General features: G+C 58.0%; 58 protein-coding genes and 2 pseudogenes (1 of these 60 cut by a window edge). 30 read left to right on the top strand and 30 right to left on the bottom strand.

Translation table 11 applies throughout. The annotated features are described in order from the left end of the window. From AC13DE_RS03375 to pcaC, 14 genes are all read right to left on the bottom strand, one after another. Positions 1–617, bottom strand: partial view of a hypothetical protein gene (locus tag AC13DE_RS03375; protein WP_008335676.1) — the 5' portion only. The gene continues 28 nt to the left of window position 1, outside the view; the window shows 617 of its 645 coding nt (coding positions 1–617); it begins with the start codon at positions 615–617; its stop codon lies off the left edge, out of view. 106 nt (positions 618–723) lie between these two features. Then, complete coding sequence (locus AC13DE_RS03370) at positions 724–1200, bottom strand: DUF6915 family protein (protein ID WP_008335678.1); 477 nt, start codon at positions 1198–1200, stop codon at positions 724–726. Between the two features lies 1 nt (position 1201). Next, positions 1202–1585 (bottom strand): DUF6878 family protein, encoded by a 384-nt coding sequence (locus AC13DE_RS03365; protein WP_008335679.1) that lies wholly within the window; start codon positions 1583–1585, stop codon positions 1202–1204. Between the two features lie 77 nt (positions 1586–1662). After that, positions 1663–1959, bottom strand: coding sequence for a hypothetical protein (locus AC13DE_RS03360; protein WP_483047071.1), 297 nt, complete (start codon positions 1957–1959; stop codon positions 1663–1665). 116 nt (positions 1960–2075) lie between these two features. Further along, on the bottom strand, positions 2076–2456 hold the full coding sequence (locus AC13DE_RS03355; protein ID WP_483047070.1) for a DUF3768 domain-containing protein: 381 nt from the start codon (positions 2454–2456) through the stop codon (positions 2076–2078). A gap of 126 nt (positions 2457–2582) precedes the next feature. Next, a complete protein-coding gene (locus AC13DE_RS03350; protein WP_483047069.1) occupies positions 2583–4754 on the bottom strand; it encodes a ParB/RepB/Spo0J family partition protein in 2172 nt (723 codons plus the stop codon). Between the two features lie 153 nt (positions 4755–4907). Continuing rightward, the gene (locus AC13DE_RS03345; RefSeq protein WP_483047068.1) at positions 4908–5960 is read right to left on the bottom strand and encodes a 3-carboxy-cis,cis-muconate cycloisomerase; all 1053 of its coding nucleotides are present in this window, start codon (positions 5958–5960) and stop codon (positions 4908–4910) included. Then, entirely contained in the window at positions 5957–6742 is a 786-nt protein-coding gene (gene pcaD, locus AC13DE_RS03340) for a 3-oxoadipate enol-lactonase (RefSeq protein ID WP_483047067.1), read from the bottom strand. The genes AC13DE_RS03345 and pcaD overlap by 4 nt, the downstream gene beginning before the upstream one ends. Next, complete coding sequence (locus AC13DE_RS03335; RefSeq protein ID WP_483047066.1) at positions 6742–7365, bottom strand: 3-oxoacid CoA-transferase subunit B; 624 nt, start codon at positions 7363–7365, stop codon at positions 6742–6744. The genes pcaD and AC13DE_RS03335 overlap by 1 nt, the downstream gene beginning before the upstream one ends. Continuing rightward, positions 7365–8069, bottom strand: coding sequence for a CoA transferase subunit A (locus tag AC13DE_RS03330; RefSeq protein WP_483047065.1), 705 nt, complete (start codon positions 8067–8069; stop codon positions 7365–7367). Before AC13DE_RS03330 ends, AC13DE_RS03335 begins: the two co-directional genes overlap by 1 nt. Beyond that, complete coding sequence (locus AC13DE_RS03325) at positions 8066–8905, bottom strand: 3-oxoadipate:acetyl-CoA acetyltransferase (RefSeq protein ID WP_483047064.1); 840 nt, start codon at positions 8903–8905, stop codon at positions 8066–8068. Before AC13DE_RS03325 ends, AC13DE_RS03330 begins: the two co-directional genes overlap by 4 nt. Beyond that, positions 8898–9518, bottom strand: coding sequence for a protocatechuate 3,4-dioxygenase subunit alpha (pcaG, locus tag AC13DE_RS03320; protein ID WP_483047063.1), 621 nt, complete (start codon positions 9516–9518; stop codon positions 8898–8900). The genes AC13DE_RS03325 and pcaG overlap by 8 nt, the downstream gene beginning before the upstream one ends. Beyond that, complete coding sequence (gene pcaH / locus AC13DE_RS03315) at positions 9518–10246, bottom strand: protocatechuate 3,4-dioxygenase subunit beta (RefSeq protein WP_483047062.1); 729 nt, start codon at positions 10244–10246, stop codon at positions 9518–9520. Before pcaH ends, pcaG begins: the two co-directional genes overlap by 1 nt. Then, the gene (pcaC, locus tag AC13DE_RS03310) at positions 10243–10626 is read right to left on the bottom strand and encodes a 4-carboxymuconolactone decarboxylase (RefSeq protein ID WP_483047061.1); all 384 of its coding nucleotides are present in this window, start codon (positions 10624–10626) and stop codon (positions 10243–10245) included. The genes pcaH and pcaC overlap by 4 nt, the downstream gene beginning before the upstream one ends. Positions 10627–10754: 128 nt before the next feature. On the opposite strand from pcaC, the gene AC13DE_RS03305 reads away from it, so the two are divergent. Beyond that, entirely contained in the window at positions 10755–11672 is a 918-nt protein-coding gene (locus tag AC13DE_RS03305) for a LysR substrate-binding domain-containing protein (RefSeq protein ID WP_483047060.1), read from the top strand. A gap of 181 nt (positions 11673–11853) precedes the next feature. On the opposite strand, the gene AC13DE_RS03300 is transcribed toward AC13DE_RS03305, so the two are convergent. The 4 genes and pseudogenes from AC13DE_RS03300 to AC13DE_RS03285 form a co-directional block, all read right to left on the bottom strand. After that, positions 11854–13176 carry a TRAP transporter large permease gene (locus AC13DE_RS03300; RefSeq protein ID WP_483047059.1) on the bottom strand — a complete coding sequence of 441 codons (1323 nt, stop codon included), beginning with the start codon at positions 13174–13176 and terminating at the stop codon, positions 11854–11856. Beyond that, positions 13173–13739 (bottom strand): TRAP transporter small permease, encoded by a 567-nt coding sequence (locus tag AC13DE_RS03295; protein ID WP_483047058.1) that lies wholly within the window; start codon positions 13737–13739, stop codon positions 13173–13175. The genes AC13DE_RS03300 and AC13DE_RS03295 overlap by 4 nt, the downstream gene beginning before the upstream one ends. 98 nt (positions 13740–13837) lie before the next feature. Next, a complete protein-coding gene (locus AC13DE_RS03290) occupies positions 13838–14887 on the bottom strand; it encodes a TRAP transporter substrate-binding protein (RefSeq protein ID WP_483047057.1) in 1050 nt (349 codons plus the stop codon). A gap of 317 nt (positions 14888–15204) precedes the next feature. Continuing rightward, positions 15205–15630: pseudogene (locus AC13DE_RS03285) on the bottom strand (IS66 family transposase); the annotation flags it as partial. A gap of 560 nt (positions 15631–16190) precedes the next feature. Here AC13DE_RS03285 and AC13DE_RS03280 point away from each other — a divergent pair. Continuing rightward, positions 16191–16985, top strand: a complete 795-nt coding sequence (locus tag AC13DE_RS03280; protein WP_483047056.1) for an IclR family transcriptional regulator domain-containing protein — start codon at positions 16191–16193, stop codon at positions 16983–16985. Positions 16986–17113: 128 nt separating this feature from the next. On the opposite strand, the gene AC13DE_RS03275 is transcribed toward AC13DE_RS03280, so the two are convergent. Then, the gene (locus AC13DE_RS03275; RefSeq protein WP_483047055.1) at positions 17114–17677 is read right to left on the bottom strand and encodes an NADPH-dependent FMN reductase; all 564 of its coding nucleotides are present in this window, start codon (positions 17675–17677) and stop codon (positions 17114–17116) included. Positions 17678–17908: 231 nt separating this feature from the next. Between AC13DE_RS03275 and AC13DE_RS03270 the strand changes: the two genes are divergently transcribed. The 14 genes from AC13DE_RS03270 to AC13DE_RS03205 all read left to right on the top strand — a co-directional run bounded on the left by AC13DE_RS03270 (position 17909) and on the right by AC13DE_RS03205 (position 31090). Then, on the top strand, positions 17909–19174 hold the full coding sequence (locus tag AC13DE_RS03270; protein WP_483047054.1) for an aromatic ring-hydroxylating oxygenase subunit alpha: 1266 nt from the start codon (positions 17909–17911) through the stop codon (positions 19172–19174). Further along, positions 19171–19656: an aromatic-ring-hydroxylating dioxygenase subunit beta gene (locus AC13DE_RS03265; RefSeq protein WP_483047053.1), complete on the top strand. Its 486-nt coding sequence runs from the start codon at positions 19171–19173 to the stop codon at positions 19654–19656. The genes AC13DE_RS03270 and AC13DE_RS03265 overlap by 4 nt, the downstream gene beginning before the upstream one ends. Then, positions 19653–20630 (top strand): PdxA family dehydrogenase, encoded by a 978-nt coding sequence (locus AC13DE_RS03260; RefSeq protein ID WP_483047052.1) that lies wholly within the window; start codon positions 19653–19655, stop codon positions 20628–20630. The genes AC13DE_RS03265 and AC13DE_RS03260 overlap by 4 nt, the downstream gene beginning before the upstream one ends. Further along, complete coding sequence (locus AC13DE_RS03255; RefSeq protein ID WP_483047051.1) at positions 20627–21643, top strand: 2Fe-2S iron-sulfur cluster-binding protein; 1017 nt, start codon at positions 20627–20629, stop codon at positions 21641–21643. The genes AC13DE_RS03260 and AC13DE_RS03255 overlap by 4 nt, the downstream gene beginning before the upstream one ends. Before the next feature lie 71 nt (positions 21644–21714). After that, positions 21715–22959 carry a cytochrome P450 gene (locus AC13DE_RS03250; RefSeq protein ID WP_483047050.1) on the top strand — a complete coding sequence of 415 codons (1245 nt, stop codon included), beginning with the start codon at positions 21715–21717 and terminating at the stop codon, positions 22957–22959. Between the two features lie 11 nt (positions 22960–22970). Then, positions 22971–23294, top strand: coding sequence for a 2Fe-2S iron-sulfur cluster-binding protein (locus AC13DE_RS03245; protein WP_483047049.1), 324 nt, complete (start codon positions 22971–22973; stop codon positions 23292–23294). A gap of 39 nt (positions 23295–23333) precedes the next feature. Further along, positions 23334–24089 (top strand): SDR family NAD(P)-dependent oxidoreductase, encoded by a 756-nt coding sequence (locus tag AC13DE_RS03240; protein ID WP_483047048.1) that lies wholly within the window; start codon positions 23334–23336, stop codon positions 24087–24089. Next, a complete protein-coding gene (locus AC13DE_RS03235; RefSeq protein WP_483047047.1) occupies positions 24086–25528 on the top strand; it encodes an NAD-dependent succinate-semialdehyde dehydrogenase in 1443 nt (480 codons plus the stop codon). The genes AC13DE_RS03240 and AC13DE_RS03235 overlap by 4 nt, the downstream gene beginning before the upstream one ends. A gap of 9 nt (positions 25529–25537) precedes the next feature. After that, complete coding sequence (locus AC13DE_RS03230; protein WP_483047046.1) at positions 25538–26758, top strand: NAD(P)/FAD-dependent oxidoreductase; 1221 nt, start codon at positions 25538–25540, stop codon at positions 26756–26758. A gap of 48 nt (positions 26759–26806) precedes the next feature. After that, entirely contained in the window at positions 26807–27487 is a 681-nt protein-coding gene (locus AC13DE_RS03225; RefSeq protein ID WP_483047045.1) for an MOSC domain-containing protein, read from the top strand. 83 nt (positions 27488–27570) lie between these two features. Continuing rightward, entirely contained in the window at positions 27571–28890 is a 1320-nt protein-coding gene (locus AC13DE_RS03220; protein WP_483047044.1) for a Rieske 2Fe-2S domain-containing protein, read from the top strand. 2 nt (positions 28891–28892) lie between these two features. Then, complete coding sequence (locus tag AC13DE_RS03215; RefSeq protein ID WP_483047043.1) at positions 28893–30272, top strand: glutamine synthetase family protein; 1380 nt, start codon at positions 28893–28895, stop codon at positions 30270–30272. A gap of 331 nt (positions 30273–30603) precedes the next feature. After that, a complete protein-coding gene (locus AC13DE_RS03210) occupies positions 30604–30813 on the top strand; it encodes a helix-turn-helix domain-containing protein (RefSeq protein ID WP_483047042.1) in 210 nt (69 codons plus the stop codon). A 118-nt stretch (positions 30814–30931) separates the two neighbouring features. Then, a complete protein-coding gene (locus tag AC13DE_RS03205; RefSeq protein WP_483047041.1) occupies positions 30932–31090 on the top strand; it encodes a hypothetical protein in 159 nt (52 codons plus the stop codon). Here AC13DE_RS03205 and AC13DE_RS03200 read toward each other — a convergent pair. Further along, positions 31084–31662, bottom strand: a complete 579-nt coding sequence (locus tag AC13DE_RS03200; RefSeq protein ID WP_483047040.1) for a hypothetical protein — start codon at positions 31660–31662, stop codon at positions 31084–31086. The two genes, AC13DE_RS03205 and AC13DE_RS03200, sit on opposite strands and share 7 nt — an antisense overlap. Before the next feature lie 132 nt (positions 31663–31794). Here AC13DE_RS03200 and AC13DE_RS03195 point away from each other — a divergent pair, with 132 nt between their 5' ends. The 14 genes from AC13DE_RS03195 (at position 31795) to virB11 (ending at position 43212) form a co-directional block, all read left to right on the top strand. Continuing rightward, entirely contained in the window at positions 31795–32109 is a 315-nt protein-coding gene (locus AC13DE_RS03195) for a hypothetical protein (RefSeq protein ID WP_050524067.1), read from the top strand. Further along, positions 32081–32746: a lytic transglycosylase domain-containing protein gene (locus AC13DE_RS03190; protein WP_483047039.1), complete on the top strand. Its 666-nt coding sequence runs from the start codon at positions 32081–32083 to the stop codon at positions 32744–32746. The genes AC13DE_RS03195 and AC13DE_RS03190 overlap by 29 nt, the downstream gene beginning before the upstream one ends. 16 nt (positions 32747–32762) lie before the next feature. Continuing rightward, the gene (locus AC13DE_RS03185; RefSeq protein WP_483047038.1) at positions 32763–33044 is read left to right on the top strand and encodes a TrbC/VirB2 family protein; all 282 of its coding nucleotides are present in this window, start codon (positions 32763–32765) and stop codon (positions 33042–33044) included. A gap of 131 nt (positions 33045–33175) precedes the next feature. Continuing rightward, positions 33176–33454: a VirB3 family type IV secretion system protein gene (locus tag AC13DE_RS03180; protein WP_483047037.1), complete on the top strand. Its 279-nt coding sequence runs from the start codon at positions 33176–33178 to the stop codon at positions 33452–33454. Then, positions 33444–35822, top strand: a complete 2379-nt coding sequence (locus tag AC13DE_RS03175) for a VirB4 family type IV secretion/conjugal transfer ATPase (RefSeq protein WP_483047036.1) — start codon at positions 33444–33446, stop codon at positions 35820–35822. The genes AC13DE_RS03180 and AC13DE_RS03175 overlap by 11 nt, the downstream gene beginning before the upstream one ends. Next, positions 35819–36028 carry a hypothetical protein gene (locus AC13DE_RS03170; RefSeq protein WP_483047035.1) on the top strand — a complete coding sequence of 70 codons (210 nt, stop codon included), beginning with the start codon at positions 35819–35821 and terminating at the stop codon, positions 36026–36028. The genes AC13DE_RS03175 and AC13DE_RS03170 overlap by 4 nt, the downstream gene beginning before the upstream one ends. Then, complete coding sequence (locus AC13DE_RS03165) at positions 36025–37137, top strand: lytic transglycosylase domain-containing protein (protein ID WP_483047034.1); 1113 nt, start codon at positions 36025–36027, stop codon at positions 37135–37137. The genes AC13DE_RS03170 and AC13DE_RS03165 overlap by 4 nt, the downstream gene beginning before the upstream one ends. Beyond that, positions 37134–37901 carry a type IV secretion system protein gene (locus AC13DE_RS03160; RefSeq protein WP_483047033.1) on the top strand — a complete coding sequence of 256 codons (768 nt, stop codon included), beginning with the start codon at positions 37134–37136 and terminating at the stop codon, positions 37899–37901. The genes AC13DE_RS03165 and AC13DE_RS03160 overlap by 4 nt, the downstream gene beginning before the upstream one ends. Next, the gene (locus tag AC13DE_RS03155) at positions 37898–38335 is read left to right on the top strand and encodes a hypothetical protein (RefSeq protein WP_483047032.1); all 438 of its coding nucleotides are present in this window, start codon (positions 37898–37900) and stop codon (positions 38333–38335) included. Before AC13DE_RS03160 ends, AC13DE_RS03155 begins: the two co-directional genes overlap by 4 nt. After that, a complete protein-coding gene (locus AC13DE_RS03150; RefSeq protein WP_483047031.1) occupies positions 38336–39349 on the top strand; it encodes a TrbL/VirB6 family protein in 1014 nt (337 codons plus the stop codon). It abuts the gene before it with no gap. Between the two features lie 17 nt (positions 39350–39366). Beyond that, entirely contained in the window at positions 39367–40047 is a 681-nt protein-coding gene (locus tag AC13DE_RS03145) for a VirB8 family type IV secretion system protein (RefSeq protein ID WP_483047030.1), read from the top strand. A 5-nt stretch (positions 40048–40052) separates the two neighbouring features. Continuing rightward, positions 40053–40787 carry a TrbG/VirB9 family P-type conjugative transfer protein gene (locus AC13DE_RS03140; RefSeq protein ID WP_483047029.1) on the top strand — a complete coding sequence of 245 codons (735 nt, stop codon included), beginning with the start codon at positions 40053–40055 and terminating at the stop codon, positions 40785–40787. A 2-nt stretch (positions 40788–40789) separates the two neighbouring features. Continuing rightward, positions 40790–42214, top strand: coding sequence for a TrbI/VirB10 family protein (locus AC13DE_RS03135; protein ID WP_483047028.1), 1425 nt, complete (start codon positions 40790–40792; stop codon positions 42212–42214). Beyond that, the gene (gene virB11, locus AC13DE_RS03130; RefSeq protein ID WP_483047027.1) at positions 42214–43212 is read left to right on the top strand and encodes a P-type DNA transfer ATPase VirB11; all 999 of its coding nucleotides are present in this window, start codon (positions 42214–42216) and stop codon (positions 43210–43212) included. The genes AC13DE_RS03135 and virB11 overlap by 1 nt, the downstream gene beginning before the upstream one ends. Positions 43213–43276: 64 nt before the next feature. On the opposite strand, the gene AC13DE_RS03125 is transcribed toward virB11, so the two are convergent. The 10 genes and pseudogenes from AC13DE_RS03125 to AC13DE_RS03080 form a co-directional block, all read right to left on the bottom strand. Continuing rightward, positions 43277–44338, bottom strand: a complete 1062-nt coding sequence (locus AC13DE_RS03125; RefSeq protein WP_483047026.1) for a carbohydrate kinase family protein — start codon at positions 44336–44338, stop codon at positions 43277–43279. Further along, the gene (locus tag AC13DE_RS03120) at positions 44335–45444 is read right to left on the bottom strand and encodes a hypothetical protein (protein WP_483047025.1); all 1110 of its coding nucleotides are present in this window, start codon (positions 45442–45444) and stop codon (positions 44335–44337) included. The genes AC13DE_RS03125 and AC13DE_RS03120 overlap by 4 nt, the downstream gene beginning before the upstream one ends. 13 nt (positions 45445–45457) lie before the next feature. Continuing rightward, entirely contained in the window at positions 45458–47323 is a 1866-nt protein-coding gene (locus AC13DE_RS03115) for an ORC-CDC6 family AAA ATPase (protein ID WP_483047024.1), read from the bottom strand. 41 nt (positions 47324–47364) lie between these two features. Continuing rightward, on the bottom strand, positions 47365–48486 hold the full coding sequence (locus tag AC13DE_RS03110; protein WP_483047023.1) for a phosphoribosyltransferase-like protein: 1122 nt from the start codon (positions 48484–48486) through the stop codon (positions 47365–47367). After that, complete coding sequence (locus AC13DE_RS03105; protein ID WP_483047022.1) at positions 48483–50291, bottom strand: HAD-IIB family hydrolase; 1809 nt, start codon at positions 50289–50291, stop codon at positions 48483–48485. The genes AC13DE_RS03110 and AC13DE_RS03105 overlap by 4 nt, the downstream gene beginning before the upstream one ends. A gap of 375 nt (positions 50292–50666) precedes the next feature. Then, on the bottom strand, positions 50667–52580 hold the full coding sequence (locus AC13DE_RS03100; RefSeq protein WP_483047021.1) for a type IV secretory system conjugative DNA transfer family protein: 1914 nt from the start codon (positions 52578–52580) through the stop codon (positions 50667–50669). 14 nt (positions 52581–52594) lie between these two features. Further along, positions 52595–54523 carry a relaxase/mobilization nuclease domain-containing protein gene (locus AC13DE_RS03095; RefSeq protein WP_483047020.1) on the bottom strand — a complete coding sequence of 643 codons (1929 nt, stop codon included), beginning with the start codon at positions 54521–54523 and terminating at the stop codon, positions 52595–52597. Continuing rightward, the gene (locus tag AC13DE_RS03090) at positions 54516–55136 is read right to left on the bottom strand and encodes a helix-turn-helix domain-containing protein (RefSeq protein WP_483047019.1); all 621 of its coding nucleotides are present in this window, start codon (positions 55134–55136) and stop codon (positions 54516–54518) included. Before AC13DE_RS03090 ends, AC13DE_RS03095 begins: the two co-directional genes overlap by 8 nt. 412 nt (positions 55137–55548) lie before the next feature. Further along, positions 55549–55725, bottom strand: coding sequence for a hypothetical protein (locus tag AC13DE_RS03085; RefSeq protein WP_483047018.1), 177 nt, complete (start codon positions 55723–55725; stop codon positions 55549–55551). Between the two features lie 633 nt (positions 55726–56358). Then, positions 56359–56566, bottom strand: a pseudogene (locus tag AC13DE_RS03080) (hypothetical protein); the annotation flags it as partial.

Here is a 56566-nt window from a genome sequence, read left to right as displayed (position 1 = left end):
TCGGCGCCGGCAGGTCTGTGCAGCTCTCGCAAAGTCAGGTGATCTACAAATGCTCGTGCCTCGGACAGGCAGTCCAACTCATAGTGCCCGAAGAACCCCCAGCAGGCATCGACCTCCTCGCCGTCACGCTCGACGACATAGCCATAAACCTGGCCGCCGAGGTAGGCATCGAAGGTGACGATCTCAGCGCGCAGAATGTTTTTGGCCTTTTCGCGCATCGCCTTGGTGACGCGTTTCACGCCGAACTCTTCCCGGACCGCGTCGAGCGTCACGTAGACATAGCCGACTTGGCTGGAATCCCACGGGCAGTGAAACCCGATCGTGTTCATCGCGAGACCGGAATGATCGTAGAGAAACACGGGCAATAAGATCGCCTTGCGCTCGGCGCGCTCGCGCAGCTGCTCAATCGAGAGGTCGCTCTGGTCTGTGACGCCCGAGAGATCGCGCAGGAGCGCATCTGGGCTGTCGAAGGGATGGCTGTCGCCCAGCCGATAGCGCCGGTGCCAGCAGATCAGTTTCCCGAGGTTGGACCACTCCCTCGGGCTCTCAGTATCCGGGTCATGGTAGATCTTGATGGTATGGCCTTGGTAGGCCTCCTCGTAGACAGGGTCTTGCATTTCGATATCCTTTCTTGAAACGCAATCGACCCGCCGAGCCGGTTGAGGCCGCAGGCGGGTCGATTTGGACGTGGTCAGGTGGTCGGCGAGTTTGCCGTCCGGTGGATCAGGCAGCAGCGCGGTTCTGACGATCTTGGATGTGCTCAACCGAAACCTTCAGCAGCCAGTCCTCGAAGCCGAGAATGGTCTGGTGATTGACCACCGCCGCGACCCAAACTGCGCGCGGATCGCCAACAATCTGTGTCGGGTCGTTGTCGATCCGGCCATTGGCCATCCACGGCTCTGGCTGGATGCGCCCGAGCCAGTCCGCCAGCGACGGGATGCGTCCTTGGCAGTCTTCGCGCACATGCTGCTCGCCGATCCAGCGGATGGGAACAACCCGGCCCGCGCTGTTGGTCAGGCTGCGACCGAAGTGGCGTTCAGCATCATAGATCCCAACGGTATGATGTTTTTGGGCTCTGTGAACAAAGAGACCTAGGTGCTCTTTGGATGAGTCAAACCAGTCATGCACATGCTGGTAATCGTTTGGCACACCGCCAAACTTTCGGGCTGAGCTTTCAGCGTGATGGAGGGGGTGTGCCATGTCAGAGCCCCTCGTGTTCAGTGGTGTTGGTCTCGATGTAACGGTTCGAATGACTGACATCGATCTTGTCAGTCTCAAGCGACCAAGTCAGTTCACCATAGCCGCCCTCGTTGTTCTCGAACCCGGGGCACAGGGCATAGGCGAAGTCCCAGCCGAAATCTTCGGCCCGGCGCCGCAGGTCTTCCGTCAGGATGATCGTGTCAGGGGTCACCACGACATCCTCGACATTGCCGGAATCGCCGTAGCCTTCGTATTGCACCTCGATGTTCGTTACGCCGAGGGTGCGCAGTTCGGAAAGAAGCGTCGCGCGGGTTTCTACCCGCTGTTCGGCAGCACGCCTCTGGGATTCGAGTATCTGCGCGTAGAAATCAGTCTCTTGTGTCATGTCTTTGATCCTTTGGAATTGAGGAAATGGGAGGGCGACCATTACGCGGGGTCGCCCAGGAAGTTTCCTGCGGGGCTTCAGGCCGCAGCGTCGCCGCGGTCTTCAGCCGTCCGATCTACCAGGTTGAAATAGAGGTTCTCGGTCGCGCGCTTGAACCCCGGCGGTTTGCGCGGGGCGAGACAACGCACCGAAGCGCTGCAGCTCTCGCCGTGCTCCATTGCGAACTGCGTCACCTTGTCGATGAGGTCATCCATGCCCGCGGCCTGGATGCGCTTTTCGGGGTAGCTCCCCATCATCTGGAACTGGGTGACGACGAAGGCGCCATCGCGATGCGCGGGATAGAGGGTGATCTGGTAGTCGAGTGTCTTGGCCATCTTTGGTCTCCTGCAGCAGGCTGGACGCGATCATCGCGCCCCTTGGAACCCGCCAGCCCGAAAGGACCGCCCTTTGTGCAAGGGCGATCCGTGGCGATGTCGGTGAAAAGGGATCGTCAGTATTCTGACGGTAGAAGCAGGGTCAGGACCCGACGTGTTTGCGCAGGGTCGGAAGGTTCAGGCGAGCCGTACTGGTAGTCGGTGTCGTACAAATCGACCTTGAACCAGACTGTCGTGTCCTCAAACTCGATGACACCCATCTCGTGCCATCCCTGCGGGTCGCTGTCGGCATTGAAGGCATCAAACGCGGCGACGCGGCGGGTCAATTCCAGATGCGCAACGGGTCCAAGTGCGGCGACGCCGGGTGTCATGACGAACTGGCCCTGAGGCGCGTCAGCGACGGGCGTGTTTCCGAGTATGGAATGGCGAAACGCATCGTTCTGCGCGGCGATCAGTGCGGCTTCCCGAACGGGATCGAGATCAAGCGAAGTGGTCATGGGATATCTCCGGGACGGGTCAGCCGATCCGATATCGGCTGTAGGCAACCCGCCAGCCGGAAAGGGCCGCCCTGGATGTGAGGACGGCCCAAGGCTCATGTGGTAATCAGATAGGTGTTTTCTTTGTCAGGCCGCATCCTCGCTGAGGAATGCGGGCAAGGAGGACGGGCCCTCATTCTCGGCATCGGGCAGCGGATCTGCAGCGGGCGCGTCGCCTTCCTCGGCCTCGGGCGCATCGCCAATCATTTTGGCGTCGGCCTCCGTCGAACCGGCAAACACCATCCCCTCGGGCAACCAGCGGGTCGTCTTTGCAACCGTCGCCGCGTCGAAACCCTCCGTCTCGCCGGCCGCCTCCGCGAAAGCCCGCTCCATCGCGGCGGCGAGATCGCCCTTGCGTTCCCGATTGCGATCCTCGGCGTAGTCGTCACCGATCAGCTTGCGCGCCGTTGCCACGGCATGCCCCTTGTTGACCCGACCCCAGTAGTTCTGTGCGGTCGGACGCCAGCAGGCCGCCACATCGACATCGAGCCGCCCACCGATCTCCTCGATGATCGGAGACGGGCGATTGTCGGAGGAGAGTTGCGGCTTGACCGCCAGACCCGTTGCCCAGGAGAAAAGCGCCTGCTTGTCGGCAATGGGCAGCGCCGACATCGCCCGGAAGTCATCGGGTTTTTCGAGCTTCATCCAGTCGGTGGCGAGGTCCTGCTCCAGCGCCTCGAGCATCTTCTGGGCGACGGTATCCGCGTGCAGCACCTCGCGGTTTTGCGTCTGGAAGGGCCGGATCGAGATGTCGAGCGCCTCGTTGTTGTAGGACCGTCCCAGAGCCTGCTCACAGAGCGCATAAAGCATCGCGTCGAACGCCACCTCGAAATCCGCAACCAGATGCGCCCGCAGGATGTGCTGGCGCGTCGCGCGCAGGTCGTCTGCGAGGCTCCCCGAAATCCCATCGGCTTTGCGCAATGTCGCGGCAGGGTCGGAGGTCGGCACCGGTGTCGAGGAGGTCGGCGGGGTCACGTGGGGCCGGGCAGGGGAGGGGGCGCCATCCGCACCTGCCGGGGTCTCATCGAGTTCCGGCGCGGCTGGAATATCCTCGGGCCGTACAAGGCCCTTCTCGACACGCAACGCTCCATCATGACCGATGGTCAGAACCACGCCGGCGATGGCCCGATCTGCGTCAGCATAGGGTTGCCGTTCACGCTGCAAGGCCTCGATCTCGCGCAGGCGCGGCTCGATGGCGTAATATTCTTCGGTTTCGGCATCGGTCCAGTCCTCACCGTCATTCTGCGCTGCCAGCTCCTCTTCGCGCGCGATGAGACGCTCTTCCTCAGCCAGCAGATCCGGATCAGGGTCGATGTCCTGCGGATAGACCCGCCCGAAACTGCGAAACGCGCCGTAATCCACGGAGAGATGTACTTCGAGCCATTTCCAGTCGGCCTCGAAGGGTTTGGCCGCAGCTTGCAGCTTCTCGATGGCAAGGCGCTCCAGGAGCTCGGGGTTTTCCATATGGGCGCTAGCGCGGTCGTCGAAGAGATCGCGCAGCAGAACGCCGCCCGCCGCCTCGTAAGCCTCGACGCCGACAAAGCGCCCGAGGGCTGAGTTCGCCGAATGCGCGGTCTCGGTCAGTTGGCGTTTGATGCTCTGCGGGTGGATGTGATAGCTGCCCTTCACCGCCTTCCAGACTGCGAGTTGCCGATCGTGATCGTCGGTCAGCGTGAAAGCCATCACGCATTCGAGGGTCAGATCGCCTGCACGGAACTGCTCGATGATTTCGGGGGCGACGCGGGCGAGTTTGAGGCGGCGGCGCACCAGGTCGACGGAGACGCCAAACTTCAGCGCGATCTCGTCTTCACTGCGGCCCTCGGCGATCATTTTGTCGAAAGCTTCGAACTGGTCGGCCGGGTGCATCGCCGCACGCTGGAGGTTTTCCGTGGCAGAGGTGAGGACAGCATTGCGCTCATCCTCGATGAGGCAGGGCACGGGATGATCTGCGGGGATCACACCGTCTTCGGCGAGTTGCTTCAGCGCCTTGAGACGACGACCGCCCGCATCGACAGCGAAACGTGTCTCTGTCAGCGCATGAACCACCAGGTTCTGCTTGATGCCAGTCTCGCGGATGCTGGCCAGGAGTTCGGCGTCGTCGCTGGCGCTGGCGGCCACCTTGCGGACGTTCAACGGGCTTGGCTCCAGCTGGTTGAGTGGGATTATCCGGATGTCGGCGGCGCTGTCAGGCGTTGCCGATCCGGTAGCTTCGGTCTTCTGATCGGTGACGGGTTTCGGTCGGGTTGTGGTCTTGGCCATGGTCAGGATCCTTGTCACGCCGGACCCGGATGAGCCTCTCTCTATCCTTTCAAGCCCGGCACCCGGGCTTCCCTTTCTCTGGCTCTTTATTCGGCTTGGATGCTTTTTGTGTGAACTCTCGACACCAGTATAGGGTTTGAAATTTAGTTTGTCTCACGCCTTCCCAACAGCTCTGATTTGCGCACACAGTGCCTGTGAGGCTGAGAGCGCGCGGGCGGTTGTTACGGACATCTGCGGCAAGATCATCCATTCTAGCATCCATGCCGCACCAGAGCGTTCCTGTTCATGCACCAGTGCGTGATGCACCCCTGAAAGCTGGGTTGCGTTGAAACGCGCCAGGGTCACCAGAAGCTCTGCCAGAACCGGGTTCGATTTATGCGGCATGGCCGAGGAGCCGCCGCCTGCCGCCAGCGTGACTTCGTCGATGCCCTGTTGGGCCATCAAGGCCACGTCCTGTCCGATCTTTCCAAGGCTGCCGGTGATCAGCGACAGGCACCCGGCATAGGCCGCAACGCCAGTCCTGTCGGTGTGCCAGACCGGGCCGTCGTGTAGTCCGAGAGCCTTTGCGATCTGCGCGGCAATCTGTGGACCGGCCTCGCCGAAATCGCGCCGCGTTCCGACTGCGCCACCAAGTTGCAGCCGCTCAACTTGCGGCCGCAAACCCTCCAGGGCGGCGATATAGGTTGCCAGCGGCTGCCGCCAGGACGCAAGACGGTCCCCGGCGGTGATGGGCAGGGCGGCCTGCATACGGGTGCGGCCCATCAGGGCGTTTGTGCCTTGAGATTGTGTCAGTCCGGCAAGCGTTGCATCGAGGTCTTTCAGCCGGAGTTGCAAGATGTCAGTCAAGGCTTTCAACGTCAGGGAAAGAGCTGTGTCCATCACATCCTGCGAGGTGGCTCCGGTGTGAACGGCGGCACGATAATCGCCTGCCGCTGCACGCAGTTGTTTGACCAGGTTTGGGATTGGTAGGCCATCGGTGGCTGTCCCTTGAGCGAGACCTTGCAGGTCGATATCTGCGGTTTCGATGACAGTGGCCGCCGCCGCGCCGTACCCTGACGGAACCTGTCCGCTCTGCTCCAGCGCGCGTGCGAGTGCCGCTTCGAATGCGCGGAAATGACCCAATTGCGCCTCTGGCGACCAGAGGGCGGCAGCCTCGTCATCCCCAAAAAGCCCCCCCAGCCAGGGATGTTCGAACACCGAGATCATGTCAGGGCCGCCATATGAGTCTGGATGTCCCTGGCGATCCGTTCGGGCGCCTCGATGCAGGGCAGGTGGCCCACATTGTCGTAGCAGGTGAAGGCCGCCCCGGTGATAAGCTGCGACATTGACTGAACCAGATCGGGAGGGGTTGCTTGATCGTCGGCCCCCGCGACGCAGAGCGTCGAGCAAGTGAGGCGTTGCGTTGCCTCCCTGAGGTCCGCATTGCGGATCGCCCCACAAATCGCGCGATAGCCTGCCAGCGGCGTGCGCGCCAACATCATCCGGTAGCCGGCTGTTTCCTGCGGATGATTGCGGCGGAAGGTTGGTGAGAACCAGCGCTCGATGATGCCGTCAGCCATCGTCTCCAGGCCGGTTGTGTCCAGCGCGGCGATCCTCTCCTCCCAGCTCTCTGCCGTGCCGATCCGATGTGCGGTGTTGCAGAGCACCAATCCTGCGACAAGATCAGGCCGGGACGCGGCCAGCGCCTGTGCGATCATGCCACCCACGGACACGCCGCAGATCAGTGCGCCTGCAAGAGAATTTGCGTCCATCAGTGCCGCAAGATCGGATGCGAAATCTTCGATGGTTCGCGCGCCACCCTGAGACAGGCCATGCCCGGATTTGTCGTAAGCCAGAACGGTCCAGTCCGCAGGGAGGGCGGCAATCACGCGGTCCCAGATGCGCAAATCGGTGCCAAGCGAATTGACGAACACGATCGGCACGCGCGCAATGCCTGGGCGCAGGTTGAAATGGTGAACTCGGCCATTCACGCGCAGGAAGTCAGACATCAGACAAGCGTTGCTTCGGTGGCGGCGCGCAACTCGTCCTCGCTGACGCCATCGGCGCATTCCACGATGCGCAGGCTCCCTTCGACAACATCCAGCACGCCAAGATTGGTGATAATCCGGTCGACCACGCCCTTGCCTGTCAGGGGCAGGGTGCATTCTTTCAACACCTTGCTGTCCCCATGCTTGTTGGTGTGGTCCATCACCACGATCACGCGGCCCACGCCAGCCACAAGGTCCATGGCCCCGCCCATGCCTTTGACCAGCTTGCCGGGGATCATCCAGTTCGCCAGATCGCCGTTTTCGGCCACTTCCATGGCACCAAGGATTGCCGCCGCGATCTTGCCGCCGCGGATCATGCCAAAGCTGGTGGCGCTGTCGAAATAGGCGGTGCGGCTCAGTTCCGTGATCGTCTGCTTGCCGGCGTTAATCAGGTCCGCGTCCTCCTCGCCCTCGAAGGGGAAGGGGCCCATGCCCAGCATGCCGTTCTCGGATTGCAGGGTGATGTCCTTGTCGCCCACATAATTCGCCACCAGCGTCGGGATGCCAATGCCGAGGTTCACATACATGCCGTCCTCGAGTTCCTCTGCGGCGCGTGCCGCCATTTGGTTTCGGTCCCAGGGCATTATGCGGTCTCCTTCTGACGAACGGTGCGCTGTTCGATGCGTTTTTCATGCGCGCCCTGCACGATCCGGTGGACGTAGATGCCGGGCAGGTGGATGTGATCGGGGTCGAGGCTGCCGCGCGGCACGATCTCTTCCACCTCTGCGACGCAGATCTTGCCGCACATTGCGGCAGGCGGATTGAAATTGCGCGCCGTCTTTCGGAAGACGAGGTTGCCCGTGTCGTCGGCCTTCCACGCCTTGACGATGGACAGGTCCGCGAAGATGCCTTCCTCGAGGATGTAGTCCTCGCCGCCCCAGGGCTTCACTTCCTTGCCCTCGGCGATCACTGTGCCGACACCGGTCTTGGTGTAGAATCCCGGGATGCCGCAGCCGCCGGCGCGCATGCGCTCGGCTAGGGTGCCCTGCGGGTTGAACTCAAGCTCCAGCTCTCCGCTCAGGTACTGGCGCATGAATTCGGCGTTCTCGCCGACATAGGAAGAAATCATCTTCTTCACCTGTCGGGTCTGCAGCAGGATGCCAATCCCGAAATCGTCGACGCCTGCGTTGTTCGACGCGAAAGTCAGATTCTTGACCCCGCTCTCCTTGATCGCCTGCAACAGCAGCTCTGGAATGCCGCAAAGGCCAAAGCCTCCGGCGGCGATCAGCATATCGTCGCGCAAGAGACCGCTCAGGGCCTCTTTTGCCGTGTCATAAACTTTCTTCATGCGGCGACCTCCTTCAGTCCCAATATCCTTCTAGCCTGGGTCCATGTGGCCACCGGGCGTTCGTATGTCTCGCAGAGCTCGACCACCCGGCGCACCAACGCTGCGTTCGATGGTGCCAGCGTGTCGCGATCAAGCCGGACATTGTCCTCGAGCCCCGTGCGGGCATGACCGCCAGAGGACACGGCCCAGTCGTTCAGCGTCGATTGCCGGGCACCAATGCCTGCCGCGCACCAGGGCGTCGCTTCCCCAAAAAGCCGCTTGACGGTCTTGATGTAGAAATCGAACACGTCGCGGTCGACCGGCATCGCGTTTTTGACGCCCATGACGAATTGCACATAGGGGGTGTCCTTGATCCGCCCGTCAGCATGCATCTTTGCTGCTTGGAAGATGTGGCTGAGATCGAAGGCTTCGATCTCCGGCTTCACATCGTGTGCCTTCATCTCGGACGCGAGCCAGTCGACCAGATCGGGCGGGTTTTCGTAGACCCGAGTGGGGAAGTTGTTCGACCCTACCGACAGGGACGCCATATCAGGTGCTAGCGACAGCATGCCGCCGCGTGTGTGGCCTGCACCCGATCGACCGCCAGTGGAAAACTGGATGATCATGCCGGGGCAATGTTTTTCCAACCCTTCCTTCAGGCGCGCGAACTTCTCGGGGTCGGATGACGGCGTCTCATCATCGTTGCGCACATGGCCATGAACGATAGAGGCTCCGGCCTCGAAGGCTTCATGGGTGCTTTCGACTTGCTCGGCGACGGTTATAGGAACCGCCGGGTTGTTGGCCTTTGTCGGCAACGACCCGGTGATGGCGACACAGATGATGCAGGGATCAGACATCGAAGAACACCGTTTCGTTCTCGCCCTGAAGCTGGATGTCAAAGCGGTAGACGGGAAGACCGCTCGCCTCGCTGCGGTCCGCGATCAGGGTGGCACGGCGGTGCTTCCATTCGATCAGGTTCAGCACCGGGTCGGCGGCATTGGCTTGCGCCTCGTCACCGAAATACATCCGCGTGTTGAGGCCGATGTTGATCCCGCGCGCGACGATCCAGAGGTTCAGGTGCGGAGCCTGCATGCTTACATTTCGGCCTTTGGTCGTCCCGGGCTTTACCGTTTCGAACGACCATTCGCCGGTATCGAAATCGGAGATGACCCGACCCCAGCCGCGAAAGCCGTCTTCGACGTCGCCACCACCTTCGGGGTGGGCGTAGTGCCCATCGGCATTGGCCTGCCAGACTTCGAGCAGAACGTCCTTGATCGGTGCGCCCATGCCGTCGACAACGCGACCTTCCACGCGGATGCGTTCGCCCTTGGCGTTCGGTCCGGTGATGTCGTGACCCAACTCCTGGCGGTAGATGTCAAATCCTGCTGCACCTGGTGCCAAACCGATATGGACGTAGGGACCGGCAGTTTGGGAGGCGGATTCTTTCAGGTAGGCGAGTTCTTGAGGCATCAGTTTCCCTCCAGACGGTTTTCAAAGAGTGTCGAGCGACGGCCGCGCAGCACAATGTCGAATTTGTAGGCAATGCTGTCGAGCGGGATCGTCGCGTTCAGGTCGAGCTTGGCCGTGAGCTGTTCGATGGCATCCGGGTCCGGGATCGTCTGCACGATTGGGCAAATCGGGATCAGCGGATCACCCTCGAAATAGCATTGGGTGATCAGGCGCTGCACAAAGCCCGAACCGAAGACTGAAACGTGGATATGAGCCGGCCTCCAGTTGTTAACCATGTTGCGCCACGGATAGGCACCGGGCTTGACGGTGCGGAAAAAGAAATAGCCATTTTCATCCGTCAACGTGCGTCCGCAGCCGCCAAAGTTGGGGTCGATGGGTGCAAGATAGGTGTCCTTCTTGTGGCGATACCGCCCGCCCGCATTGGCCTGCCATATCTCGACCAGCGTGTTCGGTACTGGACAGGCATTCTCATTCAGAACACGACCGTGCAGAATAATCCGCTCGCCTATCGGGCTTTCGCCCGCCTTGGCATAGTTCGTCAGCAGATCGTTATCGCCTGCGTCGATGTCACTGTGGCCGAACCGCGGTCCGGTGATTTCCGACACGGAATTCTGCAGGGAAATCATTGAATAGCGCGGGCTGCGCGCGACGGACGTCTTGTAGTCCGGTGTGAAGGCCGGGGGCTGTATAGTCCGGTCGCGTTGGTAGAATTCTCCGGGCTGGGTCATGTGATCTCCTCCATTTCGGCATAGGTCGCTTTGGCAAGTTTGATGGCGTGGTTGGCATTCGGCACACCGGCATAGATGGCGACATGCATGAACGCCTGAATGACGTCCTCCTTGGTCGCACCGGTATTGGCGGTAGCCCGGATGTGCATCGGTATTTCCTCGAAGTTCCCGGTCGCCGCCAGTAGCGCCAGTGTCAGCATCGAGCGTTCGCGCCGCGTGATCGCGTCGTCGGCCCAGACCGTTCCCCAGGCCCCTACGGTAATCAGGGTTTGGAACGGCAGATCGAAAGGCGTCTTGGCGGCCTCGGCACGGTCGACATGGGCATCGCCAAGTACCGAGCGGCGGGTTCGCATGCCTCGATCATAACAGTCGTCCGACATGAAATGCTCCTATGCGTTATCTGTCGGGCCCAATTTAATCATGACTGATGGATTATAATATTGATATCTTTCGCCGAACTGATACCATTTCCGTTATGAATTGGGATACTCACCTCAGGCTACGACACGTGCGTTGTTTTCTTGAAATCGCGCGCGCCGAAAGCGTTTCGGTTGCGGCAGACCGGCTCAACATCACACAACCAGCTGTCTCGCGGAGCTTGAGGGAGTTGGAGGATATTCTGGGGGCGCAATTATTTGATCGCGCCGGACGGGGCTTGCGATTGAACGAAGCAGGACGGATGTTTCAAAGCCATGCAGCGGCCTCGATGACGGAACTCATGCGGGGGTATGATCGGCTGGCAAAGGAAGGGGGTGCGACGGTCCGGCTTTCGGTGGGAGCCTTGCCGACCGCGTCCACAGATCTGCTTCCCCGGGCGGCCCTTCGATTTCGCGAGGAATCTCCGAATGTCCGGCTCCACATCCTGACTGGGCCAAACTGGCTGCTATTCAACCAGCTGCGCGACGGAACACTCGATCTTGTCGTGGGACGAATGCCGGAAGGCGAAGCGTCATCAGGCGTGACATTCCAGCAGCTTTATATCGAAGATGTCGTGCTGGTTTGCCGCCCGGACCACCCAATCATTGCCGCGAGCAACCCCGAAGTGGAAATCAGACGATTCCCTCTTGTTCTTCCGCCCAAGGGTGCCGTGATTTTCAGTACAGTTGACCGATATCTGTCCAGCATCGGTTTGCCCGAGATGCGCGGTGATATTGAAACCGTCGCGCTGCCAGCAGGAAGAAAGATTGTCCAGTCCTCCAACATGCTCTGGTTCATTTCGCGTGGGGTAGTGGCAGAGGAAGTGAGGCTTGGAACACTGATTACTGTGGACCTTGCCTCGCCGCTCTTATCCGGGCCTGTGGGCATCAGCGTTTCGCGCTTCGCCCCGCTTAGCGTTGAACGGAATGTGCTCGCAGATTGCCTTAGAGCATCCACCGACGAGCTTGTCGCCCTCCAGATGCGCCCCGGATCGCAGCGTCTCTGTTGATGCTGTGGCTTCGCGACGACTTTGAGGAGTCAATTGTGTCCGCCATCCAAAGAGGACACAATCTATCACTCATAATGCGGTGCCGTTCAGTCAGATCGGACGCCTAAGAACTGCCTCGGAAACGCAAAGCGCGGTTGGGAAAAACAGTTTGCAGCAGTCCAACTTTAATCAGAGCTTCACGTCAGTATAGCAATCGCAAGAGAACCAACGTGATCGATGGGAACATGACCAAGATCGCTGTCCGAATCAAATCGGACATAATGAATGGGACGACACCCTTGAACGTTGACGAAAGTGGCGTCTCTTTCGCCATTGAGTTGATCACAAAAAGGTTCATACCTACCGGCGGCGTTATCAACCCCACTTCGACAACAATGAGGACTAAGATTCCGAACCACAGAGCAAATTCTTCGGAACCCAATCCATAATCGAGCGCTGTAACAATCGGGAAAAAGATCGGGATGGTAAGAAGGATCATGGACAAGGAATCCATGACGCACCCTAGTATCAGGTAAATACACAGAATCAGAACCAGCACTGCCCACGGGTTTAATCCCAACTCTACGACCCAGTTTGCGAGCTCTACAGGAACATGGCTCAGCGCCAGGAAGCCATTATAGATACTAGCGCCGAAAACAATGAAGAAAATCATGGCGGTGGCTGACGCAGTCGAGAGAATTGACTCAATAAGAGTCTTCCAAGTAAGCCCACCATTCACGAGTGCAAGTAGCCCTGTTCCGGCTGCTCCGACCGCTGCCCCCTCTGTCGGCGTAAACCAACCGGAATAGATACCCCCTACAACTGCAAGAAATATTACAAGAACCGGCCAAACATCCAAAAGAGAACGAAACCTTTCTTTGTAGGGCGCACGTGCACGCGAACCTGCTGAGTCCGGAAATATTCGTACATAGATCGAGATAGCGATAATATAGCCAACCGCTGCGAGTAGCCCCGGTACAAACGCCGCGACGAATAGTTTTGCAATATTCTGCTCAGTCAGGATGGCATAAATAACAAGGACAAACGACGGAGGGATGAGAATTCCTAGTGTTCCGCCTGCCGCCAACGTACCAGTGGCCAGCTTTCCAGAGTATCCATATCGGCGTAGCTCTGGCAGGGCCACTTGACTCATTGTGGCTGCCGTGGCCAAAGAAGATCCACAGATCGAACCAAAACCGGCACAAGCCCCGATAGCAGCCATCGCAACCCCGCCTTTCTTATGCCCCATCCAGGTTTCGGCCGCTTTGAATAGCGCTTGTGACATGCCGCCCAAAGTGGCGAACTGACCCATAAGCAAAAACAATGGCACAATCGATAGTGAATAACTGGAAAAAGTTGAGTACGTCTCATTTTTCATCTTGGACATGATGGGTAGCCAACTTCCGGTGACCAAGTATGATCCGACAAACCCAGCTATCAACATCGACAAGCCGATGGGAATACGTAGAAAAATCATGATCAGCAGGACAGGAAACGACCATATTCCGATTTCAAGGATACTCAATGAACCGCTCCTGAACCAAGGTTGATGTTAGTTTTTCCGGTCAGCAACTCGACAGCTCTGACTATCACGAGGTAAATCGCCACGACGCAGGCCACGACCAATGCGGAAAAGCAGGCCGCATAAGGCCACCACGTTGGCATTTCAAGGATAAAGGTGGTGTCGCCATACTGGAGCTTGCTGGCCATTCCGTCCCATAGTTTCCAGGTCATAACGAATATGGCCAAAGCCATAAGCGTCTCAGCAATAAGATTGATCCAACGATTTATCCTTGCTGACAGCATATTGGTGAACAGATCGACGGTTGCATGCCCTTGTTGGACCTGACACCACGGGAGAAAAGCACACACGGCAAAGCCGATACCGGCCTCGACAAGCTCAAAATCTCCTTTGATAGGACCCAGCCCGACGCCAATCAGCGAGCGCCCGATAATGGACGTACATGTCAAAACAGTAATACCGAGCAAAACAATACCACCCAGTATCGCCACTGTTTTCGCCAGTTGCTTAAAAAATTGACCTACCGTCATTTGCACCCCTCCCATCGGCGTGGTTTCGAATTTCAAGAACCGGCTCACGGAGAAGGTCCGGTCGATATCATATGCCAAACGGTTGTAATCAGGTGCGGCGACGCACCTGACTACAACGCAACAGCTTATTGCTATTATTGCGCAGCGGTATATTTCGCGATGAGTGCTTCCGCCTCGGCGATCAAGGCCTTCCCGTCATAGCCGCGTGCGTCCATATCCGCCGCCCACTTGTCATAGACAGGTTGTGCGGCGTTTCTCCAAATCGAGGTCTGCTCTTCATCAAGTACAATAATATTGTTTCCCATTCCGCGAGCAATTTCCCGGCTCGGCGCTGCATATTCTTCTTGAGTGACACCGGCCCAAGCGGAAAATTCAAACCCAGAGTTGTCATCGATCACTTTTTTCAGATCATCGGGCAGACTATCGTATGTCGCATTATTCATCGCGAATACAAAAGTTGCGGTATAAAGTGCGTTGCCAGTGAACTCTGTATGATTGTGTACAAGCTCAGGGACTTTCAAACTCAGCACGACCTCCCATGGCAGAGTTGCTGCATCAATGACGCCCTTAGATAGCGATTCTGGAACAGCCGGGACCGGCATTCCCACCGGCGTCGCACTCAACTCTTCAAGGAGCATGTTAACTGTCCGAGAAGCGCCACGAATCTTCATACCCTTCAGATCGTCTAGAGTTCTGATAGGTTTGGAAGAATGAAAAGACCCCGGTCCATGTGTCCAAACCCCCAAGACATGCATGTCTTTGAACTCTTCGTCCTTCATCTTGTTTTCGAACATTTCGTAGAAGGCGCGCGACCCGACTTCCGCATTTGGTAGAATAAAGGGTAATTCAAAAACCTCGGTGCGCGGGAAACGACCTGGGGTATAACCGATTACTGTCCAGATAATATCGACTGCGCCGTCTGTGACTTGTTCTATCAACTCAGGTGGTCTGCCTCCGAGTTGCATTGAGGGATAGCGTTCAATCTTGATCCGACCGCCAGAGTCCCGCTCCACGTTGTCAGCCCATACGTCCAGCACGTTTTTGGGCACGTGGGCCTGGGCAGGTAAAAACTGGTGCAATTTGAGGGTGAACTCTTGCGCTGAAGCGCCAGTAATTGTCGCCAACGTTCCAGCCACCCCCACAACAGCTGCAAGTACAGCCGACTTAAACGAAATTTTCATCATGGTTCCTCCCAGTTCAATTTTGCTCTTCGGCGACCGCCATTCGTGTCGACAACGCTCCGAGCGCTTCTTGTCATTGTTCGCTATACGAACATTGCATCTATATCGAACACTATTGATTCCGAGAACGGTTGTCAATGCAGTCAATCCGGCAGGGATGCGACTCAGTGATACGCTGAAAGTGAGGACATGCTCGGCATTGCTGTACGGCTCTGGAATGCTTGGTAGAAGTGACTTCTAATCTCATAATAAACTATTGATAAATATTAATTTATTATCCGATTCAGACTGCAGGTCTAGACTTCGATGCGGTAGAGTTAAGCATTCCGGCGTAGGCTCCCGGCTGCGATCTCAGATCCATCACGATCGAAAACCCTCAGCTTACAGCGCGCGTGTGCCCAACTGTACGCGACCGTAATCAGCGCGCCGCCATTGCGCGAGGGGCGTGTCAGTCGGTCATAGCCAGCATATCCGTCAAGCTGCAGAATGCAGTCGAATCCCTGCGATATCTGCTCGGCATGGACCTCGACGCGGCTTGGCTGCAAAGTAAAGATCCCGCCATGCGGGTTGTCGCCGCCTCGTTCCCTGTCATCACGCGCCAAGGCCCAGAAGTAGCCAGTCTTGGTCCGGCCACGGCCCGGGTCCAGAACAGGTGCCGTGGTCTGGACCATGAAGGGCGTTCCAGAAGACAAAAGATGCTCGGTTAGTCGATCAACCACAGGGCCGAGGTGGAAGGTTGCGGTGCCGTGCCCGAGTTGGATCGCGACCACGCCTTGAGCGATCAGGATCACCACCTCCTGCGCCGGCATCTCCGGCTTTGTCCTTTCTTTCGCGGCCTCACGGACGACGAGGGGTGCGAAGACCTGATCCTCACTCTCGGCAGCGGGCAGCATCAGCTTGCTCTGCTTGACCAGACACCGCCGTTTTGAAAGTGGGTTCGGATAGATGGCATACCGTTCAACCACGGAACTCTTGCTGGCGGTCGGCTCCAACGTGTCGGCCTCCGCACGAGCCTTGCCGGCATCGGTCCATCGCCAATGACCGAGCGCGTAAGGCTCGACGCCTAACGATCCGAGGCACGAATTTGTTGAACACATTGCGAAGTCCACTTCCCATCATGAGATGAGCATCACCTCGAAGTCGAAGCCATCAGCGGAAAGGTGAGATGGGAACATCGCCTACTTTGTCATAGAGATGACGGAGATGATGTGTTACTCCCCAAAAGCTTGGCATTCGGATTCTTGTTTTGCCTCAGGCTTTTGAGTAGTTGTTTGAAGCTCGAACTCTAATAGGTAGGCAAATCCCAATGACCGATGGTGAAAGCTCCCCGCAACCTGCATCTTCGAAAGATCGCGCCCCAGAAGGCATGGCTGGCCTGGCCAAGGGCTTGGCGATTATCGAGGCCTTCGGTTCAAGCCATGAACATCTTACGGTCGCAAGCGCAGCGGCCGTCGCTGGGATCTCACGCGCTAGTGCGCGACGATGTTTACTGACCCTTACGGATGCCGGATATCTATTTAGACAAGGATCAAAGTATAGACCAACTCCTCGAATGCTGCGACTCGGCGCTGCCTATTACGAGTCTGCATCATTACCTCAACTGGCAGAAACACATCTCGAAGCAGCACGTGACAAGTTGCATGAATCAATCTCGCTGGCAATTCTCGAGGACGGTTACGCTGTGTTTGTTGCCCGCGTCGAAGCGGAACGGATAATCTCTAGCCTCGCCAAATTGGGCGGTCGATTGCCAGCATACGCGTCTGCGACGGGTCGCGTACTGTTGGCAGCGCAATCTGTAAAAACGCTCAATGAGTACTTGGACACAACTAAGCTTCTCAAACTCACGCCCGCGACAATAATAGATAGAGAGCAACTTCGCGAACGCATTGAAAAGATAGGACACGATGGCTACGAAATTACTATCAACGAGTTGGAGGAAGGCATGGTTTCTGTGGCTGTGCCTGTAATGGACAACCATCAAAATACAGTGGCTGCAATGAGTATGAGTGCCTCCAGTGCCAGAATTTCCACAAATCGATTGCGGAAGGATTTCCTGCCAATTTTGCAAACTTATGCGAGCAAGCTTTCGCAATCACTCTGAGCAATCACTCCTGGAAATTCTGTTAGACGTCCTAAAACTTTCCAACCCATGGCAACGCAGCTGAGACATGAGTCGGATGTAGGACACAATCACACTGCCATTTTCTACCAACCCGAAATACTCGTATCCTATCCAACAGCAGAGAGGAGTTTTGGAATGGCGTTGTCAAGCAATTGCCTTTTTACGCTTTCTGTCAATTTGCCATCTTGCTGGAATGCACTCGCGCCGGTGCCAAGCCGGATGTGCTGAGAAATTACATTCGCTCCAAGAGTAACGAATAACTGTTGGAGAGCAGGATGCCCACGAACAGACCCGACTCCGCGCGAAGAAGCCCCGCAAATGGCAACAGGTTTGCTTTTGAACGCAGTGTCGTCCGGTCCACTTGTGAGCACTAACCATCCAATCAAATTTCGTAATATCGATGAATACGCGCCGGTGTATTCATCTGAACCTATGAAAAACCCATCATGTGCCCGCAGCAACTCGCGGAACTTGATCACTTGCTCCGGCACTTCGGATGTTGTCGCGCTCGCCCCATCAACGTTCGGCGCATCAAAATCTGCAAGATCAACGAGCGTAACTGAGATCCTACCAGGCTCGAATGATTGCCCGAGCTCCGCCGCTGATTGCGCCAGTTTAGAATTGACCGATTCTTTTCGGCTACTTCCTGCGAAAAACAATAGTTTGCTCATATCCGGTCTCCAACATTTCTGGATAAGTTAGACATCTTTGGCGTTTCAGAGCGCAAAGCGCACTTAGGTCCGCCCTAGAGCCGACCTTCCGGGTCGATCTGCCTCGCCCATCGCGTCTCCCGCCCCACCTCAACGAGGACTTGACACCAAAACATGCTCGTGTAAAGACTAAAAGTACGATATTCGAAACTTGTTCGATATACGAACTAAAGCATATAGGGAGACACACTGGTGGCAACTCTTGAAGAAACTGAGGCAAAACGACCAACGTGGTCCACTGAAGACGGGGCCTCGCGTGTTCCTTATTGGATTTTTCAGCGTCAAGATATTTTGGAAGCGGAGAATAGGAAGCTATTTCACGGCCCTGTGTGGAACTTCCTATGCTTAGAGGCCGAGCTCAGAGAGGCCGGAGACTTCGTGGCTGTTTCTGCCGGAGAAACTCCCGTCATCGTAACTCGCGATAAGGACGGAGAGTTGTATGCTTTCGAAAATCGCTGCGCGCATCGTGGTTCGTTGCTAGCCTTGGAAGATCGAGGAAACGTTAAAGACTTCACATGCGTCTATCACGCATGGACACACAGTCTTCAGGGCGATTTGATCGGGGTTGCCTTCAAGGATGGAATCAAGGGCTGCGGTGGCATCGCCGATGATTTCAAAATGGAGAACCAGGGGCCTCGCAAAATGCGGGTGTCAGTTCTGCATGGGCTGGTTTTCGGAAGTTTCGACGAAAATGTTGATGACATCGAAGACTATCTCGGTGAAGCCGTCCTAGAGCGTATCGAGCGTGTTCTAGGTGGACGGAAACCGGTTGTCTTGGGGCGTTTCACCCAGATCCTTCCGAACAACTGGAAGCTTTACGTCGAAAACACTAAAGACAGTTACCATGCGAGCATCCTTCATACCTTCTTCACGACGTTCGAGCTTAATCGTCTGTCGCAAAAGGGTGGGATTATCGTCAATGATACAGGTGGATGTCATGTCAGCTATTCGTGTGTGGATCACGGCGAGACGCTGGATGATGATCAGAAGAATGCCTATAAAGACGAGAATATTCGATCAGATTCCGATCTCAGTCTGACTGATATGTCGCTCTTGGCGAGCTTCAAGGAATACGACGACGATATTACTTTGCAAATCTTGTCCGTATTTCCGAACTTCGTTTTGCAACAGATCCAAAACTCGATTGCGGTACGAACGGTTCTGCCCAAGGGCACGGACAGTATGCATCTGAAATGGACCTATATCGGGTTCGAGGACGACACACCGGAACAACGCAAAATGCGCCTGAAGCTGTCCAACCTGATCGGACCGGGCGGGTATGTTTCGATGGAAGATGGGTGCATCGGGAACTTCGTTCAACGCGGAACAAAGGGAGCACCTGACGAGCGCGCCGTTCTCGCGATGGGCGGACATTCAATCGAGACAGGAACAGATCGCATTACCGAGGCCGCCATTCGTGGGTTCTGGACCGAATATCGTGGGAGGATGGGCCTGTGAACGACTACAAGAAAATAGCAGAGCTGACAAACCTCATCGGGATGGTTCAGGCACGGTATGTCTACGCGATTGACGACGGTGATTTCTATGATTGGCCAACGTTCTTTGTCGATGACTGCTTTTATCAGATCACGTCTGCTGACAACTTTGCCCAGGGTCTTGAGGCCGGTTTGATGTGGCTGGACAGCAAGGCGATGCTGCATGACCGCATTTTGTCGCTGCTGGAGGCAAATGTTTACGAACGGCATTCGTACCGGCACATTCTCGGACAACCTCATATTTCGAGCATTGAGGATGGCGAGGTGGAATCCGAAACCTCGTTCATGGTGGCAAGAATTACCCGTGAGGGCCCGACCGACCTGTTTGCCACGGGGCGCTATGTTGATCGGTACAAAGTCACAGAAAGCGATGCGAAGATCATGAAGCGCATTGTCGTTCTTGACAGCAGCTATATCGATACACTTCTCGGGTTTCCACTGTGACAAGCGCAAATACCAAGCCGGTGCTGGTCACCATTGGTGATCCCAATGGTATTGGTCCGGAAATTGCGGTCAAAGCAGCGGCGGCATTGCATGCAGATCCTCGTTATCGGCCTGTTTTGCTTGGGGACGACTATATCGTTGCTCCCCTCGCAGACGCCCTCGGATTTGGCGTGCAAACCGATCGTTCAAAGTGGGGTAGCACGGCTAAAACGATCGATCTGTTTGTCAAAAATGCAATGCCTCCTGCGAATTACGCACCCGGGACCGTTGATGCCGCTGCCGGGCGGGCCACCGTTTCCTATGTCGAAGCGGCCTTGGCGTTGCTTGCCGACGGAGCCGGTCGAGGAGTTGTCGGGTGCCCCCATTCCGAAACGGCAGTAAATGCCTCTGGGCGTGTCTTTTCAGGCTATCCGAATTTGCTGTCGGAATTGTTGAGAACCGGGCCCGACAGCGTCTTCTTGATGTTGGTTGGCGGAGGGCTCCGCGTTGTACACGTTACGCTCCACGAAGGGATCAACGGCGCGTTAAAGCGGTTAACCTCGGAACTGATTGAGAAGGCCGCGCTTGCCGCTGATTCCGCCCTGCGCGATTTGGGAGTGGCGAAACCGCGGATCGGAGTGTTTGGGATCAATCCTCATGCAGGCGAAAACGGCCTGTTCGGCGACGAGGACAACCGTATCGTCGCCCCAGCGATCCAAAAACTGCGGGAGCAAGGCGTCGATGCACACGGCCCCGAAGGCGCCGACACAATGCTGGCCCGTGACGGTTTCGATGCATATGTCGCGATGTATCACGATCAAGGACATATTCCCGTCAAGTTGCTGGCGGGGAGAAAAGCGTCGGCACTGTCGATCGGGGCTGACACCCTATTTTCCAGCGTTGGGCACGGCGCGGCCTTTGATATTGCGGGCAAAAACTGCGCAGACCCTGAGGCTGTCATTCGAGCAGTAGAACTAGTTGGAGGGGCAAAATGACCTATCAAATCTCTGTCACAGGCGAAGACATCATTTTTGAATGCACCGAGGATGAAACCGTTTTGGATGCGGCCGAACGTGCCGGCTTCGCGATCCCTTATTCTTGCCGAAAAGGCGTCTGTTCATCATGCGAAGGTGGTATTACATCCGGCGAGGCTGCCGTTCGAGGGCAGGGTACCTGCGTCGGGCCTGCCGAAGGTGTGTTTTTGTGCCAGGCAAGACCTCGCTCGGATCTTGAAATCGCCCCGAAAAGTATCAAGAAAGTTGAACCCGTTTCTCGCAAGACATTCGAGGCCAAAGTTCGAAAAATTGAGCAACCCGCCTCTGACGTGTCTGTCATTGGCTTGAGGTTCCCAATTGGCAACCGATCCGTCTTTCAGGCTGGTCAATACCTAAGTGTGCTAATGCCCGACGGCGATAGCAGAAACTACTCGATGGCCAATCCACCCCATCAGAACGATGGTATTGAATTGCACATTCGCCACGTTCCCGGCGGGAAGTTTTCTCAAACGGTTCTTGCCAACCTTGAAAAGGGGGCTGTTCTTTCCGTCGAGCTTCCTTTTGGCAATTTCACCTTGAATGAAGACACAGATAAGCCCGCGATCCTGATCGCAACGGGAACGGGATTTGCCCCGATCAAATCGATCGTCGAACACCAAATCAAGCAGGGTGGCTCGCGTCCAATGCATCTCTATTGGGGTGCGAACACCGAAGCCGATATCTACCTGCGCTCTCTTCCAGACAAGTGGGCCGAAAAGCACGAGTGGTTTACGTTTACGCCCGTTCTTTCGAATCCTCCCGACACATGGAATGGTCGTACCGGCTTCGTACATAAGGCGGTCCAATCGGACCATCCGGATATGTCCAGCCTAGAGGTCTATGCTTGTGGTGCCCCAATGATGATTGACGCCGCAAAAAAGGATTTCTGCGCCGACTCCAAGCTCGATAAGGCGGCCTTCTACAGCGATGCGTTTGTGCCCTCGGGCGAACCAACAGACGATATGCCTGCATAGGCAAAAACCACAGGGACAAGCATCACAACTGACAAATTCGTCAAGGCTAAATTCCAAGGGAGGAGTATGCCGTGAAATTTCAACAGCAACCTGAGAGCAGATCTCACTCATATCCAGTACCGGTTGAAGGTGTTACTTCGCTCGACTTTGACCCCTACGCATCAGAGGTGCTTAGGGATCCATATCCGCATTACGAAATGATGCGCGAGGCGGGGCCAATCGTCTGGCTGGAAAAATACGGGGTTTATGCGGTGACGCGGTACGATAGTGTACGCAACGTGTTGACCGATCCGGAAACATATTGCTCCAGTGCCGGCGTCGGCCTTACCAATTTTCACACCGAAGAACCTTGGCGGCAACCAAGTATCATTCTGGAAGTTGATCCGCCCGAGCATACCAAGACCAGAGCCGTCTTCACGCGTATTCTTTCACCCCGCGCATTGAAAAAACTGACTTCCACATTCGAAGCTCAGGCGGAGCTGATGGTTGATCGGATGATTGAAAAGGGTGTTTGCGACGGCGTTAAGGACTTGGCAGACGCGTTCCCGATCAAAGTTTTTGGAGACGCGGTTGGTGTGCCAAAGGACGGACGGGAGCATCTTCTGCCCTATGGCGATATGGTCTTCAACGCGTTTGGCCCCGCCAATGATCGTTTCAAAGAATGCCTCGCAAATCTGGGGCCTGCGACGGAATGGATTACCAATGCTTGCCAACGCGAAAACCTGACTTCGGACGGATTTGGCGCAGAGCTTTATGCTGCAGCTGATGCGGGCGATATTTCGCATGAAGATGCGGGAATGCTCGTGCGCACAACTCTCTCGGCCGGATTGGACACGACAATTTTCACAATGGGGAACGCGCTCGTCAATCTGGGCCGCAACCCAGACCAATGGGCCGTGTTGCGCGATGACCCGAAAAGAGCGCGTGCGACAATTGAAGAAGTTCTGCGCTATGACAGCACCTTCCACTCTTTCTATCGCACGACCACAAAGGAAACCGAACTGGAAGGCGTTCCTTTGGCAAGGGAACAAAAGGTACTGGTTTTTGTTGCCTCAGCAAATCGCGATCCGCGTCATTGGGCGGATCCCGACCGCTTTGACGTATTGCGCAAAGCCACGGGCAACATGGGCTTCGGAGCAGGGATTCATGGCTGTGCTGGTCAAATGATTGCGCGGATGGAAGGCGAAATCGCTTTGCGAACTTTGGCATCCAAAGTCGAATCAATTGAACTGTTGGGGGAACCGATTCTGCATTTCAATAACACCGTACGCGGATATACCAGCATGCCAATGCGCGTGACGGCCAAAAAACACTAAGGGAGGGCGACATGCCTACGATCACCTATGAACTCGCCGACGGGACCAGAACGGATATCAAAGTGGATGTCGGAGCAAATGTAATGCGCACCGCCATTGACGCCGATATTCCCGGCATTGTGGCCGAATGCGGCGGAGCAGCGATGTGCGCAACATGCCATGTGTATCTTGAAAAGGATTCAGCCTCGGCATTCACCACGATAAGCGACGTCGAGGAAGAAATGCTGGAGTGCGTTGCGGAAGATCGCCAGCCGGAAAGCCGGCTGAGCTGCCAACTCTATGTACCTGAAGGGATAGAGCAGATCATTGTTCGGTTACCTGAAACCCAAGGCTGAATGTTCTGCATTCCCGGTGAGAAAGAATTGGAAGACCCCATGAACACTAAGAAAAAAGTGGCGATTGTAACTGGTGGCGCAAGCGGTATTGGGTTTGCGTTCACGCGAAGCCTTGCTGACGTAGGATACGCCGTTGTCATCGCAGATATGGCCGGAGCGGATGATGCTGCCAATGGACTTAAAAGCGAAGGCTTTGATGTGATCGGCGTTAAAACCGATGTCACTAACGTAGACGACACAAACGCGATGGTTGCTGCGGCGGTCGACAATTTTGGCGGCCTGGATTTGTTGGTGAACAATGCGGGTATTTTCACCTCGCTGAAGCTAAAGCCATTTGACCAAATTGAACCCGCTGAATGGATGAAAGTGATGGAGGTCAATACGCTCGGCCCGTTTCTTTGTGCCAAAGCGGCGCTTCCAGAACTGCGTAAGAGTACGGCCGGCAGGATCGTGAATATCGCGTCAACGTCGCAACTTAAAGGTGCTCCGTTCATGCTGCACTACACGTCTAGCAAGGGAGCTGTTGTGTCGTTTACCCGCGCCTTGGCGCGTGAATTGGGCAAAGACAACATTACGGTGAATGCCATTGCGCCTGGATTTACGCTCAGCGACGGAGTGCTTGCAACTGGCATGGAAGAAGTCATGGGCGACGTGGTCAGGAAGTCCAGCCGCTCCATCCCGCGCGATCAGGTACCGGGTGATCTGACTGGCGCGCTGCTCTTTCTTGCCAGTAATGGCGCGGCATTCATTACCGGACAGACCGTCGCCGTAGATGGCGGGAGCTACTTCCTGTGACCCGGTCGTATGCTTCACTGTCCATGTATATTGATGGCCATTTCATAGGGGCCGATGATCGGGATGGAGAGCCGGTTTATAACCCGGCCAACGGACAAGTTGTCGGCCAGTTGCCCCATGCAACGCCCGACGATCTGGATGCAGCCATTGCTGCGGCGGATCGTGCGTTCCAAACGTGGCGCTGGACGTCACCCTTAGAACGCAGCCGTATTCTGCGCAGCGTTGCGGGTATGATCCGAGAACGGGTCGAGGATATCGCCTATAGCCTCACAATGGATCAGGGCAAGCCGCTGACCGAAGCCAAAATGGAAGTCATGGGGGCCGCGGATCATGCAGAGTGGCACGCAGAGGAATGTCGCCGCATCTACGGGCGCGTCATCCCGCCGCGTAATCCAAGCGTCCGCCAGACTGTCATTCGCCAGCCTGTTGGCGTTTGTGCATCATTCTCGCCTTGGAATTATCCACTCAATCAGGCGCTTCGCAAAATCTGCGCTGCTTTGGGATCGGGATGTACAATTATCCTCAAGGCCTCCGAGGACGCACCAAGCGCCGTCGTTGCGCTGGCGCAAATGTTTCATGACGCGGGCTTGCCAGCGGGGTGCCTCAATGTCGTTTGGGGCGTGCCTGCTCAGATATCGGAGCATCTCATCAAGTCACCTAACGTGCGCAAAATCTCATTTACCGGGTCAATCCCCGTTGGAAAACATCTAGCGGCAATGGCTGGCGCGCATATGAAGCGCGTCACAATGGAACTGGGTGGGCATTCTCCGGTTCTGGTGTTCGATGATGCCGATATTGACAAGGCAGCTACCCTTTTGGCCGGTTATAAGGGGTTGAACGCAGGTCAAGTGTGTATGTCGCCAAGTCGGTTCTATGTCCATGAAAGCGTGGCCGAAGAGTTTGGAGAAAAATTTTCCAAAGCCTTTGGAGCGCGCGTAGTCGGAGACGGCATGGACAGTGCCACGACAATGGGCCCGCTAGCCCATAACCGACGTGTGAGCGCGATGACCGAGTTTGTTTCCGACGCTACCGCCAAAGGTGCAAGTATATTGACCGGCGGTAAGGCCATGTCCGGCCCAGGAAACTTCTTTCCGCCGACCGTGTTGATGAATACGCCTGACACGGCAAATATCATGCGCGAAGAACCGTTTGGACCGGTCGCTCCTATCACAACCTTCAGTGATGTGGATGAAGTGCTTTCCCGAGCAAACGCGTTGCCGTTCGGGCTTGCATCCTATGTCTTCACCCAATCGCTCCGGACCTCGCACTATGTAACCACAAGGCTCGAAGCGGGCATGGTGAACGTCAACCACTTTGGCATCGCATTGCCAGAGACACCTTTGGGAGGCATCAAGGATAGCGGTATGGGCAGCGAGGGCGGCAGCGAGACCTTTGACGCCTATCTTGCCACCAAATTTGTCTCCGAGGCGACAGCATAGGAAACTGACATGAAAAAGAAGATACTCATTGTCGGTGCGGGGCAGGCCGCGTGCTCTCTTGCGGGAAAGTACAGACAGCAGGATAGCGAGGCTGCGATTACCATAGTGGGCGAAGAACGTTATCTTCCCTATCAGCGCCCACCGTTGTCAAAAAAATATGTAACCGGGGAGATGAGTGTCGAGAGTTTGTTCCTTCGCCCCGAGGCTTGGTATCAAAAGAACGATATCTCCCTTCTCTCGGGCCATCGCGTCGTGCGTATTGATAGAAAATCCAAGCAGGTCGAACTCGATGACGGGCGCGTTCTGGACTATGACAAGCTGGCCCTGACAACGGGCACGCGTCCCAGAGCCTTGCCAAGCGAGATGGGCGGGGAGCTCAAAGGTGTCTATGTGGTTCGTGGCATCGACGATGCGAACGCTTTTGCAACCGAAGTTGCTTCGGGACGGCGTGCCTTGGTGATCGGCGGCGGCTATATCGGGCTGGAAGCAGCCGCAGTGCTGAGCAAGCAAGGTCTTCAGGTGCGGGTCGTCGAGATTGCCGACCGCATCTTGCAACGCGTTGCCTGCGCCGAAACATCAAACTACTTTCGACAGCTCCACCACGAAAACGGTGTGCAGATTGACGAAGGTCTTGGCGTAAAGCGTCTCGTCGGTGACAATGGCAGCGTGGTGGGCGCTGAGTTTTCTGACGGCAGCGCTATGGAGGTTGATTTCGTGATTGTTGGCGTCGGTGTCGTGGCCAATGACGACCTAGCCCGAGATGCCGGCCTGAACGTGGATCAAGGAATCCTTGTCAATTCCTTCGGACAGACGAACGATAAAGACATTTACGCCGCTGGTGACTGCACACGGTTCGAATATCTGGGCCAGATGGTGCGGCTAGAATCCGTTCAGAACGCGGTAGATCAGGCCGAGTCTACGGCGGCGAATATGGCAGGGTTTGAAACTCCATATACTCCATACCCATGGTTTTGGTCGGATCAATTCAATGTAAAACTTCAAATTGCAGGGTTAAATCAAAGCTATACGGACACCGTAACGCGTATCGGAGCAAAACCCGGCAGCCTGTCTGTGTGGTATTTCGCAAACGAGCGGTTGGTTTCGGTCGATGCGATGAATGATCCTCGGACATTCATGACCGCAAAGAAAATGTTTTCGTCAAATCAATTGGCGAGCATTGAGCAGATCAGGGATCCTGACTTTGACCCAAGGTCCGTCTTGGGCGCATAACCAAGGCGATCCTTAGGCAAATCGTCTTGTGGGAAGGTGAAGCACCATATGAAGTCGGCTCTTGTTTCGGAAGTACGGATTGGAACACCGGTCCCATTCGGGCCAAACAACGCGTGCAGTGCTATCACTAAGAAAGCGGTTCTCGGAAAGGTTTGGCTGTCCCCCCTTGGGATAGAAGGCGACGTGCAGGCCGATCAAGAAAAACATGGCGGGCTTGACAAGGCGCTGCATCAATACTGCTCTGGTCATTATGAACACTGGAAACGGGTTTTGCCAGGGACCGAGGATCTTAGCCCTGGTACGTTCGGAGAGAATATCGTTGCATACGGCTACGATGAGACCAACGTATGCCTCGGTGATTCCTTTCAGATTGGCGAGGCGGTTGTGCAGGTGTCACAACCACGACAACCTTGTTGGAAGCTTAACGTCCAGATCAGTCAGCCCGGGTTTGCGAAACTTGTTCAGTCATCCGGTTTGACCGGCTGGTATTATAGAGTCTTGCAAACTGGGTGGGTGGCAGCAGGAGATGCGATTACTCTCATCGAGAGGCCAAACCGGGAATGGACTTTGCAAAGGGTTCATAAGACACTCTACCACGCTCCATTGAATTTTGATCTTACTAGTGATCTGGGCACAGTGAGAGAGCTTTCCGTTTCTTGGAAGAATTTGATTAAGTCCAGACTGAAGAATCGAGCCGTTGAAAGTTGGTCCTCTCGCCTCCGAGATTAGTGCTTAAACGCGGAGATCTAATCAGCAAACCAAACCGTAACTGCAAGAACTGCAAGAACTGCAAGAATAAATGAGGTGTGGCCATGATGGGGCAAGAGCAAAACGATCTACTCACGCAAACAGGGCCCGGCTCCTCCGCCGGGGGCGTGTTCCGACATTACTGGCAACCTGCCGCACTAAGCGAAGAATTGAAGGGTCCGCGCCCTTTGGTGCCAGTGCGTTTACTCGGCGAAGATCTGGTGCTTTTCCGCGATAACACAGGAACGCTGGGCTTGGTTGCGCGCGCCTGTCCCCATCGCGGCGCCGACCTTTGCTATGGCCGACTCGAAGATGACGGGCTTCGCTGCCCATTTCATGGCTGGCATTTTGATCGCAGTGGGCAATGCGTCGAACAACCGGGAGAGCCGGAAGGCTCGACAACGCACGAACGCATCCGTATCAACTCATACCCTGTGGTAGAACGAAATGGCATCATTTTCGCTTATATGGGGTCTGGTGAGCCGCCGGAATTTCCAAAATTTGACTGCTTTCGCGCACCCGAAACTCATGTGTTTGCGTTCAAGGGCCTATGGCAATGCAATTGGTTGCAGGCGTTGGAAGTCGGAATCGACCCCGCGCACGCATCCTTTCTGCATCGCTTCCTAGAGGACGAAGACCCGCAAGACAGCTATGGAAAGCAATTTCGTGATAAGGCCGCCGACACGGGCATTCCAATGACGAAGCTTTTGCGCGATTATCCGCGCCCTGAGATCACGGTTGAAGAAACCGAGTATGGCATGCGCCTTATTGCATTACGCAGTTTGGACAATGGCCAGACACACGTGCGTGTCACCAATCAAATTTTCCCTTGCGCAATCCACATCCCCATGAGCCGAGAAATGGTCATTACGCAGTGGCACGTCCCAATCGACGATGAAAATTGTTATTGGTATTCAATGTTTACCAGCTTCAAGAACCCGGTAGACAAAGAGTTGATGCGCGCCCAGAGACTGAAAGAGCATCGACTTCCAGATTATGCTCCCCTTCGGAACAAGAGCAACAACTATGGCTACGATCCCGAAGAGCAGGCGGTCAAAACCTTTACTGGTATGGGCCTTGATATCAATGTGCACGATCAGTGGGCCGTAGAGAGTCCGGGCCCGATATTTAACCGCCGGAACGAGCATTTGGGGAAAACTGATGTCGGCATCATCAAGTATCGCCGAATGCTACGCGACGCGATTGAAAACCTAGCAGCAGGGAACGCCGCAGCTTTGCCAATGAGCAGCGGTTCCGATGTTCGCTCGATTCTCGGACCGGTTTCAATCGACGCTATTGGCCCGTGGGATGCGTGGCGCGAAACTTTAGAAATCAGCGATACGGCACGGCGCCAAGCCTGTATCGATTGGGACGCCAAGGTTTGAGCATGGATCTCGTCAATAGCGTTCTGGAGCAGGTCAAAAAGAGCGGTACTGAAACCATCCGCGTCCTGTTCGCCGATCAACATGGCATTCTGCGTGGCAAGACAATCGTCGCAAGCGCTTTGGCCTCAGTTTTTTCAAATGGAATGAACGTACCATCAAGTTTGTTGTTGAAAGATACCTCGAACCGCACGGTTTTTCCAGTTTGGTCCGCTGCCGATAGCCCAATGTCTGGCGTAGGCGACGTGACGTTGTTTCCTGATCCATCGACTTTCCGGATATTGCCATGGTCACCCCATTCCGCATGGATTCTGTGCGACACACGTATGCGGAATGGTGACCCTATTCCATTCGTGTCCCGTGATCTGTTGAAATCTGCGGTCTCAAAATTAGAGGCTCAGGGATTAAAGATGCTTGTAGGTCTTGAGGTGGAGTTTCATATTTTCGAGATCTTGGATCCCGGCCCTGATCACAAGACCACAGCCATGCCCGGCACCGCTCCCTTGACCCGGAATTTGTCACAGGGCTATCAATTTCTGTCCGAAACTCGCTACGGCGAGGTCGAGACGGTATTGGACGATCTCCGCCGAGTATGTCAGCAAATGGGCTTGCCGATACGCACGACCGAGATCGAAATGGGGCCTAGCCAGTTCGAATTCACTTTTGATCCTGACGCACCCTTGATCCATGCCGACAATATGGTGATGCTGCGGACCCTCGTTAAAGAGGTTTGTGCGCGGCGCGGGCTTCACGCCACGTTCATGTGCCGCCCGCGCGTCAAAGACGGCGCTGCAAGCGGCTGGCATCTTCACCAATCTGTGCTGAATGCACAGACCGGCGAAAACATGATGATTCCTCGCAAGGATGGTGGGCTTAGCAAGACCGCTAGCGGGTGGATCGCGGGTTTGCTTGCCCATGCGGCAGAGAGCTGCATTCTGACCACACCGACCGTAAATGGGTACAAGCGTTATCGCCCAGGCCAATTAGCGCCTGATCGGATCCAATGGGGCTATGACAATCGTGGTTCAATGATCCGCGCCGTTATGGCCTTTGGCGATATCGCAAGCCGAGTAGAAAACAGAGTGGCAGAAACTGCGGCAAACCCTTACTATTTCTTCGCCTCACAGATAATTTCAGGTTTGGCAGGCATAACTCAGAAATTTGCGGCACCACCCGCAGTTGAAACCCCATATGAAACAGACGCAATTAAGCTGCCAACAGACTTACTGGAAGCAATTCAATCATTCGAAAAATCTCATTTATATCGAAATGAATTAGGTGATACATTTGTCAATTATTTGTCCAAGATCAAGCGCGCTGAATGGGAGCGGTATTTGGCACATATCTCGGAATGGGAACAAGCAGAGTATTTTGACATATTTTGAATGCATATGATCATCAGTAGTGAATGAAGCTTTGATTAGCATAACTTCGATTATGCGATTTTTGGATCGCCCAAATTTCCCTGTAGAATTCGTCCTCTACAACCTCCCTGTGGACGACCGACTGGCGGCACCGGTATTGTCGGTGCCGCCATTTTTCGAAAGACCGATTGAACGGCCCAGAATGTTTGTGAGACGGATCATCCCGTGACCTGCGTATCGGCAGGCATCCCATTCCGGCGATCTCGCGCCGTTGCAAGATTTCTATTCCACACATCCGAATGTAACATATATCGCGTGGCGATATTTCGCGCACCGTGTCCGTTTCACGGGCATGAACTTGCGGGACCGTGTAGCACTGAACATCCAAGACTTGAGACGCGCCCGCGGCCTCAGCCAGGAGGAGCTTGTTCATCGGGCAGACGTGAGCCGCGGGCATATGGGCAAGGTCGAAAACGCCAAGTTCGCGGCCTCCCTCGACCTTCTCGAACGTATCGCCAAGGCGCTGAACGTCGACCCCGGAGAGCTCTTCACAAAACGCTAGCTAGTTTTTGCCAGCCCCTGATGCGTCCTCGAATGGAACGTCACGAAAGGTAGTCAGATGGAGCGTCGTGAGTTCTATGGGTAAAAGAAAAACAGGTTGGCCCTTTCAGGATGGGTTTATGAACGACGGGGCGCAGGAGCTTCACCTGTTCACCGATTACCGTTGGAATGATGGCTCGGTGAGCCGCCGCTGGCATGTCGATCCGGAACGCTTTGATGCAGACCTTGTCGAGATTCGCCCAGTTTCCCTGAAGCCCAGTGAAAGCTCAGATCAGTAGGAAAACCACTCCGAGTGGCCCATTTTGCCGTCGTAGTCGCCGTATTCGACCATGATGCTGCGGGAGTAGAAGTGCCAAATGCCACCACTGGTCGGATAGGCGATCTCCTGCCCACTTTCAGAGACAAATGTCGCGGGCCAGGGCGTGTGGGCCCCATAGACCCGCTGGATGTAGCGGCAGGTGCGGTTCTCGCGATCGCAGGAGCGGATCGACCAGTCCCATTGACGCGGCTCGTCGCGCGGCTCGTAGGAGCGCCCGGTGAACCAGATCACATGGGTGCGGTTCAGCCACTCGTATTCCGGCAGATTGGTGTCCAGCTCGCCCTCTCCGCCGGGCCCGCCCAACTCGACCGGCACATGGGCAAAGGTACAGACCCCGAAGGGCGGCAGGCTCGGCCAGGGCGTGATGCGGCGGATCATGGTGCGATAGGCGCGCGCGCAGACCGCACTGGGAGGGAAGCCACCCGCCATGCAGAGCATGATGGCGCAGTCGATGTCATAGGCCCGCGCCTTCTCAGGGGCTCCGAACACAGCCATCACCCCAAATGCTGCCGCCATCACCTGTCGTTTCATGTCATTCTCCCGCACAAGTTGCGGCAACTATCGCGCAATTTGTATTTTTCAGCAATATGTCGTATTGACTCCATATGTCTTTATGGCCTTAGTGTCATGCAGTAGAAGGGCTCTCATGGGGAGAGTCCGAACATGCCGATAGCGCGCAACCAGATCCTGATCACCATCGATGGTGTCAAAGACCTGTCCGAGAAGGGCATCGCGTTCCGCTGCCGGTATGAACTCGTGGGGTTCACGGACGATGGCAAGCCGCGCTACCAGTGCATCTACCTGCGCGAGGGCGAGCCGGAAGCCATTCTGGTCTCGACCCGGATCACCCCGCACGGGCCAGAGCCGCGGTATTTCAACATATGGCCAGGGCTCTTCAAACATCATCTCGAGTTCGGTGACGGGCGCGATCTGCGCTTTGGTCCTGACTATGAGCTCACCCTCGAGGAGCGCGGCTGACGTCATCGCTTTCGGCCGCGACGGCACGGCCAGGACCTCGGGCTGGACGTTTCATGGCGAGCGGCCTGCATGGAATGGTCTTGATGATGGCGTTGAGGCCGAAGTCGTGCGGGCCTCGCTGGGTGCCACACCGCCTTCCGGTCGCGACAGCATCCTCGCGCTGATCCGCACCACCGCAGATCGCCACCAGGGGAACCGAGCCCTACGCAAGGTTGGTCTGGGTCCGGACGACTGGCAGGTCCTGTTCCGCGCCCTGGTCGAGGCTGAAAGCAGCTACAATCCGACAGCCGTCAGCCCGAAGGGTGCCTATGGTCTTGGCCAGCTGATGCCGGATACGACCCGCAGCCTCGGGGTCGATCCGCGCGACCCGTCCCAGAACCTCGACGGCGCGGCGCGCTATCTGCTCGTGCAACTCGCCACGTTCAAGGACATCGACCTGGCGCTGGCAGCCTACAATGCCGGGCCGCACAGGGTGGTCGAATATTCCGGCATTCCACCCTTCGCCGAGACCCGCGACTACATCGCGCGCATCCACCGGATCCGGTCCCAGCTGGCGAGTACGCCTGTTTCCGCGCCAGACATCCGTGTCGCAGACCGCGCCCCAAGTCGCGCGCCCGTCTTCATCGATCTTCAGTAAAACAAGGGAACTTCGCATGCCCAGACATCGCCTCAGCCGCCTCTTGCCCGTCGCCACAACCCTGGCGGCTTTCGCAACGCCCGCCCTCGCGCAAGACTTGTCACCGATCCAGACCATGCTGGAAACCGTCGAGGCGGCGCTGACCGGTCCGATCGGGATCGCCGTCGCCACGCTCGCCGTTATCGGCACCGGTTTCATGTGCATGATGGGGCGGCTGAACTGGGGCTGGTTCGCCTCGGTCATCATCGGGATCGTGCTGATCTTCTCGGCCGGGACGATTGTCGATGGGTTTTCCTGATGAACCGGAAAGCACTGTGCCTTTCCCGCAAAACGGAATCCTGCGGTCAACTCGAACGCGTTGTGCTGCGCAAACGCTGCCTCGAGTTGCCCTCCGGATGCCCGTCTTTTACTGAGCGGGAAAGTCACTAGATGGCAGAACGATCCCCCCTCTTTCTGGGCCTCGCCCGTCCGCCCAAGTATCTGGGCCTCCCCGTCGGATACCTCGTGGTTCTGGCGACAGGGGTCGTTCTACCGTTCATCTGGACCAAGTCGATGGTCTTCTTCCTGATCGGCCTTGTCGCCTATCCGATTCTCTGGTTCGTCGCCGACCGCGAGCCGCATTTCTTCGAAGTGCTGCGCGTCTCCTACGGCGCAGTGAGCCCGACGAAGAACCGGGCCCTGCACGGAGGCGACAGCTTTGGCGCGTGATGCGGGCACTCTTTCCACTCACGGAACCGCTCTGTTTCAGGCTGGCGGCGGGGAGTTCGCGCGGGAGAGCTATCTCGCGGAGCACCTGCCGTATTTCGCGCTCGCGGATGACGATGTCATGGTGCTGCGCGAGGGCGACCTTATGGCGACCCTGCGCCTTGATGGTCTCAATCCGATGACCAGCGAAGACGCCCGGCTCGACGCACTCAAACGCGCTGTTGCCACCATCGTCGCACAGACCGGCAATGCCTTCGGCTTCTACATCCACCGCATCTCCGTGCCACAGGATCTCGGGATGCGCCCCATTGAGGGGGACAGCTTCACCGCCGCAATCGATGCCCGCTGGCAAGCCCATGTCAAAGACCTGCGCCCCGCCAAGCGCCAGCTCTATCTCAGCGTCATCCGGCGCCCCGATATCTCCGCGCGCATTCCGCTCCTGCGCGCGCTGGCCCGCAAGGCCTGGGTCAAGGACCGCGCGACGCGCCTGCAGGAGCTGAACGAGGTCATGGGCTTTTTCGAGGTGGCACTTGCCTCGGCCAATCCCGTGAGGCTCACAAGGTCGGGCGGCGAATGGCTGGGCTATCTCAACACGCTGAATGCGGGCAGCTTTTCTCCGATCGCCTTTGGGCAGAGCGCCCTGCCCCTCTCGCACACCCTGGGCAACTGCCGCGCGACCTTTGGCGGCGACGTCGTCACCCTGACCGATGCCGTGACCGGTCAGGTTAAATATGGCGCACTCTTCTCGATGAAGACCTATCCAGCCCTCACCGATGTAACCCTTCTCGACGCGCTCGACCTGCCGCTCGATATCGTGCTGACGAACTCCTTCAGCCCGATCCCGAACAACATCATGGCTGAACGCATCCAGCGCATCATCCGCCAGATGCACGCCTCCGACGATGCCGCTGTCTCGCTCCGGGACCAACTCGCCATGGCTGCGGACGACCAGGAAGCGGGCCGCATCGCCTTCGGGGACCATCACCTCTCCATCGCCGTCTATGCCCCAGACCGCGAGACGCTCGAGCGCGCCGCCGCCCAGATCAAGCGCGTGGGCCAGGAGATCATGTCCGTCATCGTCCGCGAAAACATGGCGCTGAAAGCCACCTACTTCGCGCAATCTCCCGGCAATTTCGGCTACCGCGCGCGGAAGACGCCGATCTCCTCGATCAACTTTGCGGATTTCGCGGCCCTTCACGGCAGCGTCGAAGGGCGCGGGCCGGATCAGTCGCCCTGGGGCCAGACCATCTCGGTCCTCCCCACGGTCGGCACCTCTGGTTATCGCTTCAATTTCCACGAGGCCGGCAGCCCCGGCAAGGAACCGACCGTTGGCCATACGCTGGTCCTGGGGCGCACCGGCACCGGCAAGACGCTCACCACCGCCTTCCTTGCGGCCCAAGCGCAGAGGGTCGGCGCGCGGCTCTTTTTCTTCGACAAGGATCGCGGTCTCGAAATGACCGTCCGCGCGCTTGGCGGTCGCTATAACGAAATCCGGGCCGGTGTTCCCACGGGCCTCAACCCGCTCGCCACGGAGACCGACGAGCGCGGCCGCGCCTGGCTCTCGGACTGGCTTGCGACACTTCTCACACGGAATGGCGCGCTGACAGGCGAGCAATCACGTCACATACAGAGCGCGGTCGGTCAGAACGCCGATGCGGGCGCGGCCCTGCAGCGCTTTGTCAGTTTCGAGACCCTGTTCCAGTCGCTTGATGACGACGGCGAGCTGCAATCCCGCGTTGCCGAGTGGGCGCCCGGTGGCCGCTATGGCTGGGTTTTCGACGAGCCTGAGCGGGGGGCGGGTCTCACGCTTACGGGCGACATCGTCGGGTTTGACATGACTGAAATCCTCGACATGACCACCGAGCGCATGGCGGTGCTCTCCTACATCTTCCGCCAGATCGAATGCGTGGTCGAAGACCGCCGCCCCACCATCATCGTGCTCGACGAAGCCTGGAAGCTCTTGGACGATCCGTATTTCGGGGCGCGGCTGGAAAACTGGCTGGTGACGCTTCGCAAGATGAACTGCGTCGTGATCATGATGACGCAATATCCAAGCCAACTGCGCGACAGCCGCGTCGGCAAGACCATCGTCGAGACGGTGCCGACCCAGATCCTCTTCCCGAACGATCGCGCCACCGTCTCCGACTACGACTTCCTGCGCGTGAACGCCAAGGAAGCCGCACTTCTCGTCCAACCCACCATTGGCCAGCGCATCGCCCTCGTCCGCTCGGCGGGCGACAGCGTCTTCGTCGATGCGGACCTGTCAGCGCTTGGCGACCTTCTCCCCATCCTTGGCGGCGGCGCCACCGGTGAGGCGCGTGTGCCTGCCGATTGGCGCGCCATTCCCGACTTCTGGAGACATGTGATATGAGTTCGAAACCCTTCCTCGCGCTTTGCGCCGCCGCAAGCTTGCTCGCCGCTTGCGAGAAATACACCGAGAAAGCCTCGCCCTGCTTCGGTCGCGACGGCGAGCCGCAGGTGACGCGGTCCGCGTTTTCGGTCTCGACCATGGGCGCTCCGGTCCAACAGGCTGCCAAGCCTAACTGCACATTCGAGCCCCTGCCCCGTCCGGAATGAGCCGCGCCGCGATCATATCCGCCGGGCTCTGCCTCGGCCTCGGCGCTTTGCCCGCGCTTGCCCAGGGTGTGCCGACGCAGGACAATTCCGCGATCGGCCGCGCCATCGCACGCGTAGCGGCGCTCGCCGAGGATCTGGGCATCCAGCAGGACAAAGACGGCACCGAGACGACCCTGGCCGATGTCCAGGCCGACCAGCTGCGCGTCCTCGGAGAGATGACGGCGGCCGTCACCGGGCCGGGTTTCAACATCCGCGCGCTTGAGGGCAATGCGGACTTTGGGGTGGCGGCGGTCTATCCCAATACCGATCAGAGTCCCATGAACAGCCGCCTCTTCGGCGAGGGTCGCGAGACGGTCGAAATGATGATCGTCGAGATCGCGGGCGAATTCGCGGGCGCGCCCGGCGTGACCCGTGCGGGTCTCTCGGCCACCCAGTGGCGCTGCCTCTTCCAGGCCCTGATCAAGCAGGAGAGCCGCTTCAACGTCGCTGCCGAAAGCCCGGTCGGGGCCTATGGGCTGACCCAGCTCATGCCCGGTACCGCCTCCGATCTTGGCGTCGATCGCTATGACGTGAAGGACAACCTGCGCGGCGGCGCGCGCTACATCACGACGCAGCTCAATCGCTTCGGCAATATCCCCCATGCGCTCGCGGCCTATAACGCGGGGCCGGGCCGGGTCATCGAATACGGTGGCGTGCCGCCCTTTGCCGAGACGCAAGGCTACGTGCGCAATATCTCGAAGTTCTACAACGAATACCTCGCCGTGGTGGGCGGAGCCGATGCGCTTGGCACGCTCTCCCCCTCGGACTTTGCGCTCGCCGAATATGCCAGCATCTCCGAGGCGGGCGTCTACTACGCCGCCGACAGCTCTGCCACCACCGAACAGGTCATCAACCGCCTCCGCGCGATCATCCTGCAGATCGATGCTCAGCCCAATGCCAAGGCGGCCTGGGAGCTCAACACCTACGCCAAGGCCGAGATCGGCCGCATCCTCAACCTCCGTGTCCGGCTGATGGCCGCCAACCAGCAGCGCGAGGCAGCCTACGCGCAGCACCTCGTCGCCGACCGACTGGCCGAGCGCGACTTCATGCAGATGGGAGTTCCCGAATGAGACAGCTTCTCCTGACCGTAGCTGCGGTCACCACACTCGGGCTCGCCTCGCCCGCAACAGCCCAAGGCGTACCGACTTTCGACGGATCACAGCTTGGCCAGCTCGTCGCCCAGCTCGAACATATGGCCGAGGATCTGAACGTCCAGATGCAGCAGCTCGCCACCATGCGGATGGAACTGGAAACCCAGCTGTCACAACTCACGAACCTCGAAGCGCAATTGACCTCCTTGATCGAAGGCAGCGGGTTGGGTGAGCTTTTTGCTACGGTCGAAGAATTCCGCGCGCTGCGCGGCAAGCTGGTGGCCCCGCTCAACACCGCGCAGTCCTTGGCCAGCGGCGATTTCCTGAGCGGCTTCAATCCGGGCGCGGAACTCTCAGCCTCGGTCGAGCGCGTGCTTTCAGGCAGCGGCTTCACCTCGGAACGGCTGGGGACACTCTCAGGCTCCGACCAGCCCGCCGACAACCGCATCGCCGCCTCGGCAGGGGCTAGTGCCATGCTGTCGGTCGCCGCGCAGGAAAGCCATGAGGAGGCAGGCCAGAGCCTCGAGCGGCTCGAGACCATGGTCGGGCTGATCGACGATCAGGAAGGGTTGAAAGCCGCCGTCGATCTCAACACCCGCGTCACCGCCGAGCTTGGCATCATCCTGACCCAGATCTGGCGGCTGGAAGCGGCCCAGGGCGTCAGCGCTGGCCAGCTCGGCGTCGTCGATGCCGCGACCCTCGCGGATGAGCGCAAGTTCCGCTCGATGGCGGTGGATCCATGAGGAGGCCCAAGCTCACCCCGAGCCGCTTCACCTTGATGGAAGCCGGCCTTCTCAGCCTGTCATTTGCCCTGCCGGTCGGACTGCTTCTTCTCGCGCCGACCCCGGTCGCGGGACGGGAGACACACTTCAGCTCGATGGCCATCGCGCGGGACGGGGCCGATGAATGCCGGGTCCCGAAACCGCCCGCCGATCTGGCCGAGACCGCCTATCTGCGGAACGGCTACCGCGCGATCCTGCGCATCCTGATTGCCGAGGAAGCCCTCGCCTCAGAAACCTGCACCTGCCTGCTGGATCAGTTCACCTGGGATCAGGCACTTGACGCCCTGCCCCGTTTCCAGACTTCGGACAATGCGCGCCTGCCGTTCAACGTGCTCGAACTCTATGCGCAGGCCGATGCGCTTGAGGCCGAAGTTGTCGCAGGCTGTGCCAAGTAGATGGGGATCATTCGCGACATTCTGGGCGAGGTCGACGCTGCGGTGAACACCGTGGCGCAGGACGGCTTTGTCTCTTCCGCAGCCTCGGTCGGCAATGTCATCTCGGCAGGCGCGACCCTCCTCGTCGTGCTCCTCGGGATCAACGCGGTGATGCAACTCCGTCCCCTGCCCTTTGGCACCGGCTTTGCCTTCGGGATGAAGGTGGCGCTCGTGGGGATCTTCGCGCAGAGCTGGGACAATTTCAGCGTCATCTATGACATCGTCACGCGGGTGCCTGACTCCGTCGGCGCCTCTATCCTGGCGCTTACCGGCTCGGGCGACGAGGCCGGGGTCTATGAAAGCCTCGACAACATGGTCGCCCGCATCACCGCCTATGGCGACACGATCGGCGACCGCGCGGGCTGGGTCTTCGGGGCGGTCCTGGGCGCGATCTTCTTTGTCCTTTCCGCCGTCTTCGCCGCCGTCACCGCCGGGATCATCGCCTTCGCCCGCATCGTCTTCGCGCTGATGATCGTGATCGCCCCCTTCATGATCGTGACCTCGCTGTTCAAGCCGACCCAGTCCCTCTTCGAGGCCTGGACCCGCGCCACCATCGGCTACGCGCTCATGCCGGTCGCGGCCGCCGGGGCCGCGGGCATCATCGTGGCGATCGCCGAAGCGATCGGGGACGCCTCCGCCGATCCGGGTGACGTCGAGACCGTCAGCCTCATCCTGCCCTTCCTCGTCATCCTGATCCTCAGCGCCGGGATCATGGCCTCAGTCCCCTATATTGCGTCCAACCTCACCGGCGTCGTCGGCATTGCCTCGAATGCCGTGGGTCTTACCGGCCTCGCGCGGCAGGGCTTCGTGAACACGCGCCAATATGGCACTGGCGCAACCGCGCGCCTCGTCACCGGCAAGTCCCCGCATGAGCTGAACCAGATGGCCAATGCGGGTGTGGTCAAGACAGGCGAGATGATCCGGCAAAGCCCCGGCGCGCTTCTCTCCGCCGCCAAGGCCTTCCGCAAACCCTGATGTGAAAGACGACCGACTTGAAGAAACTTGTGACCAGTTCCCCCGCGCCTGACCGCGACGCGTTCGAGGCGGATTTCATCTACGGGCCAAGGCGGCGCGAGCGCTTCGCCTGGTTTGTCGCCGCGGCAGGCGTGCTGGTCGGCGTGGCCGGCATGGTCGCGGGTGCGAGCCTCTTTCCCCTCAAATCCACCGAGACCTTCGTGGTCGTGGTCGACAAGGAAACCGGCGAGATGGACCGGGTGGCCGCCGTCCAGGCCCTGACGCTGTCCGAAAGCGACGCCATCATCCAGGCCAATCTCGTATCTTACGTCGATGATCGGGAAACCTATGACCTGACCGATGGCGAGCAACGCATCAACTCGGTGCTCGACCGCTCGGATGGCGACGCCGCCCGCACGTTGCGCGATCTCTGGTCCTCCACCAACGAGGATTACCCGATCACCGTCTATGGCCGCGACGCCAAGATCGAGGTGGTCATCAAGTCCGTGAACCAGATCGAGCGCGGCGTGGCCCAGGTCCGTTTCACCCGCACGCTGCGTCGCCCCCGCGACACCCGCACCGTGACGCGCTCTTACGTGGCCACCGTCGGTTACGACTTCCAACCCGAAACCCGCCAGCGCCTTCAGGACGTCTGGGCCAACCCTTTGGGCTTCGTGGTGACCTCCTACCGCGTCGACGCCGAGACCCTGGAGAACTGACCAAGATGAAATCCATGCCCGCGCTCCTCACCACGTTTCTCCTAGCGCTTGCCCTTCCTGTTGCCGCACTCGCCGAGACCACGCCGCAAGGCGGCGCCCTCGACATCCGGATCCGCACCGCCGTCTATAATGAAAACCAGGTCTACCGGATCGAGACGGATCTGAGGCATTCGACCACGATTCACTTCGGGGCGGGGGAGCGGTTCGAAGCGGTGATCGTCGGCGACACCGAGAGCTTCCAGGTCGATCCGATCCCCGAGCTCGGCAATGTGCTGACGATCAAACCACATGTGGCGAATGCCTCGACCAACATGACGGTGATCACCAACCGCCGTACCTATTCCTTCCATCTGCGCGAGGGCTCAATCCCGAACCGCACCGGCATGTTCTTCGAAGTCCGCTTCCGCTACCCCGATGAGGAACGCCGCGCATCGGCGGCCACCCAGCCGAAGGGGTTTGAGGCGCCGCAGAACTTTAATTACCGCGTCTCGGGCGAGGGGGATTTCCGCCCCAGCCATATCTACGACGACGGGCGCTATACCTATTTCGTCTTCCCGGACAATGGCCGCCAGCCCGCCCTCTTCAAAGCCGATGACGAGGGCCGTGAGCGCACGGTCAACTGGACCCAGCAAGGCAATACCGTCCGGGTGCTCGGGGTGAACACCTACTGGACGCTGCGCATCGGCGAGGAGGCGATCTGCGCCTGGCGCGACGAAAGTGCGATTTACGTGAGCAACTGACCATGGCCGATCAAACCCCTCCCGATCTTCAGGACCGTCTCGACCAGTTCAGCCAGCGCGGCAAGTCCAAACGCCGGGGCAACAGCCTCGGGTTCGGCGCGCTCGCCGCAGCCCTTGCTCTCGGCGGGGCTGGGGTGGCCTATTTCCTGGCCACAGGTTCGCAGGAGGGCGATAGCGCCCTTGAGACCTCAGATGTCGAGACCTTCCAGGACCGCCGCCCCGGCACTGGCGGGCGTTTGGAGTTTCCACCCGACGAGACCGAGCAACGGGTCAATGACGCGCTGATCGCCGTCGAAGAGGCGCTTGATGTGCCAGCCGCCCCTGCCCCCGAACCGAGCGCCGAGGTGCTGGCCGAGATCGCCAAGCTGCGCGAGGCCCTCGCCGCCAGTCAGGCTGCCCGCAACTCGGAAATCCAATCCGCCGTTGCCGACCTGCGCGAAGCCTTCGATGAACAGAAGGCTGCATTGGAAGCGCTTATCGCTGAGAAAGAGGCCGAGCTTGCCAACCTGCAGCGCCAGACCGAGACTCGCATCGAAGGGCTTCAGGCCATGCTCGATGCCGAGAGGACGCAGCGCGAGGGCCTCGAGGCAGAGTTGGACCGCGAAGGGCTGATCGCCGACCAGCGCCTTCTCGAAGAACGCCGCCGTCAGGAAGAGGAGCAGCGGCAGCGCGAGGCCGAGCGGGTCGCCGAAGAGCTTCTGACCGCGCAGATCAAATCCCCCGCCGTGATCTATGCCGACGGCCCCCGTGGCGGCCAAAGTGGCGCGGCGGTGGCCGATCCTGCTGCCGCTGGCACTGGCGGGCCGGTCCTCTCGGGCAATGAACAGTTCCTGCAGAGTGCGCGACCGCTCGAAGTGCAAGAGGCCGCGCGCCTCACCCATCCCGAACGCACGCTGACCCAAGGGTCCGTCATCCAGGCCGCGCTCCAGACCGCCATCAACAGCGATCTGCCGGGCTCCGTCGTCGCGGTCGTCTCCGAGCCGGTTCCGGCGTTTTCCGGGGACCGGATCCTGATCCCCCGGGGTTCCCGCCTTTTCGGCCAATACCGCTCCGGGATCGAAATGCACCAGAAGCGCATCCTGATCCTTTGGACCCGCGTCCTGACCCCGGACGGCACCTCGATGGAAATCGCCGCCGTGGGCGGGGACCAGCTTGGTCGCTCAGGCCTCACCGGTCTCGTCGACACCAAGTTCGCCGAGCGCTTCGGAGGTGCGGCGCTGATTTCCGTAATCGGGGCGGCACCGGCCGTGGCAGCCGAGAGTACCAACAACGAAACCACAAGCATCGTCCTGGGCGATGTCGGCAGCGACCTTCAGGATGCGGTCGGATCGGTCATCGCCGACCAGGTCTCGATCGCGCCGACAATCTATGTCGATCAGGGAGCCTCGGTCACCGTGCTCGTAGATAGAGACGTGGTGATTTACTGATGGATCAGGCGTCGCCAGCCTCCTACCTCGAGCGCTATCTCGACCCGTTCCGCGACCTTCTGAGACGCGATGACGTGGTCGAAATCGCGATCAATCCGGACGGCAAGGTCTGGATCGAGGTCGCGGGCGACGCCACCATGCGCCACGAAGGCCAGACCGTGGACCGGACTACCGCCCTCAACATGGCCCAGACCATCGTCGGCGATGCCAAGGCCCGCGTTTCCGAAAAGAACCCTCTCGTCTCCGGCAAGGTGGAATATGCCGGTCGCCCCCTTCGGGTTCAGGTCGCCGTGCCGCCCGCCATCGATCGCGGTGCCTCGATCACGATCCGCCTCTTCGCCTTGGCTAGCGTCCGGGACTACGCTCCGGCCTATCTCTTCGGCAAAGCCGTCTCGCTCGATGCGCTCCGCGCTGAGAAGTTGAAGAACATCGCCAGTCTTGCCGAGGAAAATCTCGAGGCCGCGCTGCAAACCCTGGTCGAGGCCCGGCTCAACGTCCTGATCAGCGGCGGCACCTCGACCGGCAAAACCACGTTCGCTCGCCAACTCCTGACGCATGTCAGTGAGCACGAACGGCTGATCACCATCGAAGACGCTTTTGAGCTCTTCGCCGGCCAACCCAACACCGTCGCCCTCCTGGCCGACCGCGGTGCCGGATCGCAACGCAGCGCCAACGCCCTCCTTCAGGCCTCCCTCCGTATGCGCCCCGACCGGATCATCGTCGGCGAGCTGCGCGGTGCCGAAGCCCTGACCTATCTCGAAGCGATCAACACCGGGCACGGCGGGTCGGTTTCCACAATCCATGCTGAAACCGCAGAACTCGCCATCGACCGGTTGGCAATCATGGTGCTGCAGGCTGGCACACCACTGACCTTCGCCGAGGTACGCGAATACATCCGGAAATCCATCGATGTGATCGTCCAGCTCGGGCGGGCCGAGGGGAAGCGGGGGATTACGGAGTTCTATCTGCCGGGGAGCAGAAACCAGCCGCCGCACTAAGGCTCGTAGGCAGAACTGGGCCTCCGGAACCATAGTGCGTGGGCACCGCTTGTGTCACAGTACTTTAGGCACTTTCGGCATCTTTCGCCGTGGAAAACGGAACAATCTTGCATAGCGAACACAGATTCACTCGCGGCTCAGCCTTATCCTCGGTCAATCTTTCAACTGAAGCTTCCTTGCCAGCCATCAGGTCTGAAACCGCCAACATGAAAGCATCCTTGTCGGCTGCTTGCATCGCCCCGCGGGCACCTTCAAATCCGCAGTTTAGGGCCGCCGCCGCTTGCCCTCGTCGAAGTGCGTCAGAAATTAACCTCGGCGTCCAGGATACGGGGTTCAAATTTCCCTGATTGCCAAGTTCACTCAAGAGTAGTGCGGTACACCAATCACCTGACCCTGCAGCATCAAGAAAATATGGCGCCTCGAATGCATCAAGTTCGAACCAATCCCAGCTAAGGCGAAATTCCAAGCCTCGCGGCCCTAAGGTTTGAATGATAAGATCTGGCCCAGTGAGATCACGGATTTCGTTGATGTGACCGAGCCTGTCTTCGGCAAACTTTAGGACGTGACAAACATCGATGGCCTTTTGGAACTGGCTCTCATCCCCAATCGAAGACGGCTCAAAGAGGACTAGACCTCCACTTTCGCGCACCCAAGAGGCTAGCTTCAAGGCGCTCGGAGACACACGGTCAAAGAAAAAGATATCTGGAACGCAATGACTATCCAATACCGGCTGGATTTGCCGGATCGTCGTTGATCTGAACCTTGGAAGCCAGCCGCCGCAATCCGGGCAAGTCAACACATAACGATGTGACCTGTGGCCTTCGGCATCTACCTTGAATTTCTGAACGACAACGGGCGTGGAGACCGACTGTTCCTGCCATACAAAGTCAGTGTTCACGCCGTCGAACTGAAGATCGTGAACAACGAAGTCTCCTGGTTCATCACATCCAAGTCGCGCCACAGGAAACGAATCCCAACCCAGCCAGCTCAACAAAGCCATAACATTCCCACACGAACCGCCTGCCGAAGCAAAGGTCGCCTCGAGGCCCTCCACAACATCCATGGCCACGAAGCCTGTTCCCATGGCCCGTTTCTCGATGGCATCCAGCTTCCTGTCGTCGATCATCGTTCCCAGTCCCCGCGAAGCCACATCGATGAGAGCTGGTACTCCGTTCCTGAATCTATGACAGGATCGGAGTAGTCCGCTGTTTCTACATACAAAACGCCCACTGACATACGATCTCCTGCGATGGCCCCATACTTGTGATCATAGCACGCCAACAACGCGCCGACTGATAAAAGCTTGGACGATAGTGGTGACACGAAAGCCTTGCAACCACCAAGCTCGCTTAGCGCCCGCCGATACCGGTCCATGGCGGCGAATATCTGCTTGTAAGCTTCGAACGGATTATACTCTGATGCTCTGAGAATGTTGCCTGGTTCGACTTGGAACTCTTCGAACAAGAGTTGCCGATGTTCCCGAATGATCTCGTCTCCGCGACGTGGTTCTCTAGTCGGGAACGGGATCACAGGGCAAATCTCGTCAGGGTTCAATTTGTCGCGGATGCGTGAAAGCCTAATTCCTTGCTGTTCGCCGAGCACCGGAAACCATACCCGAGGAATCTGATCGGTCGATTCACTATCAAGCTGCCCGGTGAAGCCGATTACGTTGGTGACGTCATCACGGAGCGTGCCTCGCGCGGCGCCGATGTCGGCCGACACGCTCTCGGCGGTCGTCACATGGAGATTTACGTCTGGTCCATCCACACTCATTTTGTCAAGCTCGTGGAGCAGAGATGCGACCGCCGTTAGCGCCACCATCCTGGGCATTGCGCTGATATCTGCCACGACGTCCGTATACACGTCCAAAGAACCCGCGGCACGCAATGCCTGCCGCACGTTTCTAGAAGTGGCGTTGCCTTGTCCGGAGCGTCCGAGTGGGACCTCAATCTCGCGAATCTTCGATGCGCCGACCAAAGCTTCAAGTTTTTGAACGTTTTCGAGCGTGAGCTGGATTCTTAATTCGCTATCTTGGAAGCCGTTGTCGAAGGCAAGCAGCCAAATATCGACCTCCCCACCAAAACCCACGATCTTATCTAAAACGGACAGAGCCCTCGGATCATAACCGCGCCCAAGCACAAACAAGAAACGCCTGGAAGGTTCATTTGCGTAATTCTTCCAAAAGGTATCAAAATCCTCACCCTGACGGAAGATATAGGGATCCCAACGCATGATAGTAACCTCGCTAGACAAGCCGCGGCTCCCTGTCTGACTGCTCCCCTATGTCGCCGAGCTCCATCCAGCGATGGAGTGTTCCAAGTGATTGTTCACGCCAACCGCCATACCCAAGCGGCAGGCCAAACTTCACGCATAGCAATCTGTTCAAATAGAAAACCATGTAAGACTTCCCCTTCGCCCTCCTATCCAAGTGCGGGGTGATCAGATTGTGTGCAACCAGAGACGTGACGACATTTCGTAATTGAAGGAAATGCTTGATCTTCCTTTCATCTTCACTTGCAAGCGTATTTCGGTCCTGCATTGATATCGCAAACCCCGTGACTCCCGGCATATAGGGAGCGGTTGGGCGAAAGGTTTGATCACGGCAGTATTTACCGAGAGCTTCCAGAAATCTCTTTGCATCGTAGCCTTGGGGCAGGCGGCGGACCAAACCTTCCCATCTCAACTCGGCGACATCACGAATTATCGCGTCCTGTCGTTCCGCTGACAACGAACGCGGAATGCTCCTTGGTCCGGTGATCTTTGCAGAAATCTCTTCGAACAACGCTCCAGCGACCTCAAGATACTGATCGATGTTCGAACTCGCCACTGCCGCTAGCGTGTCTTTTCCAAAGTACAGCGGAGTTTCCATTTCTGTTTTTAGAAAATGCTCAGCGGCCCTCGAAACGGCCTTTTCCTTTTCATCGAGCTCATCAGCCGGCAGAACGTCAAATGCGAATGACGCCTGGCTCCGCCTTAGGTCCCGCTCGATCAGGATCTCTGTGGACCGCCACTTTATAGCTGATGAAATCGCATCTCTGCGATCTTCTCGAGCGGCAGCAATCCATTCTTCATAGCGGCTGTCACCGGCGGTCTTCCCGACAAGTCGCGTCTCGATCTCGGATGACTTCTCGCTGTATCTATTGTCGCCTTCAGCCAGCTCTTCCTCGTTTGCTACTAAAGGGAAGAACTCTCGCCCTTCAAAACCGTCCGCCTTGGATGCCCTGAGATTGGCAATTTGCTCGGCAAATCGCGTAAAACCAGATGACCGCTTTCCAGACCACTGTGTTTCAAGCTGGATGACGGAGTCGTAATCGCGTTTTTCCAAGGCACCTTCGGTCAACAAGTCTTGGTGGCTCATCGCATCGAGGCGCTCCGCAATCCAAATACCGCAGGGCTCACGCGCATTGGTTACAAGGTTTATCAGACTCTTGCGTTGCGTATTATCCAAGAATTGAAGTTCGTCAAAAAGGAGAATTCGTCGGGACCGGACCTCTTCGCGCCCATCAAACATTCTCGCCCGGGCAAACCACTTGAGACTGTCGAGCCTTGTATGGCCACCTTGCAGTTCATCTGGCTCCCCTAGATCATCCATCGTGTCATAAAAATTGCGTTCGATCTCAGAAGCCCATTCGAACAGCTCTGTTCCACTCGCGGATGCAGGCACAGTTGCCCCAGACTCTGGTTCCCAAGTGACTCGCAATGTGTTCAGATCATCCGGGTATAGTCGTCCACTTTGATCGAGGAGCGATCGGAGCGTCGCGATGACGATTCTAGAATCCAGAAGCGATCTAAATAACCCATTGCCGCGATCGATCTGTGCCAAATCTTGATACTCTGTCGAGAACGAAATCATGGCACCAAGCAAATTGGCTCCGTTTTCATCTACGGCACCGAGATTATTCAAGACATCGAACGTTGGCTTGACCTGCTGCTCTTCCCGCAACGACACAACGAGCTCGAGCGGGCGCGGCAGCATCATTCGCAGCAAGGTTGTCTTTCCGCCCCCGGGAGCGCTTCGAAAGAAGACGAGTCCGGAAAACGGATCTTCTTTGTCGTCGACGACATCCAAAGCTCCAGGCCCAAACAGTCTGACGAACTGTTCATCACTCACCGAACGCTGGGAAGCTCTTATGCGGAATGGGTTTCTCACAGCTACTCAAACTTTCTATGGCGACTGACACGAGGGAACAGACCGCGCACCCTGTGCACATCTTCAGCCCACAAAAGGAAGATGGAGTTGTTGGGTGTATTGTGTGCCAGAACTACCGGCAACTTACACCCTGCATAGCCGAAACGTTTGGACGTTCCACCAACCTTCGAATGTTCATCGTCTGCATCAGGGTCAAAATACCGGTCTTGGTCGGCAAGAGACAAAATTCCATCGTCCGTCGGCGGCACCAGCTTCACGCCGCTGTTGAGACGATGAACAACCTTGAACTCGATTGATCCTTTCGAAAATGGCAGCTGTTCCAAATGCTTCTCGATGTGTTCTATCGCCTGTTCAGCCGCGATGTAGATCACGACGAGAACCGAAACTCCGGATTGAGCCACGAGACTACCTAAAAGCTCGTCGCTATCGAGTTCGCGGATAATCTTTGCAATTTTTCCGTCCCAGTCTCCGTTCTTTCCCTCTCGAAGGTAGCTGGTCCCACTCGCTGTAAAGTCATCCAGCAAGACTACATACTCGAACTTAGCTTGATCTTCTGGTACTTCCGCGCCAGAGATCGTTGAGAGATCCTTTTGTAATTTTTCCGTGAAGCCTTTGGCCTTTGGCGAAGACATATCATATGCGTGAAACACTTGCTCATGGGTGATGTCTTGTGGTTGCGCCCTTCGAAACTGATCGGTACGGGCACCGTCGCTCAATCCAAGAAACAGCGTCTTTCGTAATTTTGCGCGATATTCCTTGCATTTAACTATCGATTTTACTCGATGAGCTTCCAAAGCCGAATGGCCTTCCGCGGTATCAGCAATCAACTTCGGGCGAACAAAGGTTGGGAAGGCCAATCCAACAAGACTGTTTATCTCGGCATTCGAAACAAATATTAGCCGTTCCTTCACGAAGGAATAGGCGATATCTCGTTCGCCCTTGGTTTCAAATTGCTGCAACCACAGCGCTAGACTCTCCAAAAAACGGCGTCCAGGAGCGAACTGCTGATACTCGTCGTATTTATAGGACGCAAAGCTTTCCAGCAAAGCTCTTTCCTCGGCCTTCTCGGCATCGGACCACCCCATTATCTTGGTAAGAAGTGTTTCAGCGAGTTCTCTCTTCAATTCTTTAGACCTCGGTCGGAGGGTTTAATCGCCATAGCCCAAGCCTCTTCAAGCTTTGCAAGCCTCTCAAGGAAGAAGACCGTCGCTTGTACACCACGGATGCCTGCGGGAGCCAATGCCCAACCTGTTTTCGGATCTCCGCTCGCCCGATCAACACTCAGACCAAGTTGATGATCCAAGAGTTGAAAGTCGTTCCCACCTGGATCGGCGCGGTCACCAATGCGTAAGACCGCGCCACTGTCTATTTTAGCATGGTTGCACAGCTCTTCGACCAGCATAAGCTTATTTTGCCCACCGATAAGGACATCCACCGAGTGGCTCGAAATTACAACCTGCTTATCAAGTCCAACTACTCTCAACGCCTCACGAATTTCTGAAAGCGCCCGATATACGTCTCGTCTTTTGGGAAATTTTATTGAAATCTGTTTTGTGTTCGCGCGAATCTCGCAAGAAGACAGAAATGCACCTTTGCGCAGTTCTTCGAGTATCGGATCAACCGTATCCAACTCTTCTAGGAGGGGATCACGTTCGTCGCTCAAAGAACTAATTATTGCGCCATTATAGTACCCAACAAGAACTCGCCCCCAGAGCTCTCGCTTTATGCTCGACCTTAGCGACACGCCCGCACTTGGTCCCCGACCCGTTGCAATACCTACGGGTAGCCCACCTTCAAGGAGCCTATTCAGTTGTTCGGTTACCTTGGGCCGAAGGCCAACTTTGAACCGATCGCGGTCATCAGAGAGCGTTCCGTCATAGTCCATCACCAAACCCTGGATGGAAGCATCTCTGACAAACTTAATAGCGCCAGAATAATGCTCGAACCAAGTCTCCTTGTCTGCCCTTGCGAGATTTACTCCCTTCCGTGCGAGCGCAGCATTCAGATTCAACTCCTTCTGAGATTCTGCAGGAAGCATCGGACCGATCCGATAGAGCCGCCTTCCGAATTCCGGCACGCCTGGCTTGGCGGGATCTATTTTTGAGGCCTCGCCAGCTCCAAGGCTCAGATGCAAACCTGCTACAATTCCAGCAATAGCCTGCAGGTGTCTGGGTCCGCGAAAATCTATTCTCAGTCGCGGAATTTCTCGCGGTAAGGCCTCAAGTGTCTTGGTTGCGAGCTGCTCCATTCCGTCGCCTACCAAACAAACGATACCCGTGGATTCCTTATACTTGTGCATCCAGAAATGTCTTCCGTGCCCAAAATTTCGCAAGTCCGCAGCATGCAGGTTCCCAAGACCTGCTTCAACGAAGCGAGACTCAAGATCGACAGACGTTGCTCGTAAGGAGTTCGTGAACAATAGGCTGACCGTCCGATTGACGCACAGTTCTTTTGCTTGACTGGGGATGCCCTCCGCGCTCCATCCGCAAACGGTTTGGTCCATCAGCTCCTCAAGCGAAGAAGGCAACTCCTCGCTATCAAGTGCCGCCGCTTGGTACGCACGCAAGATCAGGACACAAGACGCAACCATAGACGCGACTGCCAAGAAACCGTCTTTAAAACTGTCAGACTGAAAGTCCACGACATCCGCGTATTGGAACCTTCGCCCCAAAGAGTGAAGTGGGCTCTCATCTCTTAGAACCAGCGCGGAAAGCGGCATAAACTCTCGTTGAGCTGCGGCCTTGAAAGCCACACCAATATCTCGGTTTTGACCACTTGCCGAGAAGCATGCAATACCGGCATTAGTAGTCGGGCCGGAAATGATTTCGAGCGGCGTGACGGCTTTGGCGGCTTCGCCTTCCATCAATTCATGCATCTGAGCCGCGAAGCTGGCCACAGAGTAAGATCCGCCGGAGCCCACCATCATCATGGGGCTCTCTCGCCAACCGTCCACGACGCGACAGAGTTCGGAGATATCTGCCTTAATGGCTGACTGATACGCGTTCTCGGCGCTGCGTAGTTCTGTTCGGTATCTCTCAGACACTGCAAGCCTGCCTTTTTCTGTTTTTTCCCCCGGGGCTCCCTCGCACCATCGTCATCCAACTCTTCGCCGAATGAATGAGATCTGCTTGAGGGAGATTTCGGGCTTGTCTAAACACCCACGATCCTTGTTTGCGACAGCTTTTTCAACCGCATATCGCACTGGATCTTCAGACATTTCCAGATCAGCTTGTCATGGAGTGACCTACAACCACAGGTGCGAAACCGCCAGCTCTTTGACCATCACTGAAGCTTATTTCGGTCATTACCCACCCAACAACTCCTCGATGAAGTCCTCCTGTCGGTCGAGCGCTGCCTCCCATTCCTTCGGCACCGCCGCTTCCCGCTCGAGCGTCTCAGGCTCAGGCTGCCCGCGCCCGGCCTCCATCGACCTCACACTCATCGCCCGTGCCTCGCGGCGTTGCGAACGGTCCCGCACAGGCGCGCGTTCGGCTGGTTTCAACGGCTCATCAGCACCTGCCTCGTCACTACCATCGCTGCCCCACGGCCCCACGCCCTGCACACTCGGCGGATAAGGGAACGGCTTGCCCTCCTGGTGGGCGAGCATCTCCTTGAAGAACGGATCGTCGTAATACTTGATCCGGCTCGCCTTGATCGGATGCTGGGGTGAGGCGAGGATAATGACCTCGTCGGGGTCCATCAGGCGAGCTTCGGTCTCAGAAAGCAGCGGCCGCTCTTCCAGCCGCGCCGAGGTCGAAGTCGCCCCGAGGAAGCCCTTGTTGCGTCCATACATTCGAGTCACCGCCTCGCGGGTGGTGCTGCCGACCGCGGCGGAAACCTCCTTCACGGTGCGCTGGTCACGCGGGGTGATGTAGAGCTTGAGCCCTGCCCCGTTCTCGAGGCTTTCGCGGCCCTCGGGTCCGTAGATCCGGTCGAGCGAGGCCAGCGACTGCGCAATCATCGCGACGCGGCCGCCATAGCTCGCCAGCGAATGGATCGCGCGTTCGAGATAGGGCATCGCCCCCATCTGCTGGAATTCGTCGATCATCATCATGACGGGCCACGGCTCATCCCGACCCGGCTCGTTCAAACGGATCGAGGCAATAAGATCGGCGAACATCAAGCGCAGGAGCGGCGCCAGCGTCGCGATATGATCCTCGGAGACCGCGATGTAGAGCGACTGCGGGGTTTTCCGGAAGGTCGAGAAATCAAAGTCGCTGTCTTGCGTGGCTGAGCGCACGGCGGGGTTGTCCCATTGCTTGAGACCCGCGGTCATCAGCGCCTGGATGTTCGAGGTCAGCAGCCGCGACGAGGCAGACGCCGCATTGGTCCAGAGCTCGCGCAGGATGTCTTCTTCCGCCTCGTCGGCATAGGTCTTGTATTGCGCGTTCTTATATTCGCCCCCGGCGACGATCTTGTTCACCTCGCCAAGGTTCGGCGTGCCGCGCTGGATCGCCAGTAGGCAGGCCGCAACAAAGATCGACTTGCCAGCCTCGGAGAAGGTGTCGAGGGTCTTGTTGTCCTTGTCGAGGAAGAGGTCGGCCAGGATCGAGACCTCGGTGAAACGCTGCGCGAAGCTCGGGGCCTTGGCGATCCGTGCAAGCGGGTTGTAGCGATGCGTGGCATTGGCCCAATCAAACGGACTGAAGCGATAGACCTCGTCGCCGTTGAGCGCCCGAAGCCGTGCAGTCTTCTCAAAGTTCTCACCCTTCACGTCGAGTACCACGACCGATCCCGCGAAGCTCAGAAGGTTCGGGATCACGAAACCCACACCCTTACCGGCACGGGTCGGCGCCACCATCATCACATGCGGGATTATCGTCGAGGAAATGAACTCCGCCTTCGAGGTCGGCGCGCCAAGCTTGCCGCAGACGAAGCCTTTGCCAGGGGCCTGAAGCATGTCGTTCTTCTTCAGTTCCGCCTTGGTCTGCCAGTGAGCCGAGCCGTAGTCGTCGCGCTCCTTCTTCCAGGTCCAGGCCAGCGCCAAGACGCCGAGACCAATTGCGCCAAAGCCGACGGCGCCGAAGCCAACCTTGAAGGCTTCGGGATGTGCCGCGCGGGTGCCGGCGCTCGCCTTCCAGAGCGCCAACATGTCGAAGCTCTGAAACCCGGTTTTCAGGGCCAAGGTCAGGTAGAAGGCGGCGACGATGGTGCCGATGACGGCGCCGCAGATCACACCGAAGAGGAGCGCGGCCCAGAGGGGAAGTGTCTTGGTCATGGTGGTCATCTCCCTCAGAATTCCATCTCGTCGTCGAGACCGCGGTCCCGACCGAGATCGCGGCCAAGTTCCTGTGCCTCCTGAGGACCGCGCAATCGCGCCACCTCTGTCGCCTTGTCCTGCTGCAACCCGGCGGCGCGGTCGGTGAAGACCTGGTCGCCCGTTTCCTCGAAGGTCATCTCGAGGAATTCCTGCGTGACGGTGATCTGGTCGAGCTTGCTTGGCAGCGCCGCATCCAACACCTCGTAGTTGCCGCGCCGAAGTTCGGCCAAGCCTTCCTCACCCAATTCCTTGAAGAGCTCGGATTGCAGGGTCCGCTCGACCGTCTCTTCCTGTACCTCGGTGAGCTTGCCGTCGCGCAGCATGTCGGCGAGGTCCTGCAGGTAGGGATTGGGCGTCTGGTCATCCTCGTCGATGAGCGGCAGTGTCGCCTCCTCCTCGTCTGCGAGGGTCCGGCCGATCTCGACGCCCAGTTCCTTTGCGCGCTCCATCAGCGCGTCCATCACACCGTCGACCTTTTCGAGTGCTGCGTCGAGCTGGTCATCATTGGCCGTCTCGACGCTGAGACCGTCCTTCGCCAGCACCGCGTTCATGTCCCGCTCGACCCAGTCCTGTGCCATGCCGTAGTTCCGCGTGCCGCCCGCTGCGATCCGGGCCACCAGCTCCTCGCTGTCCATGCCCACCTCCTCGGCGCGCTCGAGAACGTCGCGCAGCCCTTCGTCATTGCCGGACTGAAGCGCGGCGATCAGCACCTCGCTGCCCGCCCCCGGCGGATAGGGTTCTTCGAGCTGCTTGCCGAACCGCGCGCGCAGGTCCGGGTCCGGCACCATCTGCGAGAGATCCGCGATGATCGGCGCGGCCTTGGCCTCGAAGGTGGCCCGCTCGGTCGGGTCCAGTTCCTCGGCCTTGAGCCTGAGCGCCTCGATCGTGCGCTCTGAATAGTCGATCGCATCACCGACGGTCTTGATGTCCTTCATGTCTATCTCTCCTTCGGTGAAGTTCCACGGCGTGCCGGTGCCGAGCCCGTCCGCCATGCCGCGCACGGCGCACGCCATGTGGTGCCGGTCCATCCGGTCCAGCAGGTCGGCGAGGTTTTTATAGTCCTTGGCGAAGCCCACTACCTGCGCCTGTGCGACGGCGGATTCCTGGGCCGTCATGACAATCTCGCGCGGCAGGCGAGCCTCTTCCTTGGCGCGGTAAATCTCCTCAATCCCGGCGGGCTTTTCGAAGATGCCGCGCTCGAGCCGGGTGGTGGCATCAAGCATCACGCCGTAGCGTTCCGCGATCTCGGCCTGCTTCTCGCGCATGAGCTGCGGCGACATCACGCCCTCGGCCCAGCAGGAGAACCAGGTGCCGTTTTCGACGCCGCGATTGTTCAGGATGATGTGGGCATGTTTGTGCGCCCGGTCGTCATGGACCGCGAGAACATAGTCCCATTGGTCGCCGTATTCACTGCTCTCGAAGAAATGCTCCGTCCAGTCCATCGCAATGTCACGGACTTGATCGACCGTCACGTCGGTCGGGAAGGACAGCAACATATGTGAGGTGAAGCCGAGCTTGGTCGAGCCGCGCCAGGTCCCAGCCCAGTCTTCGATGATGTCTTCCTTCTGCGCTTCGGTGAGCACCGCCGCATCGGTCAGAGCGTTGGTCATCGTCGAGTAGGTATAGACCGCCTTGTCGTTGATGTAGGAGATCTGCGCCCCGAGCGAAGCGCGCGTCTTGCAGCCCCCTGCCCGGATCCGTTTGAACACCGCCGCGCGGCTCTGCCCCGAGGCCGCCTTCAGCGCATTACGCGTCGACATCGAGCCCACGCGCGCGAAACTCCGCCCCTGCCGACGGCCCGCCAACCGCGCGTCGATCCGCGCCGCAGCCTGGCCCCGGATGCGCTCATCCTCCCAGAGCCGCCCCATGACCGAGGTGTAGAGGGCGAGCGGATCAGCCATTTCTGACGAGCCTCAAGCCTGTCACGGTCTCGCGCGGGCCATCCTCCAGAACCGCGCTCTCCGCCCCCTGCCCTTCTTCCTTTTGCGGCCACTCCTGAGCACGCAACGCCTGCGCCGCATCCTTCATTCGACCCATCTCACGACTCATGGACTGCGCCAGATCGAGCAGTTCGATCAGCACCGCGCGGTCCGCCTCCGAGACCTCCAGCCGACCGCGATGGACAGCCTTGGCGAGCACCAATCCGGCGTCGCTCACATCCTTCGCCTGACGCCACGCGGCACAGAATTCCGCGACCAATTCACGGGGTACATCAAGGAAACCGCACCGTCCGCGCAGCACCGCATTCAGCGCTTGCGACCGGTTGGCAAAACCCCGTTCGCGCCATTCTGCATCGAAGGCGTCCAGCTCGGATCGACTGGCCCGGAACGCCACCGTCTCGCTCGGATCGCGCACTGCGATCCCCTCGCCCGCCTCCTCTTTCGCGATCCGGTTCACGTGGCGCGGAGAGATACCGAACGCCGCCGCCAGGTCCTTCGCGCTTTCGCCCGCCGCAAAGCGCCGCGCGACTTCGATGCGCTGCTCAAGCTTCAGGTTTTTCGCTGGCCTCGGCACGGGTCAGACCCCTCGGACAAAATGTGCAAACATTGGCCATATCCTGCCAACGTCTTCCTTCTCACCTTCTCTTATAATTCAATACATCGCATTGCGCAATATTACGTTTTGCATGATGTGTATTTTTGCGGGCATTGGGCGCCATCAAGACCGCGCGTCGCGGCGCGACATGGAACGAGTCCCGCCCTCATCGATGCAGGACAACCAGGTCGAAAAAGCTTCCGAAACTTGTGCTCGAGCCGCACGCTGCGACACGCTAACCGAACGCCCGAGCGGGTCACGGATCGGGCGCCAAGAACACGAAAACGGCCCGCGCGGGATAGCGCGGGTCACGCCCATTTAGGGCGTCACAGTGTTGGTAAAGATCAGCGTCAGACCCCTGCGGATCCAAAGACCCGCAGGAGTGTCTGGGTCAGTGACCCAGTCCCTGAGAGCGCAGATCGTCGTAGCGGCTGCGGGCGATCAGCGCCTCGGTCTCGAGGCTGTCGAGGGTCTCGGGATGGGCGTCTTCATCGAAGGCAGCGAGGTAAGCATCGAAGGCCATGTCGGCTTGAAGTTCGGCGAGGTCGATGTATTGTTCGAGTGTCATGATGTGATCCTTTCCGTTGATCGTCGTTGGACGGATCGTGGAAAAGACCGGGGGCATGAGAGCGGGCTGCACCCGGCACGGGGCGGAATGAAATGGAGCACGCCGGGGGCAGGTTTGTTGTGAGCGGTGCACCGCAGCGCTCAAGGCGCAGCCGTCCAGAAACCTGCCCCCGGGTTGCCGACCGCTCGACCCCGGGCTAGCGATCTGAAAGGCCAACAGGTCGACGGAAAGGCGCGCGGCGGTGACCCTGACGTGAGACGTTGCCCTCGGATGCATGACGTTGATCTGCGGTTTGCACCCTCACGGCACAGGGTGAGTTCGGCGCCCCTGGGATCCTCGCAAAGACACTCCTGGCGCGGGCTGCTCGGCTAAGCGAGGGGGTGCGCTTGACTCGCTAAGCAGACCTCCCAGTTCTCCATGCTGACCGTCGGATTCGCCTCGGGTTCGCGCGTTCGACGCCGTCCCTGAACAGAAAGATCGGAGCCGCATCTGCGACCGATCCAGTCGGGCTACCCGCTTCGGTGTCCACGTCCGAAGTGTACCGCATCCTTCGGACACCGATCTTGCGCCCGCCTAGGGCTAGTTCCCCTGGACGAGAAAAAGCCAGACCGCCGAAGCAATCTGGCCGTTGACTTAGGCGGCGTCTTTGGGCCCCCAGGGGATGACGGCCTGCAGGGACAGATCGTCCTGGTTCGCGGCCTTGCCGAGGTTGGCGTTGAAGCCGTGGTCGCGGATGGTCAGCGTGTAGTAGTCGGCGCCGGTCTCCTTGTTCTGCTTCTTCCAGATGCCGCCGCACTCGACCAGCTTGCCGCGCGGGGAGCGACCAAGGACGCGGTGCGTC

It is taken from the genome of Sulfitobacter sp. L-8, from assembly GCF_056859255.1.
This window is presented reverse-complemented; position numbering and strand designations above follow the sequence as displayed.

Coding starts and splice junctions, on each gene's coding strand:
- AC13DE_RS03225 (WP_483047045.1), top strand. CDS start 26,807: ATGAAGTCGGCTCTTGTTTCGGAAGTACGGATTGGAACACCGGTCCCA.
- pcaG (WP_483047063.1), bottom strand. CDS start 9,518: ATGCCTCAAGAACTCGCCTACCTGAAAGAATCCGCCTCCCAAACTGCC.
- AC13DE_RS03230 (WP_483047046.1), top strand. CDS start 25,538: ATGAAAAAGAAGATACTCATTGTCGGTGCGGGGCAGGCCGCGTGCTCT.
- AC13DE_RS03195 (WP_050524067.1), top strand. CDS start 31,795: ATGCCGATAGCGCGCAACCAGATCCTGATCACCATCGATGGTGTCAAA.
- AC13DE_RS03140 (WP_483047029.1), top strand. CDS start 40,053: ATGAAATCCATGCCCGCGCTCCTCACCACGTTTCTCCTAGCGCTTGCC.
- AC13DE_RS03220 (WP_483047044.1), top strand. CDS start 27,571: ATGATGGGGCAAGAGCAAAACGATCTACTCACGCAAACAGGGCCCGGC.
- AC13DE_RS03150 (WP_483047031.1), top strand. CDS start 38,336: ATGGGGATCATTCGCGACATTCTGGGCGAGGTCGACGCTGCGGTGAAC.
- virB11 (WP_483047027.1), top strand. CDS start 42,214: ATGGATCAGGCGTCGCCAGCCTCCTACCTCGAGCGCTATCTCGACCCG.
- AC13DE_RS03325 (WP_483047064.1), bottom strand. CDS start 8,905: ATGTCTGATCCCTGCATCATCTGTGTCGCCATCACCGGGTCGTTGCCG.
- AC13DE_RS03275 (WP_483047055.1), bottom strand. CDS start 17,677: ATGAGCAAACTATTGTTTTTCGCAGGAAGTAGCCGAAAAGAATCGGTC.
- AC13DE_RS03160 (WP_483047033.1), top strand. CDS start 37,134: ATGAGACAGCTTCTCCTGACCGTAGCTGCGGTCACCACACTCGGGCTC.
- AC13DE_RS03155 (WP_483047032.1), top strand. CDS start 37,898: ATGAGGAGGCCCAAGCTCACCCCGAGCCGCTTCACCTTGATGGAAGCC.
- AC13DE_RS03355 (WP_483047070.1), bottom strand. CDS start 2,456: ATGACCACTTCGCTTGATCTCGATCCCGTTCGGGAAGCCGCACTGATC.
- AC13DE_RS03180 (WP_483047037.1), top strand. CDS start 33,176: ATGGCAGAACGATCCCCCCTCTTTCTGGGCCTCGCCCGTCCGCCCAAG.
- pcaD (WP_483047067.1), bottom strand. CDS start 6,742: ATGTCTGACTTCCTGCGCGTGAATGGCCGAGTTCACCATTTCAACCTG.
- AC13DE_RS03125 (WP_483047026.1), bottom strand. CDS start 44,338: ATGATCGACGACAGGAAGCTGGATGCCATCGAGAAACGGGCCATGGGA.
- AC13DE_RS03200 (WP_483047040.1), bottom strand. CDS start 31,662: ATGAAACGACAGGTGATGGCGGCAGCATTTGGGGTGATGGCTGTGTTC.
- AC13DE_RS03335 (WP_483047066.1), bottom strand. CDS start 7,365: ATGCCCTGGGACCGAAACCAAATGGCGGCACGCGCCGCAGAGGAACTC.
- pcaC (WP_483047061.1), bottom strand. CDS start 10,626: ATGTCGGACGACTGTTATGATCGAGGCATGCGAACCCGCCGCTCGGTA.
- AC13DE_RS03085 (WP_483047018.1), bottom strand. CDS start 55,725: ATGACACTCGAACAATACATCGACCTCGCCGAACTTCAAGCCGACATG.
- AC13DE_RS03135 (WP_483047028.1), top strand. CDS start 40,790: ATGGCCGATCAAACCCCTCCCGATCTTCAGGACCGTCTCGACCAGTTC.
- AC13DE_RS03120 (WP_483047025.1), bottom strand. CDS start 45,444: ATGCGTTGGGATCCCTATATCTTCCGTCAGGGTGAGGATTTTGATACC.
- AC13DE_RS03185 (WP_483047038.1), top strand. CDS start 32,763: ATGCCCAGACATCGCCTCAGCCGCCTCTTGCCCGTCGCCACAACCCTG.
- AC13DE_RS03345 (WP_483047068.1), bottom strand. CDS start 5,960: ATGATCTCGGTGTTCGAACATCCCTGGCTGGGGGGGCTTTTTGGGGAT.
- AC13DE_RS03210 (WP_483047042.1), top strand. CDS start 30,604: ATGAACTTGCGGGACCGTGTAGCACTGAACATCCAAGACTTGAGACGC.
- AC13DE_RS03330 (WP_483047065.1), bottom strand. CDS start 8,069: ATGAAGAAAGTTTATGACACGGCAAAAGAGGCCCTGAGCGGTCTCTTG.
- AC13DE_RS03105 (WP_483047022.1), bottom strand. CDS start 50,291: ATGATGATGGTGGGCTCCGGCGGATCTTACTCTGTGGCCAGCTTCGCG.
- AC13DE_RS03095 (WP_483047020.1), bottom strand. CDS start 54,523: ATGGCTGATCCGCTCGCCCTCTACACCTCGGTCATGGGGCGGCTCTGG.
- AC13DE_RS03290 (WP_483047057.1), bottom strand. CDS start 14,887: ATGATGAAAATTTCGTTTAAGTCGGCTGTACTTGCAGCTGTTGTGGGG.
- AC13DE_RS03100 (WP_483047021.1), bottom strand. CDS start 52,580: ATGACCAAGACACTTCCCCTCTGGGCCGCGCTCCTCTTCGGTGTGATC.
- AC13DE_RS03240 (WP_483047048.1), top strand. CDS start 23,334: ATGAACACTAAGAAAAAAGTGGCGATTGTAACTGGTGGCGCAAGCGGT.
- AC13DE_RS03350 (WP_483047069.1), bottom strand. CDS start 4,754: ATGGCCAAGACCACAACCCGACCGAAACCCGTCACCGATCAGAAGACC.
- AC13DE_RS03170 (WP_483047035.1), top strand. CDS start 35,819: ATGAGTTCGAAACCCTTCCTCGCGCTTTGCGCCGCCGCAAGCTTGCTC.
- AC13DE_RS03360 (WP_483047071.1), bottom strand. CDS start 1,959: ATGGCCAAGACACTCGACTACCAGATCACCCTCTATCCCGCGCATCGC.
- AC13DE_RS03215 (WP_483047043.1), top strand. CDS start 28,893: ATGGATCTCGTCAATAGCGTTCTGGAGCAGGTCAAAAAGAGCGGTACT.
- AC13DE_RS03165 (WP_483047034.1), top strand. CDS start 36,025: ATGAGCCGCGCCGCGATCATATCCGCCGGGCTCTGCCTCGGCCTCGGC.
- AC13DE_RS03365 (WP_008335679.1), bottom strand. CDS start 1,585: ATGACACAAGAGACTGATTTCTACGCGCAGATACTCGAATCCCAGAGG.
- AC13DE_RS03370 (WP_008335678.1), bottom strand. CDS start 1,200: ATGGCACACCCCCTCCATCACGCTGAAAGCTCAGCCCGAAAGTTTGGC.
- AC13DE_RS03245 (WP_483047049.1), top strand. CDS start 22,971: ATGCCTACGATCACCTATGAACTCGCCGACGGGACCAGAACGGATATC.
- AC13DE_RS03255 (WP_483047051.1), top strand. CDS start 20,627: ATGACCTATCAAATCTCTGTCACAGGCGAAGACATCATTTTTGAATGC.
- pcaH (WP_483047062.1), bottom strand. CDS start 10,246: ATGACCCAGCCCGGAGAATTCTACCAACGCGACCGGACTATACAGCCC.
- AC13DE_RS03280 (WP_483047056.1), top strand. CDS start 16,191: ATGACCGATGGTGAAAGCTCCCCGCAACCTGCATCTTCGAAAGATCGC.
- AC13DE_RS03190 (WP_483047039.1), top strand. CDS start 32,081: ATGAGCTCACCCTCGAGGAGCGCGGCTGACGTCATCGCTTTCGGCCGC.
- AC13DE_RS03205 (WP_483047041.1), top strand. CDS start 30,932: ATGAACGACGGGGCGCAGGAGCTTCACCTGTTCACCGATTACCGTTGG.